The following is a 56,278-nucleotide window of genomic DNA, read 5'->3' as shown; positions in this document are numbered from 1 at the left end:
AGCGCTTTTTATAGTTTCACGGAAGGCACCCGTATTCTCAAAACGCGTTGCCCACGAATGCACCTTCAGCGTCTTTCTGATGGTTCTCAGCGGAACAATAACCTTTTCGCGCCATTCTTGTACCTCAGCATATAATGCACTGATGGCTGTTGGGGTAATGTGATGATCCGTCGTCACCGCGTGCAGAACTGCCAGATAAAATGGCACATCAATAGCCTGACCTTCCTGCAAGCTCAGTAGGGCATCGGGAATTCCCGCCTCGTCATAAAGCATGAGAAGAAAGCTCCAAAGCTCTGAATGTGCATCAATACCGTTCATCAGATTGCGCCTTTGTGCCTATGATCAGGATTTCATGCCATCCCAGCGTTTTACCGTCCCGGTTTCGATGCCAAACAGGTCAAGTGCGCGGCCCACCGAATGGCAGACCATTTCATCAATACTCTTGGGGTGGGAGTAAAAGGCGGGAACAGGCGGCATGATGATAGCACCCATCTCTGTTAAAGCAGTCATCGTTTTTAAATGCCCCAGATGCAGCGGTGTCTCCCGCACCATGAGAACCAGTCGACGTCGTTCTTTCAAAACGACATCGGCAGCCCTGCTCATAAGCGTTGAAGTCACACCAGACGCTATTTCAGACATGGTTTTCACCGAGCACGGAGCGACGAGCATTCCCATTGTCCTGAATGAACCGGATGCTATCGAAGCGCCGACATCAGCAGCTGAATGAACGACATCGGCGCGCTCCGCCAATTCTGATTTTTGTATGCCAAGCTCCTGATGGAGCGTAAGAAGCGCTGCGCGTGAAACGACAAGATGCGTTTCAACGCCTACTGATCGCGCGAGTTCAAGTGCTTTGAGCCCATAAGCTGCACCCGAAGCACCAGAAATTCCTATCACCAGGCGTTGAACGCTCATCGGTTAAGCTCCTTCGAACCAGTCGCTGGACTTCACACTATCGCCAAGCCTCAGCCGCTTTCGTTCAAACTCCTGCTCACGTCCCCAGGGCTTGGTCGCATCAACAAGCAACCTGCCCCAATGGTCCTTTTGTTCATCTCGATAGAACGATGGTGTCTCCGGGATGATCAGCATATCTTTGTCTGGACGAGACCGTGTTAGAATGGCCCATTGAACATCATCCATGTCGTAAATGTTCACATCGGTATCCACCACCGTGATCTGCTTTGACCAAATGGGTTCGGCCCCGATAGCAGCCAGCATGACCTGACGTGCATGCCCCTCAAACTGCGGCTCGATCTGAATGATGGCGTGATTGACGAAAGGCTGACAAGTCACATTGACGATGCCGGGAAGCGCTGCACTCAGACGCTGATAGATATTGGCGGATACCGATAATTCGAGTGTGAGCACTTCTTCCGGCGAACCACAAAGAATCGAATGGAACATCGCGTCTTTACGTACAGTCACACCCAGTACTTCAAAAACAGCATTAGGTCCAACGGGCACGTAATACCCCATAAACTCGCCAAATGGCCCTTCAGCGCGGCGTTCATTGGGAAGAAAGCGGCCTTCGATAACCACTTCGGTTTCTGCGGGAACCTCAAGATCAATGTGATTGCATTTGCGCATGGCAATCGGACGTCCACGCAGCATTGCCGCCACTTCCAATTCGTCGACATCATATGGCAGAGGTGCTGCTGCGGTCAGAAATGCATGTGACGGCGTACCGATCAGCATTGCTGCTTCAAGCGGCTTGCCCATTTTCTCAGCCTTTTCATGATAGATCGTCAGATGATGGCGAGGTGCTAAGCGACAACGCAGCTCATGATCGCTGATAAACATCGAGCGATGGTACGAGAGATTCCCAACGCCGGTTTCGGGATCTTTGGCGATGAACATTGCGGAGGTGAAATAAGGCGCGCCGTCCCGGTCTGAATATGTGATCAGCGGCAGATCGGACAGTTTAACTTCTTCATATTCCGGAAGTTCGCTGTGATCAGCACGTTTCAACGGCTCTTTCATCTCTGACGTTCCAAGAGATGCGAGACGACTCCACTGGGTGCAAAAATCCTTTGCATCAATGCCAATCACTTCGGCAATTCTGTCACGTGTGCTGTAGACATTGCTGACAACCGGAAACCGTGTGCCCTTAACATTGGTGAACATCACGGGCTTCGCCCATTTTTTCTGTGCGAGCTGCGTGACAGCTGCAAGTTCATGTGCAGGATCAATCTCACGATCAACGACAAGCAGATCGCCGCGCTCTTCAAGCTTTTTGATAAAATCTCTCATCTCAAACTCCATTCTAGGATTCAGCGGACAGTGCCAAAATTGGGTGTGAATGCGATACGGGTGGTGCGCGCATCGTGCGCAGAACGCAGCCGATAACGGTCTCCGGGATAGATAAAGCGGCTGCGCGTGACCGGGACCCCGTCGCGCCAGGTCGAACGGTCCAGAAGCAGGCAAGGTTGGTTAGCATCGATCTGCAAAAGCTGGCGTATATCCTCTTCAGCGCGAATGGCACGAATGGCATTATCAACGGTTGTGACCACCGTTTCTCGCCGAAACCACGCCTCTGGACCTTGCTCTGAAAAGGTCTGGTCCAGATATCCCGGAGCTTCTGCGGCGTTGACATAACGCTCTTCAAGCTGAATGGGCGTACCGTCTTCCAAATGAAGAAACCGGCTGTAATAAACGTCCGCATCTCCAGACGATTGCAGAAAGTTACGCGCAGGATTGTCCTGCGCAAAGGTTGTATGGAGCAGAACCTGACAACTGTGCGCGCCGCCAGAGCTTGCAATCTCATCGCTGATATTGGGGAGGTCGAAGACGGCGCACTGAATCCGCGGCCCCAACACAAATGTACCCCTCCCCTGCACGCGGATTAACACGCCCGCTGTTTGCAGCTCGCGTAGCGCACGGCGTACGGTCAATTGTGAAGCATCGAACTCTGCGGCCAGATCGCTTTCTGAAGGGATCTGGAAATTTGCCGGCCATTCCTCGGTTTCGACGCGGCGATCGATTTCGTTTTTGATTTTTTTGTAGAGATGCTGCTCAGTATTCACGATATGAACTCATATGACAGGCCAATGTGATAGTGAACTTCACCCATTATGATATCATAATCAAGCACGGATACTCAAATACGCCATAGTTTTTTGTCAGAAAATCCTTTGGGGGCAGCAAAACTCCGCTATTTCGGGACTTTAACCGTCGTTTCGAACCAATTTGAGCAACCTTTCTTTTCCCTATTGACTTTTAAACTGATATCACTTTGCATAGGTAAAGATGTCTTTAATGCATCAAAATGAAAAATTCTGGCCTGTGCAGTGCGCAATCACGCCGTGCTTTCAGCACCAAGGCCTGCCAAGAGGAGCGGCAATGTCGACCCACGACCTGCAGAAACTTGCTATGTATATCAACGGTGAATGGGTAGAGCCGTCATCGGGCCAATATATTGAGACCATCGATCCGTTTACGGCAAAGCCATGGGCTCTGGTGCCTCGTGGCAATGCCGAAGACGCTGACAGAGCGATAAAGGCCGCGCATGATGCCTTTGCCAGCGGACCGTGGAGAAAATTGCATCCGAGTGAACGCGGACGAATTATACAGCGCTTCGCCGACCTCATTGAACAGAATGCCGACGAGCTGGCTGAGATCGAAGTGCGCGACAACGGTCGTCTTCTCGCCGAAATGCGCCATCAAATTCGCTATATTCCACGCTGGTATCACTATTATGCCGGGCTAGCTGACAAGATCGAAGGTGCCGTACATCCTTGCGATAAGAACGCTCTAAGCTTCTCCAGACACGAACCTCTCGGCGTCTGTGTCGGCATCGTGCCGTGGAATGCGCCGCTGTTTCTGTTCTCGCTCAAAGCTGCTCCCGCTCTGGCCGCTGGCTGCACTCTGGTGATGAAACCGGCCGAGTATACGTCAGCGACCGCTATCAAATTGATGGAACTCGTCGAAAAAGCTGGCTTCCCCGCAGGCGTGATCAATGTCGTCACCGGTTATGGACCAGAAGTCGGCGAGCCGTTGGTGACGCATCCCCTCACACGTCACGTTGGTTTTACCGGATCGACACGCACCGGCGCGCATCTCTATGCGCTGGCCGCCAAGGACATCAAGCGGGTCAGTCTGGAACTGGGTGGCAAATCGCCCAATATCATTTTCGACGATGCCAACCTCGACAATGCTGTCCGCGGAGTCGTTGGCGGCATTTTCGGCGCGGTTGGTCAGACCTGTATCGCGGGTTCGCGCCTGTTATTACAGCGCAAAATCCATGATGAGTTTTTGGAAAAACTGACGGCGTTTACCAAAACGGCGCGCATTGGAGATCCAAAGCATCTCGATACCCGCATCGGCCCCATCGCTAATGCCATGCAATATGAAAAAGTGTTGGGCTATATCGATATAGCCCGCCAGGAAGGCGCGGAGCTCATCCTCGGCGGCAAACGCCCTGATCTGGATGAATGTGCTACAGGCTACTTCGTTGAGCCAACCATTTTTGCTGGGGTGAACAATGACATGCGGATTGCCCGTGAAGAGGTCTTTGGACCTGTTCTGGCAGCGATCCCATTCGATGAGCCAGAAGAAGCTATAGCGATTGCAAATGACAGCGAATTCGGTCTGGCCGCAGGTGTTTGGACTTCGGATATGCGTCGCGCCATTCTCATGTCCGAAAGCCTGGAAGCAGGCAGCGTTTGGGTAAACACATACCGTGACGTGTCCTACACCACGCCATTTGGTGGTTATAAAAAGAGCGGAATAGGCCGGGAAAACGGAATAGAAGGTATTCGAGAATTCCTGCAAACCAAGGCCGTGTGGTTGTCCACTGCTGAGGAGATAGCAAATCCGTTCGTGATCGGTTGAGAAAGAACGATATAACCAAGCCTAAAAACAAGCGAGCCATTTGAGGCCGGGTGGCTCGTACACACTCTCGGCCAAAAAGGGGAACTGAAAAATGAGAGTTGTAAAAACAAAGCGCTCTAAAAAGGCAATCGCGCTTACCATCGGGGCCGCGATAAGCCTTCTCATGATCACAGGCAATGTCAATGCCCAAACTGCGGCTGACAGTCTGCCGCAGAAATATCGCGACGCCGGTGTCATTAAGCTGGTTACGGATGCGAAGTATCCACCCTTTCAATCCATGAACGACGCTGGCGAAATGGTCGGTTTTGAAGTCGATCTCTGGAATGCCATCGCAGCCCGTCTCAACGTGAAAATGGATGTGACGTCTGTGGCGTTCGATTCCCTGATCCCCGGGGTCCAATCCGGACGTTGGGATATCGCAATGGAAGGTATTACTGACAATGCAGAACGTCAGAAGGTCGTCAGTTTCGTTGATTACGGCTATACGACATCTTCAGCCTATGTCCTTGAACAAAAAGGCGCTGATATCAATGATCATCTTGGCCTTTGCGGACTGAAAGGTTCCGCACAAAGTGGTACCGAATGGGTAGAGATGATCACAAATGAAATTGGCGAGGCCTGCGTTACGGCGGGCAAGGAAAAACCCACGGTCTCAGAATTCGGCACATCCGAGGCTACTTTGCTGTCCGTTTATTCCGGGCGTAGCGATTTCGTTTTAACATCTGCAGCACTTGCCGGAGAAATTCAAAAGTCGGCACCGCACCCGGTCAAAGTCATTTCGATGACCATTTTACCACGAATGCCAAGTGGCATTGCATTTCGCAAAAATGAAACGGATCTCGGCGAAGCGCTGCTTGCAGCGCTGAAGGAAGTCAGGGCCAGCGGCGATTACGACAAAATCTACGCCGATTGGACTGTCTCGCCAATGGCGATGGAACACGATCCAGGTATAAACTTGGCCATAGTACCTGCTTCAAAATAGCAATCTCGGCCGGTGACACAGCTCACGAGCGGGCTCATCGGCCGCATCAATGCGAATACGATTGAGAGACAGCTACTATGTCGGATGATTCAACTCTCGCCTCCTCGCCTCCCACTGACCGGCCCATGCTGACATACGTTCCGGCCAGCGCCTGGAACACGCGGATAGCTGCAACGCTGCTTATTATCTTCATGCTTTATTGCGTACAGATGATTGCCGCCAATCCTAATTTTGGATGGAATATCGTTGGAGAATATCTATTCGATAGGCGTATTCTATGGGGGCTCTCTCTCACGCTATGGCTGACTGTGGTCACCATGATTATCGGGGTTGTACTGGGCACCATTTTAGCCATCATGGCGATGTCAAATAACATCGTCATTTCGAAAGTAGCCAATGCCTATATCTGGTTCTTTCGTGGAACCCCGGTCCTGGTTCAATTGATCTTCTGGTACAACCTCGGCGCCCTGTTTCCCGACATCTCGATCGGTCTGCCGTTCACATCCTGGTGGATTTCCGTTCCCACCAACTCACTTATATCGCCGGTAACCGCTGCAGTTCTTGGCTTGGGTTTGAACGAAGGCGCCTACATGTCCGAAATCATTCGGAGCGGTTTGATGTCGGTCGATCCAGGTCAAAAACAAGCCGCAAAATCGCTTGGTATGACCAACGGCAAAACTCTGTGGCGCATTATACTACCACAAGCGATGCCCGTTATCGTCCCGCCGACCGGAAATCAGACGATCGGAATGCTGAAAACATCCTCTCTGGTGAGCGTGATATCTTTGGCCGACTTGCTTTACTCGGCCCAAACCATCTATTCCCGCAATTTTCAAACCATTCCTTTGTTGATAGTGGCGTGCATCTGGTATCTGGCGGCAACGACCATCCTAAGTGCCATACAGGTACGCATTGAGCAACATTTCGGTCGCTCTAATCAGCAAACAAATAACACACCAACGCGCCGTCTATTTCGTCAGAAAGCTCGATAGAATGTCCGATCCCATGATTGTTTTTGACCGGGTGTCGAAAAATTACGGCAGCATGACTGTCCTTACTGACATCAACCTTGAAGTCGCCGCTGGTGAGGTGATCAGCCTGATTGGTCCGTCCGGATCGGGAAAGTCAACGCTTCTTCGCTGTGTGAACCATTTGGAACGCATTGAACAGGGCAGCATCACCGTTGACGGCGAACTGATCGGCTACCGACGCGAAGGCAATTTTGCGCATGAACTTCCGGAAAAGTTGATAGCCCGGCAACGTGCCCGCATCGGCATGGTGTTTCAAAACTTCAACCTCTTTGGACATAAAACAGCACTCGAAAACGTCATCGAAGCACCCATTCATGTGCTGGGAATTGCAAAACGCGAAGCCGAGAGACAAGCTATTGAACTATTGGCACGCGTGGGACTCGCCGATAAATTGCAACATTATCCCCGCATGTTGTCTGGTGGGCAGCAGCAGCGCGTTGCCATCGCCCGCGCTTTGGCGATGAAGCCCAAGGTCCTGCTTTTCGATGAACCCACCAGTGCGCTTGATCCTGAACTGGTGGGGGAAGTGCTGGATGTAATGCGTTCGCTAGCTGCTGAGGGACTGACGATGATGGTGGTGACGCATGAAATGTCATTTGCGCGCGATGTCTGTAACAGAATTGCATTTATGCAGGCTGGTAAAATTGTCGAATGTGGTACTCCGTCGGAGATACTAAATAATCCAGCATTCGAGCGAACGCGCTCCTTCTTATCCAAGGTTCACTAGATGATCGTTGCGCGCATGGCCAATTCTTCAGACAAATGGGACCTGATCATTATTGGTGGTGGTATCGTGGGATGTTCAACAGCTCTCTATGCTGCGCGATCAGGATTACGTGTACTTATTGTAGAACGCGACACCCCGGGATCGGCACAGTCGGGCCGTAATCTAGGTTTTGTTCGCCAGCAGGGCCGCGATTTTCGCGAGTTACCGCTCGCAATGGCAGCTTTAAACCTATGGGACGGGCTCGAGCTAGATCTGGGTCGAAAAGTCGGTTGGCTTCGCGGTGGCAACGCAGTGCTCGCCACCAACGACAACGACGCTGAAAACCAGTCCGACTGGCAGTCCAAAGCCAAAGAGTTCGGTCTGGACACAGTGCTGCTGACACAATCGCAAGTGCGTGAAAAACTGCCACTCATCTCAAACAAAGCTGATGTGCACGGAGCGATGTTTACAGCCTCAGATGGCCGGGCCGAACCAGGGCGCGCAACCCGAGCCATTTTTGAAGCGGCAGTCGAATGCGGAATCTCCGTGATCCTTGGGGGGCGTGTTACACAACTGGACCTTCAGGCTGGACATATCAATGGCGTGTGGATTGATCGCAAACTTTATCGTGCGCAACAGGTGCTTTGTGCTGCAGGAACTGAAAGCAGCAAGTTGCTGCGTGCTTGCGGATACAATCTTCCGCAGGAAAGAATACGAGCAACTGTAGCGCGTACGGTCCCAGCTGTGGGCCTCACCCTCAATCCTTGCGTCTCGCTGCCACTCACCGGCATTCGGCAAGATGCGCGCGGAGCATTCATCTTCTCAGTGGCAGGTGGGGAATATGATGTTCGTTTTGATTCCTGGCGATACGTCCGTCACTACAGAGAAACACGCAAAAACAATCCAGATGCTGCGCGCGTAAACTATTTCAGCCCGCTGCAAAAGCTTGGTCCAATACGTTCAGCGGCACCCATAGCTGACATTGCGCCCACAAAAGAGGCGGTTGAGCCTGCATATTATCGTGTGCAACAGGCCCACGACGAGATACGTCGTTACCTACCAGCGATAGAAGAGCTTAAAATTGAAGCGGTCTGGGCCGGTATCATCGACACGCTTCCCGATGTGGTTCCCGTTATGGGCCACGTCGAGAGTGTGAGCGGGCTTTTGGTCGCCACGGGGTTCAGCGGACACGGTTTTGGGCTGGGGCCCATGGTTGGCAAAGTGATGGCAGAACTAGCTCAGGGCCGCCCATCCTCGATTGAAATATCAGGTTTGTCACCGGCACGTTTCTAGCGATTTGGACGCATCCGGAGCAACGCAATTCCTTCACAAACACAACGAATCACAGAGAATTAGGAGACGTAAAAATGGCCCAGAGAATTTTTTCAGGGGCAGCTTCGGAGGCAATTGCCGGATACGCCAAGGCCGTTATCGATGGAACGACGATTTATGTGTCAGGCACCACCGGCCGCGATAAATCGACAGGCACTTTTCCCTCCGATGCAGCGCAACAGGCACGTAATGCTCTCGCGGATATCGACGGCGTTTTGAAGAAAGCCGGAGCAAGCCTCGCCAATGCCGTAGCAAGCCGGGTGTATGTCACCGATCTTGAATCCGCCGACGCCGTGACAGCGGTACTGGGGGAGATATTCAAAGACATTCGGCCAACAAGTACGTTCCTAATCTGCCAGATCCCTGCACGCGGTGCAAAAGTAGAGATTGAGATTACAGCTTCATTCGCAAATTGAATTACAGCGTTCCTAGGCTGTAGCGACGATTTAACTATTTGAGCCATATGGCGATAGCTGCCAGCTTGACGAAGCCCATGAAGTTTGTGAGCAGCTTGTCATATGGTGTCGCGACACGCTTGAACTGTTTGGGTTTGTTGAAGAAGCGCTCGACGTGATTGCGCTCTTGGTAAAGTATTGCGTCGTAGAGACGCTGGACTTTGCGATTGTGTTTCGGCGGGATGACGACTTTAGTTCCTGTATTGGCGATCCTTTCGCACAGATGCTCGGCATCATAGCCCTTGTCGGCAAGGACAGCCTCGACTTGAAAGCCGTCGACAAGATCATGGGCAAAGGCGATGTCATTGCGCTGTCCCGGACTGACAATCAGGCGGATCGAAAGGCCAAGCGCCTCCGTCGCGGCATGGATTTTCGTTGTCAGTCCGCCACGAAACCGACCTAGGCCTTAGGCATCCGCCCCTTTTAACTGGCGCGCGCCAGCGGCATGATGATGTGCCCGCACGATGGTGCTGTCGATCATCAGCCATTCCAGATCGGCTTCTCTGGCAAGTACCGATAGCATCTCGTCGAGTACGCCCATCTCGATCCGGCGGTAATAACGCCGCTTCACCGAACGATAGTCGCCCAGTCGTTCAGGCAAATCACGCCAGCGACCACCTGAACGGGCCATCCACAACAGTGCATCCAGAAACAAACGGTTGTTGGTCCGCGGACCGCGTTTGACCTTCGTGCCACCCGGCACGAAACTCTTGGTCCGTTCCCACTGATCGTCACAAAGCGCATCACAATCCATCACCGAACTCCAAAAGTGAGTGTTGGATCTAATTTGACACGCCTTGGGAACCGTAAACACAATGCCTTTGACACTCGTGTCGAACTGCTGGTCATAGTCCTGCTCGGTGATCTTCCCCAGCGGCGCGTGAACCCCGCCGCCGGCGTTGGCGACCGCACGATCGAGCGCGTCTTGCCGCCGCCCCGTGATGATGACGCGCATGTCCTGCGTCACCATCTTTTGCGCGATTGCAAAACCGATCCCGCTGCTCCCGCCTGTCACCAGCGCGATCTTTTTATCCGATGTGCTCACTCTCTGTACTCCTTGCTTCGATCGGGGCATAATAGCGATCACTACAACCGCTTAGCAAGGCTCCGCTGGAACTTTTTGTAGCGAATGCTATTATCGCGAGAGATTGGAGGAAGAACAGTGCAGGAGCTTAACAGAAAGCGTCGCCCCCGACGGGAGTTCAATCGCGAAGAGGGCGTGGCAAAAGCCCAGGCCCTGTTTCACAGGCATGGGTTCGACGGCGTTGGCGTTGCCGCATTGACCGAGGCGCTCGATATCAACCCGCCGAGCCTTTACGCCGCCTATGGAAGCAAGCTCGGCCTCTTCGAACGCACGCTCCAGCGCTATGTCGCTGAAGAGGCGCTGCCGCTATCGGATATCTTCACCGAGGACAGGTCTCTCGCGCAGGCCATCGCGCAACTCTTTTCTGTGGCTGCCCAACAGTACAGCCGCGACACGTCCTGTCCCGGTTGCCTTGTCACCGAAGGTGCGCGGGCTGCAGATCCCGACGCCCGGGCAGCCGCGCTGTGGATCGGCCAGCACATGATTCGCGCGCTCCGCTCTGCAATCTCTGACCGACTCCCCAATGATGCCGACAGGCTGACGGACTTTGTCGTGACCACGTTGCGCGGCTTCTCGGCTGCGGCATATGCCGGCATCGACCCAGAGAGGCTGGCAGCCGTAGCCCGGTTTTCCGGTGAACTGCTGGCGAAAGAACTTGAGGGTGCCTGATCGATCGCGGACATCACCGCTATCCAGGCTGACGTTAGCGGGCGCGTGACCCCGCCGCGGTTGTTGAAGTTGAAGACCCTGTCGAGGTGTTTGACGCTGGCGACGTCACCGTGAATCGGCGTGAGGTTTCGCTCAATCTCCTTGGTGGCCTGATCGAGCTCGCCTTCGCGGCGGCCGATGTTGAAAACATATGCGGCTTCGGCGACGAGTTCCTTGGCTATGAAAGATCGTGCAAGTCATGGATCATATTAGGCGATGAGCCTTCCCTTGCCCTTTGGGCCCCACACGCGCAGCAAAACGAACCCGACACAGACACGGCTATTGCCGTTCCTATAGGAGTTAAGGTAGTCCTCATGTGTGGAAGGTATGTTGCGGAAGATGGAACGCTGATTTGGATATCGAGGAACTACGCACTTTCGTCGAAGTCGCTGACGCTGGAGGCGTCACAGCAGGTGCGCTGAGGTTGGGCGTTTCCAAATCGATCGTCAGTCGGCGCTTGGCGCGGCTCGAAGCAGAGCTCGGAGTCCAACTGCTCGCGCGATCAACTCGAGGCGCTGCCCTAACGGAAGCAGGTGCGACGTTTCGAGATCATGCGGCCAAAGTCACCGCCGAGATCGACACGGCGAGAGAAACGATTTTACCAGCCGGCGAACTGCGCGGCCGTCTGCGGATTGCCGCTCCGCTCTCCTTCGGTCCGACTCATCTTGCGCCAGTATTTGCGGAGCTGGGGCGGCGCCATCCCCATCTTTACATTCAAACCTGCTACACTGATCGCGTGGTTGATATCATTTCAGAAGGCTACGACTGTGCGATCCGGCTGGGTTATCTTCAAGATTCCAACTTGATCAGCAGGCGCGTGGGACCGATCTATGGCAAGTTGGTCGCTAGTCCGGAATATATCGATGCTCACGGAGCGCCCCAAAGTCCGGACGAAATTCTCGGGCATCAGGCACTGTTACAAGGCACTGAATCTTGGCAATTCATGGACGGGGAGAAGATCATTACCACGCGTCCGCAGGGGAGGTTCAAGGCCGACAACGGCACAGCACTGGTCTCTGCTGCGGTGACGGGCCTTGGTATCGCGATGCTCCCCGAAGGCCTCGTCCAAGATCATATTGCCTCGGGCAAGCTCCGGCCGGTTATGGAGGGCTACCCAGTACGCGAGGCGGGCATGTTTGTCGTGCGGCCACCAGGCCCGCATCCCGCTCGAAAGATGAGAATCCTCGCCGAGATGTTGATCGAATGTTTCGGAAAAAGTCAGGACGTTGCAGGCACTGCGCGGGACTGAGAGTCCTCCGCTCGACTCCTACCTGCTCTTCGCTGAACCAAGACGGTGATTCAAGCGGCCGTTCCGCTTTCTGCGACACAGCTTATCACCCTGCGGCACTACTGCCGCACATTTAGCAATGCTATCCGTTCAGCTTGAAAAGCAACGGGAGTGTTATGTGTGTCAGATTCTCGTCGTCAACAGCAGCGTCTCGGGGGACGCATCGATATCTCGGAACCTAGTTGATCACGATGTTCACCGGCTGTTGGAAGCCGAACCCGACAGTAACATCGTCCACCGTAACCTAAGCTATGGGCCGATTCCCCACTTAACCCCCGCCACAGCCGCCGGTGTCAGGGCGATCGCGAACACTCCGGATGAGCTGGCCACGCAGGCGCTATCGGATGAGCTGATCGAAGAGCTGCGTGTCGCCGACGTGATCGTCTTCGGCGTACCAATGTACAATTGGAGCCTTCCCACGCCGCTCCGCGTCTGGTTCGACCATGTGATACGGCCGAGCGTGACATTCGTCTATGACGAGGATGGCCCAAAGGGCTTGCTCATCGGTAAGCGCGTGATCGCGATCGAAGCCCGCGGCGGCGTCTATACGGAAGGACCAAACAAGTCGATCGACTTTCAAAAGCCTTACCTACGGCAGCTTCTCAGTTTCATCGGCATCACCGAGGTGGTGTTCGCTCATGCCGAGCGGATTGGATATGGTCCGCAGGCGCGAGAAGCGGCCATCACAGCGGCAAAGTCGCAAATCGATGGCATCGTGACACGCTTAGCTTCGCTAGTCGTCGAGGCTGCCCCGATTGAGTTGGCAGCCGATTTCGATGCGATAATGCAAGCCAGTCTGTCGCGGGTTTTTGGCGAACGGGACCCGGCGCGCAGGCTCGAGGCGATCCGTGAGCTTTATGCAGCGGATGCGCTCCTGAACGAGCAGGACCAGTCGGTTGAGGATCATGCGGCCATCTCGCAGGCCGTAACGGACCTGCTCGACCACATGCCCCCGATTTCAGTTTTCGGGCCATTCGACCCGCGCTCGGGCACCACGGTTTTGGCCGTCTTCAGTGGGCTGGAGGACCGCCCGATGGCCCTCCTGCAGTGACAGGCCTCGATGTCGCTCGCATAGAGGGCGGACTCATCCGCACTCTTCATGTTTTCCTCGATTAGCCGGAGGTTTAAATAATGGTATACGACCAGTCGCCGATCAAAATCGGCTATTGCCTGTCTCTGACCGGACCGGTTTCCGGGAACAGCAAATCGGCGAAGCTTGCGCATGAGATCTGGCGCGACGACATCAACCGCCGCGGCGGCCTTCTTGGACGCCCCGTGGAGCTTATCTGCTACGATGACACCGGCGAGGCGGCACAGGTCGCCGCGCTCTACAGACGTCTCATTGACAAGGATAAGGTCGATCTTGTCATTGGCGGTTACGGAACGAACACCAACCTCGCCGCGCTGCCTGAGATCAGTACGCGGCAACGCTTTTTTGTTGCGCTCATGGCGCTCGGCGCAAACAACGAGCTGAGCTACGAAAACTACTTCGCCATGATTCCCACCGGTCCGGAACCCAACGTCGCGCTTACCGAGGGATTCTTCGATATCGCCGCACGCCAGACCCCTACGCCCAAGACAGTCGGAATCCTCTCGGCCGACGCGGTATTTGCGCGCAATCCTGTCCTGGGTGCCCATGAAAACGCCAAGAATTACGGCTTCAACGTTATTTACGAGGCCGCATATCCGCTCGCGACCACCGACTTCACGCCGTTCCTTGACGATGTTGCTACCAGTAAATGCGACCTCCTCTTCCTATGCACCTATCTTCAGGACTCGATCGATCTGATCCGCGCAATCGGTACACATCCGTTCCGTCCGAAGATGGTCGGTGCGAGCATGATTGGTCCACAGAATGGCGACGTGAAAGCTGATCTTGGTCCTCTCCTCAACGGTATTTTGAATTACGAATATTGGGTTCCGGCACCAGCGCTGGCCTTCAAGGGCGTATCCGAGCTTTTGGAAGAGTACCGCCAGCGCACGGCAGGAACGGATATCGATCCGCTAGGTCATTATATGGCGCCGCTCGCCTATGCTCAGTTGCAGGTCGTCGCCGAGGCAATCGAGCGCACCGGAAGCCTCGACGACAGCAAGCTCTCCGATTTCACCCGCAATACGGGGTTCTCGACGGTGATGGGCAGAATCGCCTTCGGGACGCGAGGCGAATGGACCCACCCGCGCGTGGTGCAGGTGCAATTTGAAGGCATCAAGGGACACGACGTCAACCAGTTCCGCAGTGGTGAGCGACAAGTCGTATTGGCCCCGCTGGACCTGGCGTCAGGCACGCTGATTTACCCCTTTGCCGACGCACGATCGACCTAAATCATCGCCGTATCTGACGCAATCGATTTCGTGACGCGGCTCTCATCCGGTCAATAGGCGTTAGCTGACGCCTTCCCACAGCGCGCGAGCGCCGGATTAAGCCAGCTTGCCCTCCCCGCCGCGGCAATGCTCGCCGCGTTGATACCGGGAGCGGAGAGCGTCAGCGCGAACCAAACAGTGCGGCGATCGGCAAATTACGGACAGGCAGAACCTGCTCAAGCGGCGCCAGTCGCCGCCTTGCGATCAATCTTATACGCAGCGCGTAGTGGCCGTCAGGCCGCCGACATCATGACTCGAGCGAAAGCAAGTAGCGCTTCAAGCTAAATTTAGCGTTCCAGTTCCTGCGACACTGTATGACAGTTTCCATCGCTACCGTAGCACCAGACGCGCTGGCAATGTGCATCCGGGCATCGTCAGCGAGGCGGGCCCTCAACATCTTAGCTCCTACCTACTTCCGAAAGGATAACCATGACCCTTCGTAACGGCCTCTCGTCGCTCCTTCGCCCTGAGGACTCCGTCCTCGTCCTGATCGATCATCAGCCCTACCAGCTCACTAACGTGAACAGCCACGATCCTCAGACCGTCGTTAACAATACCACTGGGCTGGCCAAGCTCGCCAAGGGCTTCAACGTGCCAACGATCCTGACCAGCGTGCTCGGCGCGCGCGGCGGGGATATCTTCAAACAGGTCACCGATGTATTCCCGGGTCAGGAAATCTATGACCGAACATTCATCAACACCTGGGAAGACAAGCCGACCGTGGAGGCGGTCAAGGCAACCGGCCGCAAACAGCTTATCATCGCCGGTCTGTGGACCGAGATTTGCGTGGCAATGCCCGCGATCCAGGCGCTCGGCGAAGGCTGGGATGTCACGGTCATCACCGACGCATGCGGTGGCGTATCGACCGAGGCGCATGAGGTGGCGATCCACCGCATGATCGCGGCCGGCGCAAACGTGATGACCTGGGTGGCGCTGGCGGGCGAGTGGCAGCGGGACTGGGCGCGCATGGAGACAGCCGACGTCCTAATGGACATCTTTAAGGATCACTGCGCCGGCAGCGGCATCGCGTACCTCTGGGAGCAGCAGCTTCTCAACATGCCGGTATCGGCGGAAAGCTGATCCAAAGCGGACGACGGGAACACCGTGCGAACTCCGGCGAGCGGATCTCGTCATGATCCCGACGTCCCACTCCAACAGACTAAGGAGCAATATAATGTCGATTGATAGATATCCCGTCGGACAGGAAATGGACGTCACCTATCCGAACTTCAAAGCCAGCTTGACACTTCGTTCGCTTACCGAAATGTCGTTTGTGATCGCAGAGGGACCGTTCGCGCATAGCGAAACGGTTGCGATCGAGGTGTTTCCGCTCGGCAACAGCATCTTCGCCGTGAGCTGGAAGGAGGAAAGCGGAGCGACCGTCACCAACGTACAGAACTATGATCGCGGCATCGTGCACTCGTTCGTAACCCTCGCCGATGGCGAACTCCTTCGAATGACCGGCCAGATCGTCGTGACCAATCCCGCCGCCGACCTGTCCGACGCACGACCAGAGCGCAACAAGGCGCTAGTGCTGGAGGCGATGACCGCGCTGTTTCAGCGTCGCGACGCCGCAGCCGTTGAGAGGTTCTATGCACCCGACTATGTGCAGCATAATCCAAACATACCGCAGGGTCGTGACGCCCTGAAGTCGCTCGTCGGCGGCCTATCGTTGGACGTCTACTACGAGCCCGGCCTCGTCGTTGCCGAAGGCGACTTTGTCGCGATACATGGTCGCATCCGAGGGTGGGCGGAGGCGCCGCAGGTCGTTGTCGATCTTTTCCGGGTCAAGAACGGCCAACTCGCCGAGCATTGGGATGTGCTCCAAGATGAAGTGTCGGTGACGGATGCGCTCGGCGGCACTCCGATGTTCGACCCCGAAGAGCGCGCGCAGCAGGCGTCGCTCGAAATCGCCTGATGCCGGTAGGCTTGCCGGTACGGCACTGGTCGATCAGCCGGCAAGCCTGCGCGACCTGCGAACGGCGTCAGCATTGCCGAGCATGCCCTTTCGGAGAAGGATAGATGCCATGCCTTCGCCTTATCCATCAGCGCCTGTCTTCCCATATGCTGCAACTAGCAAACAAGAAGAACCTGCCGAGGTGTACGCTATAGCCCGAAAATACCGCACGGAATTCCGAAGGGGCTTCCAGTATCAGCATCTATCATGCTCAATCTCCTCAGCAATGCAGGAGATTGAGCATGGCAAAGTTCGAAACTACGCAAATTCGGAGAACAATCCGGTGGCAGCAGTTGCGCGAAATGGTGCCGATGGCTGACAGCACTATCTATGAAATGGAGCAGCGTGACGAGTTTCCCCCGCCGGTTTGCGCTCTCTCTACGTTGTATCGTTTGAGACCTGGCCGATTGTCATTCGGCGTGGAATAAGGCCCCCTTGATAGGGGTATCTACATCCAGACGTGCCCCCTTATTAGCGGGTAACATGACCTTCGGTTTTCAATCGGAGGTTATCTATTTGGATGTTTGTAGTGGATACGATTTCAAGGATACGTCGGCTTGCGCGGGTGCAAGGTAAATCGATCAAAGCGATCTGCCGTGAGTTGGCATATCGGGGAAAGTTGTGCGGAAGGTTCTGGGCAGTGAAGAGACGGAGTTTAAATACGAGCGGTCCCGTCAATCTCAACCAAAGCTCGGTCCCTGGCCGGATCATCTCGATGGAATGCTGCTGACCAATGAAGCCAAGCCGTCGCGTTAACGGTTGACGCTGATCCGGATATTCGAGGATTTGCGCGATCTGGGCTACGATGGTGGTTACGACACGGTCCGGCGCTCCGCCCTCACCTGGGCGAAGCAGCGCGGATCCGTCACAGCGGAAGCCTACCCACCCCTCTACTCGCACCGGGCGAAGCCTACCAGTTCGACTGGAGCCACGAGATTGTCGTGCTGAACGGTGTGACGACAAAGGTGAAAGTTGCGCATGTTCGGCTCTACCACAGCCCGATGATGTATGTCAGAGCCTACCCGCGCGAGACACAGGAAATGGTTTTTGATGCACATGATCGGGCTTTTGCCTTCTTCGGCGGGGCGTGCACACGCGGTATCTACGACAATATGAAGACTACGGTGGAAACGGTCTTTGTCGGCAAGGAACGACGATACAACCGTCGCTTTCAGCAGATGTGCAGCCATTACCTGGCCGAGCCTGTGGCTTGCACGCCTGCGTCCGGCTGGGAGAAAGGCCAGGTCGAGAACCAGGTTAATCTGGTGCGGGAGCGCTTCGTCACGCCGCGCCTGCGCTTTAAATCCTACGATGAGCTAAACGGCTGGCTGCTGGACAAATGCATCAGCTACGCGCGCGTTCATAAGCATGTCGATCAGAAGGAGCGCACGATCTGGGATGTGTTCGAAACGGAGAAGCCCCCTCTGGTCGGATATCCCGTCAAGTTCGATGGATTCCACGCTATACAGGCCTCTACCGACAAGATCTGCCTCGTGCGTTTCGACAATAACAAATATTCGGTAATGTCGAGCGCGGTCGGTCGTCCTGCCGAGATTCATGCCTATGCCGATCGCATTGTCATCCGGCAAAATGGGATCTAGATCGGGCGGCATGAACGCCGCTTTGGCCGTGGCGAGACGATCTATAATCCATGGCATTATGTTCCGGTCCTGGCACGCAAGCCGGGGGCGCTAGGGTCAGGACTCGTTAAATCCAAGCCAGAAGATCACGGCTGCAGCGAAGCATATGCTTGAGAAGAATGCGTGGGCGCATGGGTCGTATCGTGTATGAATTCTCCTCCAGTCCTTAAGCTTGCCGAACATGTTTTCGATTTTGTGGCGCTTTTTATAGAGCACCGGGTCATACGGGATGGCGAGTTTGCGGTTTGCCCGAGATGGAATGCACGCGGTAATCTTACGGGCTGCCAAGGCGTCTCGAAACCAGTCGGCGTCATACCCCTTGTCAGCCAACAAGGATTTGGCCTTGGGAAACGCGGGAAGCATCTTTGCCGCTCCTTTATAATCGCTCATCTGCCCTTCGCTCAGAAGCAGGATGAGTGGTCGACCGTGATCATCGCAGACGGCATGCAGCTTAGAGTTCAGCCCGCCTTTGGTCCGCCCAATACGTCTGGGAACATCCCCTTTTTTAGCAGACTGGCTGCGGTACGGTGGGCTTTCAAGTGGGTGGCGTCGATCATCAGTTGTTCGAGCTTACCGCGTTTGGCGGTCAGTTCGGCAAGAATGCGGTTGAACACGCCCAGCCTACTCCACCGGATGAAACGGTTATAGATCGTCTTGTGTGGACCGTATTCTCTCGGTGCGTCACGCCAACGCAGCCCATTGCGCAAAACAAAGATGATGCCACTCAAAATTAGACGGTCATCAACGCGCGGAATGCCGTGCGACAGCGGAAAATACGGTTCGATGCCGCGCATCTGCACCTCTGAAAACAACAGTAACTCACTCATCGCGGAACTCCTTTCGATCCAAATGAATCAAAGCCTCCGCAGAGGTGCAAGTTATTTAATAGGTCCTGACCCTAAGGGATGGAGCGCCATTCCATGACTGGGTTTTACCAGCTTCCATGGAAAATGTGCGCCGCAAGCTCAAGGCCATGCATGACGAGGACAGGCAGATGGTGTCGATCCTCGAATGTGTCGGCATTGACGGTCTTCCTGCAGTCGAGGTGGCCTGCCAGGAGGCGCTTGATTAGGGCGTATTCTCCGCAATCAACATTCTGGCTCTCAAGCGTGACCCACAGCCAACCGCCATCCTTTCCATCCCCGATGCGCTTCGCCTTTCCCATGAGCCTCTAGCCGATTGTGCGCGTACGACAGCCTCAGAAGGTCAAGCTGATATGGAACGATCCCAAATCTTCGACATGATGAGGACGCTGAAGCATTACGGCATGCGCAGCGCTTATGACGAGATCATTGAAACTGGAAATGAATCGTGGTGCTTCAAAAATCGAACTCAAAGCTAAGGCCGAAGAACGATAACGATCCGCACGCGCAGCCCCTGCGCTAAATTGAGAGCTCCAGGGCCCCGTGCGCTAACCGTTGCAACTAAAAGGAGGGGGTACTTTTGGGACGCCGATAAAGGGGCCCGTTTGGATGCTGATTGACATGCATCTTTGCAATGTCGGGCCAGTTGGTGTCTTGTGAGATTTGACGTTGGGTATCATGAAAATCTTGGGCGGTGTCATACCAAGGTTTTCAAAACCCGATGCGTCTTATCTGAAATCACGGAGACCGACACCATGCTTAAACATATCGCTATTGTGCTTGCCATCGTTAGCGTGCAAAGCCCCGTCTTTGCGCAAGATATATTCGTGCCGCCCGTCACGACGGCCAGTCCCGGTTACCTCTTTCCCAATGATCAGTATCAGCGTGACCGCGAAAATGCAGGCAGCTCAAGGACCCCGAAGGCAGCGCCCGCCCAAGTCGAACTGGACGATGCAGCCAAGGCCAGGGTGCGTGCTGCGATACAGGCTCTGGTCCCAGAGTATAACAGGCGCGCCCGCCGGGATGGCAAGGAAAGCGCTAATCGCTGGATTGGTCAAAAGGCTTTCGCGTTAGGTCAGGAAGAAGCTAAGTTGATGAAGAAGCGTCGGGGCATCGACTAACTATGTCGGCGATGCTTTCTGGGATGCTTGGTTTTCTTAGCTGGAACTTCTACGTGACGGCAATCGTCGTCTGTGCCCTGTTTCGCCTCGTTTACTGGACGACGCAGCGTCACAATAAAAAGCGGTTGGCGAGCCTGTTTGTCCTTACAGCCTTCGCCACGTCTGGTGTTGCAGCGGTCGCGCTGCCCCATATCAACGCCGCCTATCTGCGAACCGCAGGAGTGCATCGAACGGCCGTTATAGAGCGCGTCACGCCTTTTCACGTTTTCAACCTCGGTCGCGCTACGCAACTGGGCGAAAATATAAGGTATGATCTGCGCGTCGAAGAGAACGACGGCAGCTCGTGGAAAAGCTATGTGCAGCGTAATGTCGGGCTGCTGGGGCCATATCTTCTGAATGGTGCGAGAGCGGTCCCGGGCGATCGAGTCATGCTCGCTTATGTCGAGGGCAACAAAGCCAATGTGACCTTGGTGCACGAGACCTCCGATGCAGTGTGGCAAGCCGCAGCCCGCAATATCGAGACACAGTGGTCGATTATGCCGCCCGAGGACAATTGGGTCAGTCATAAGATGCACAGGGACCAAATTGATGCGTTTCTGGAAGAATATGAGGCGAGGGCCGATGCCGAAACCGTCACGCGGTTTCTCGCGATGCGAGAGCAACTGACCTTGCTGCCCCCGGACGGACAGTCTGGAACCCCGAATTGGCCATGAAAGAAACCATCACATGATCATGTATTTTCTGCCTCTCAAACGCCGGCTTGTGGCCTTCGTATTTCCGCTCTTGATCATCCTCCTGGCGGTAGTCACGACGCCGACATTTGTTCAGGCAGGGCTGCCGTGGTGGCCATTGTTCATTTTCGCTCTGCCAGGCCTTTTGGCACTCGTCATCTGTGTTGAATACTGGAATGTTGCGATTGGATTCAGCGATACGCATGTCCAGTTCCAATCCGTGGGCTATCAGGTCGAGGCGCCCTGGAGCAAAGTCTCCGAGCGGTCGAACAAGGGCCGGATTGTGCTCCTTATCAGCGAATGTGAGCCTCACTATGCCCCATGGCTGGGACTCATGCAGCGCGCGCTCAGCATTTTGATGCCGGGACGTGCCCGCTATGCCCATGGAATGATGGCTACTATCCCTCTCTTTAGCTTCTCGACGGCGCCCAATGATGCGGTGATGAATACTTATCGTCGGCTTGTCCCAAGGTCGGGGCCGTCCGCTTCGTCTGATATGCAGATGAAGAGTTCCAACAACCCTTGGAGATGATGATGATCGGACACCTCCACCTTCGTGTCGCGCAGATTGTGATGGTGGGCAGCACCCTGCTCATTTCAGGCTTAGGGCTGGCACAGGACGACACGACGCGCGTGTTGAGCACAAAATTGCGCGCCGTGGAGGTCGTCGTTGGCAACGGCGAAAACCTCAAATCGACCGTGACCTAGTGGAGGCGGATTTCTTCGAAGCGCTCGACGCACGGCTTTCCGAAACGACACGCGAGGCCGCTGTGGCCCACGCGACGTCGGCTCTCGGCAGAGGTGTTCTAGAATGGGTCGCCAGTACGTCTTTTACCTCGGACAACCGGGGCAATCTGGACGCGGCTAAGGCGATCAGCGGAACTACCTCGCTGTCTTCATTTGCCGCAGCGTCGGGAGACTCGGCGACAGAAATTCCGACATCATTGGCATTGCGCAGCAGATAGCGGATGGGGCCTCGATATCGATGATGGCGTTCTTGTTCAGCGCGGTGCGTAAACTGCCACAGGCGGCTTCATATTTCGCGACGTCTTCATAGACCGCGGCCTCCGTACGTACCCGGTTGTCTTCAATATCCGCCTCAAGATCAGGCAAAGTCGCAAATGCCACGTTCAAAAATCGACGGTATCCGGGCAAACCGACCCGGTGATCCCAACCCGCCAGAGCATCTCGCCGGGACTGTCGGCTTTTCGGGTGGCGCGCGTCACAGGCCGACTTGTTGCCTTCCGTCACGATTGTGCCTGTATCTGCGCTGTCCAAGCGCGTCTATAAAATCGCTCGGACTGCCTGCAAAAGCGGGCGCTGCGAGACGCCCCATTCAGAGATTGCCACCGGCAGCAGCGGAAAAGGCAGCAAGAGCAACCGGGCACAGTGGAGCACGGGGAAATGATAATCTCATAATCAAACCCTCAACAACAGTGGATGATGGTTAGTCGGGTTTTGGCAGATCAGCACGGGTCAGATCCAAGGTGCGCTGGGCCTTGAATTCCCGAAGTTTTTTAAGAAAGGTCTCCGAATTCTTATCGCCATAGGCGCGCTCGCTGATGGCCAACAGCATCGAACCTCTCTGGCCTTTGAACTTGCTTTCGACGTAGCGGTAGCCATTCCATTCGAGAATATATTCGCCATTTTTATCTTTGGCTGAAAGCAGAAAATCCAGTAGGATTTCGCCGGTATCCGCATTGTTGAAAACGGCCATATTGGCGACCGGATCTGTCGCTTTACGCTGCTGGATTGTCGACATCTGGGCAGAAACAACGTCGGTGAGCGGCGCGTCAGTCGCCAAAAACTCCACCATGACCATGCTGTCATAGCTTTTGGCTACGGCGCCTTCAGGCAAGTACTCCTGTTTGAAATAGCCTTCCTGCGGATTCGAAGACCACGACAAAAAGTAGTCTGTGCCACCGACCTTTATTGGACCTGGTACGCCAAGATAATCCCTCGTCTCTTGAGCGAGAGCGTTGGGAACGGAAAAAAGCACCAGCAAGGCTGCGGCTGCGAACATCTTACGGAACATGTTGATCTCCTCGATAGAGGCCGAAGCCTTCAGTATCCATGTGACGAAACAAAAAGCGTCCACCTTGGTCGGCCAGCTATCTTTTTTGGTCGACCAAGGTCATGACCATTTCAGGCGTCCCACCGATAAACCAGATATGGAGACTGAAATGCGCTCTCGCTTTATCATGATTAGCAGCGTGTTCTTGCTGGCGCTACCAGCAGCGGCGGAGGAATCAAACTGGCAAGCGGAAGCCATCAGGAGGGCGCTCGATTATCACGCTGCCAATCTTCCTGCACTCTGCGTTACCCCGGAAGAAACGGAAATGGAGCCCGCGAGCTACGAGTTGCAGGTTGGCGAAGATACGGCAGCGCGTCAGGCGCTGATTGTCGAGTTCCCCTGCCAGTTTAGTGCCTATAGCCAGACGGCAGTCTATCTACTTTCTGACCAGCGTGGCACTGTGTCTGAAATCGTCTTTCCCACACCCAAGTTTGACCTCACCTATACCGGCGAGGGCTCAGACGCCACTGTTGAAAAAGTAGTGATCTATGAGACGCCGTATCGGCGGGAAATAGCCAATGGGCAGTACGACCCATCCAGCCGCACCATGGTCGAGCGCAATAACTGGCGTGAGCTGCAAGACGCCCATACCGAGACGCACTGGACATTCAAGAACGGCAAGTTCGAGATCGTCTATTTCGCAGTCGATGCCACGTTTGATGGCGAAGACAACCCGATTGTCGTGCTCAAACGTGACATCTGGTGACCAGGCCTATTCGGCGGTAGCGCGATACTCCGCTTCCAGCCTGTCAAAAAGGTCCATATCGCGACGAAGAGTGTCGACAGCCTTGCCCATCATTTGGCTGGAGCGAGACATCGAACACTCGACCGTGGCCGCGCCAAGCCTGGCCAGTGCCTCGGCTTCGATTTCCGCCCGTTCTGACTGATCAAAATAGTCAGGCAGCTGTTCGGCGCGCGCCAAGTCAATCCGATAGCGGCTGCCATGGCAGAGGTCGGCATAGGCCTGATGCACCCTAGCGTCACCTACAATATCGCCCTTCTTTCGGGTCAGCGCGCGACGATAAGCGTCGGGCGTTTTAACAGACAGATAGATGTAGTCGTTGTCCGACAGCCCCGAATATTGCAGTGCCGGCAGATTGCGGTCCGGCATGATCCAGTCCAGAGGCTCGATCCGGATCACATCAAGCGAATTGGCTAGCTGCACGAGGCAGGTCAAAGCGGCGATGGCGGCGACGAGCTTTCGCGCTATGTCTTTCGGCGCCGAAGGGCGCAGCACGCCAAACGCGATGAAAATGCCGATCACGGCCATGATGAGGCCGCCCAGGTTGAACCGGTTATCGGAAACGATCTCGCCATTGACCCGCACCATCTCGGTGGTGCCGAGGAAAAGGAAGAACGGAATGATGCCAAGGGCAAGCGCGATCAGGGGTTGGGTAAAGCGGGACATGAAAAACTCTTTCTAAGAAATCAGCGCGTTGGATCGTCGGCACGGAAGCTCTCAATCATATCGTTCCAGCTGGAAAAGCCAAGATCGCGATAGACCTGGGTACGCGCGAAACTGAACGCGGCGACAGAGATCAGAACAGCGATAGCAGCACGCCGCGCGTGACAGCCCCCCTTTGCCCGGCTTGCCGGGATAACCGACATGATCGCGGCAATAGCAAGCCACGCCAGGGCGATGATAAATCCGAACGGATCCAACTGTAACAAGCGTGCCGAACATGGCCGATCTTCATTCAGAGGCTGCGCAAGCCGACAATGAAATGCATGTATTTCACGTAGCGATCGCCGGAAGCCTCGTCGCTGGTCTCGACCACCTGTTGACGCCCGCCATCCAGCGCCTTGTGCTGTTCCTCGGTCAGAAGATCGGAACCGATTCGTGCAAGCGCATCATAGCGCAGTGCACGATAACTGCCATCATGGCCCGTTCTGGCGATTGCCTGGTCCATGACGGCCTCAGCATGCAAACCATCGCAAATGGTGACGATCTTGGCGCGCTCCGCGTCCAATAACGCAATAGTTTTTGCGTCTAGCGTACCGCGCCCCGCGTGGGGGATTAAGGCATCAAGCGCAGCCAGGTCTGCGCCACATCCTCCGACTGCAACGAGATGGCGGCGTAGCTGGCCCGGCACGGTGATCGCCTCGATGACCGGCGTAACTGCATCCCAGTCCGCGTCTGACTGTGTACTGATGCAACTGACCAGAGCAAACCCTTCTGGGGTGGGGATTGCGGCCACCGTGAACGCGCCGCCCAATTCATGCTGGCCGTAAAACTGGTGCGCCGACGCGCCGCGATGGGAAAAGTGCTTACTGCTATCCAGCGTACCCGGCACAGGCACCGCTTGCGCCATTTTCTCATAGAAGCCGGTATTGTCGGCGAGCGAATTGACCCAGTCCTGATCGCCCTGACCAAAGGTTGGATGGTATTGAAAGGTGATGTCGCACAGCTTGCCGCCGGGGTCAGATGCGGGAAGGGCTGGATTGGTCGTCGCGACGGTGAGCAATACCTGGCCTTCCGGCGTCTGGCCCACCATGTTTGCCTCGAAGCCGGCCGGCGTCTCGAACGTCAGTCCGAAATCGGGATCGACCAACACTTTTCTGGATTCGGTGGCGGTGGTTTGGGCCAGAGCGCCTGTCGTTGCGGCTGCAAGTGCCGATATAATCACCAATGCCTTCATCGCAATCTCCTGCTGTTGAGGATTGGACGCGTGGCGGGCGACGAACCTTGGTCTTGCTTTGGGGAATTGTGAAGCGGCCTGTGGACCGTTTTCGAGCAAAGGTTTTGCTGCCGCTGACCGTCCTATTGCTGAACGCGTTGAAAGGTTGAGATCATGCCCCTGTCATTCAGTGCAGCATATGTAAAGCTCCCGAAAGGCCTGCGTTTTGCAGCTATGGTGATCGGCATAGGCGGTGTGCTGACCTCGCCTGTGATGAGCGATGGCCGCTACGTGCGTGAACTTGATGCTTATTGTGTCACGGCTGACGGCATACGGAGCGGTGTGGCAGCGAGTCAGGATGGCGCAACAAACTTTTACGTGCAAAGGCTGGGCGCAGAGATGGAGTTTACGCGCAGCGTTCACAGTCGCCACACCGTGTCCCAATGGCACGCCATGCTGGATCGGGTCGGATTTAACGAGATGCTTAGTGCAGATATTGCCGCCCCCTATTGCGGCATCGAGCGGACCGAGCACGGACGCGTCCATAAAGTGATATGGGCTAAGGGGGCGGTTCCCGAACCATTGTCAGATGTGTTCGCGTCGATGCTCGCACCAAGTCATTAGGTGAGGCGCAGGCCGCTCTTCATGGCATCGGGCCAGCCTGTTTCCAGCACTTGCCTGCTTTCGGTTCAAAGCTGACCGTGGTGGCAGCGCCTATTGGGGGCGGACATCCCAATCTGCAAGAGATTGAACTGCCCTTCCATGAAGGCGTCGAGCATTTCGCGCAGCACAGGGTTGGCCTGCTCCCCCTCCGCCCCGGCAAAAGTAACGACCGCGGCGCAATAGCCACCGGCATAGGCGTCGGAGTGCCCCGAGATTTTGGCTGTGGTTTTCATGTTTTCAGTCCACCGAGCCTCAAGTAGAATGGCAGCGCTGATCAGCGCTCTGGTAGTCAGCATATGAGAGATACACCGCAACACCGGGACGATTGTTCATCTGAATGCCGGAGATGATGCCGCCGAAAAAGGCGGTATGCCTTCGGCGTTTGGTTGCGCTGCAGCCTCCAGATTAGCCCGCGCTTCATCTATGCGCTTCACCCCGAGTATCGAAGCCGGATCAAGCGCTTCCAGACCAAATATGGGGGAGATGACCATCGCCTGCACGATGCTGGCTTCTTCCACGCCTACGGTGCTGCCCGAACCATCGAGCGCCGCAATATCGCGAGCGATGTTGAGGCGCATTATTGAATTCTGATTCGGAGTTCTATCTCCCAGGCCACTCCAGGCGTACATATCGAGGAAGAAAACCTGCATTGGATCAAGGTTGGACAACAGCATTTAAGGCATGTTGCCAAGGGCTTGCCGCAACGTCTGGGTGCTGTCCTGTGCCATAGTCGACGCGGCCGTGCCGGCGAGGCGGGCAAGAGGGACTTGTGTCTTCAGGTATCCGTACATTCGAGGATAAATGGGCCAAGCGCCTCTCAACCATCGTGCGGAAAACGTTCGATCAGTTCGTCTTGCCGAAACGGCTCATAGATGCATCGGCCAAGAAAACTGTCACGGCCCCGACAAACGACCGTTGCCAGAGTTTTCACGTTCTCGCCTGCAGCGTTTTTATAGATGTAGTAGAAAAACTGCTCGCAATTGCGCTGAGCTTCTATGGGCCTGCGACACGTCAGGTACTGGCTATCCGTCCTCGGAACTCCGCTTATGAAGCAATCAAAGCCATTGGCACGGAAAAGGCGTTGCTGGTCGGAAATGCTCAGGTCAGGATCGACATAGGCAGCGATAGTATCAGTAAGGTCTGGACTGCGCGTGTCAGGATCAAAATGAGCAATTAGATCCTGCGTCAGCGCCCCGATGGCGCGAGGAGGTTCAAAAACCAGTAGAAGTAGCCGCCAACTGATATAACAGCGACCAGTATAATCAGAACTCCACCGGCTAGCCATCGCATTTTCATCCCCTTTATCCCGCTTTGTTGAGATATGAGGTCCGCTGCAGACGATATCTTGGCTATGCCGCGCAAACAGTTATCCAGCCTTTGCGAGCAGCGCGCCGTGAGCAAAACTTGGTTCTAGTCATGCCAAATCCGGACAGGAGTTGTGAGACACTAGAGCCAGGGTTCACCGGCCTGGCATGCATACGGGCACCATCACGGTCGACATCGAGCTGCCAAAAGGATTGGCAATCGGTCTTGGCTGCCACACCACAACCTGACAATTGCTAGCGGATGCACGGCGACCATTGTCTGGTTTGCCCTTGGCCTTCAGATCAAAGGAGAAAGCAAGATCAAGCTCGGTATCTCCATCTGTGCCGTCCCAATTCACGCGGGCGTTACGCAAGTGCAATATCATGGCTTCGTCGGACACCTTACCCGCCGCTGTGACCACATGGTCTGCCGTCGGTTTCAACATCTCGATCTCACCCGTCAGAGCAATGGTCATGTCGCCGTCGCTCCAGGAAACATCGCCCATCGGCATCAGTATGTTCTCGAATTTGAGCGCCTGTTGCCCACCGATGCTCGCAATACCAAGCACCTTGATCGAACCCTGATCGTTTGACGACAGGGTGATTATCGCAGCTCCAGCTTTCCGGCTGATTGCTGTTTCGCTCTGGGGGGCCATAACTTCGAGGGTGACGCGACCTTCATAGGTTTTGTCGATAAAAGGGGGTCCACTTTTGTCCCCAGCCCAGACGGGCAGGGCAAGCCAAGGCTAACAATCAGTGCGACCAATCTATTCAGCATTTGGCTCACTGGCAGAATTGGCACGGACTGGGCCTGGAGTGTACTCCAGGCCGAGCCGGCTGATCAGGACCTTTGCAGCGTTGCTGACATGTTGATCCGGATCATCTGCAGCTTGGGTGATTTCGTCTGCGAAATCAGCGACGTGTATATGGTCACCATAGCCATAAATCAACTTAACGCCGTTATAGCGCACAAGTCCCTCCTCATGGTTCAGCAGGGACTTAGCCCGTTGAGCAATCTCAAGATCATTCCCCATCAGCAAGACCGAGCGCGCCGCTAAATGCAGCCCCCGGCCTGCCGGTTTGGACAGAATCTGGAAGCAGAAATCCATTATGCTGTGCCAGTTGTCCCTGGACAAGGTGGGCGGTTGCTCGCGATCCCTCGCAAGAAAGGCGAGCACAGCAAGCGTGTCGAATTGTGTGTCTTCCGATGCTTCGGCAAATTCAGCGATCAGCTGCGGGACGAGGGAGCTATCCTGCGCTATCCGGCCGGTCGATTTCAGGCGATCTATCAAAGCACTCGCGTCTTGGTCGGTGCCAATCGGCACAGGGGAGTGTGTGCCACCTTGAGCCATTAAGCAATTGCTGAAAGCGAACAGCAGGATCGTTGCAAATCTAATAAACATGTCCAAATCCAATTATCATTCACCCTTAGGTCGTCACCGGCCTCGAAAACCTTGGTAGAACGTGAAACGTCAAACCGCAGCCATTTCGGCGGCCAATATTTGGAGCGGCTCTTGTGCTCTGTGTGAAGAAAGCAGGATAAATCGATGTTAACAACATGCGCCGCAAATGGAGAGTTCAGCGAACCGACGGAACGTCATATGAGCACCGCCCAAACACCTTATCAGGACGAGAACCAGTCTGGCGGAAATTTGCGTGCACCGTCGACGACTATCTTCTTCAAGCCGCCCGTTTAGTCCAGAGACCAAGTGTGACCCAAACCAAGGTTTAAACGGGCGGCGTCATCTCATATGAGAGCAGAGATTGATATGAAACGCATCACCATGTTTGCAGCCCTTGTCGGCGTCTCTTCTTCGGCATAGGTACGAGATGCTGACTGGCAATATGGCACAGAGGGTGCCGACGAAATGCTTGCCACATTCTCAGCAGCGCGCGGGACGACCGACGATGGGCAGCCTGTAGAATTGCGCTTGTAGTACAGCGAACTGGCAGGTCGTCAGCTTCGCCTCCATAACCTTCTTGGTGCGATCGACTGCGCGGCCAACTGTCGCCTCGAACTGAAGATCGACGGCGCAGACTCTCAAACCGTCCGCGCAACGCTCCCGCCCCAAGACGCCGATGAACTTGAAATCGTCTACCGGCTCGAAGGGAGAGCGATGCACACCGCACGCTTCACTTTTCCCGGCCTGGATACTTCCGCGCTACCGGGTTGGGATTGAGCATAGTGGATTGGGCCGGATGGCTCGCAAAACGCTAGGGGCGGTCTTCACCCGCGATCCCGGATAGGGCGCTGGCCTTGCGGATGAATGTGCAGATCGTCCATGCATATTCTGCCAGCATTCACTTGCATCGGCTAGTAATCAGGCGCTGATGACCTCCGCCATAAAGTGGTCATCTCGAGCATGCCATAGAGGCCGCGATGCGTTGCATACCTTTTCTGAAGTCTGATTTTAGGAAGCTGCTCAGTTGAAAACGATCCAAACCGACCGCCTGACTATCAGGAATTTTCGCGCAGATGATGCGGAGGCTTTGTTTGCTTACTTGCAAAAGCCATCTGCAAGCTGTTTCTTTTCGCTCAGGCTCGCAGATATGAAGGCAGCTGAAGCTGAGGTTCTAAAGCGCGCGGACGAAGATGAATACCTTGCTGTGTGCCTTAAGGAAACAGGTAAACTCATAGGCGACCTTTTCGTACATCCTGATCCCGTGTGGCCGGACGACACGGAAAGCCCTCAGCAACCGGACACAGCTTCAGTCGGTTGGAACTTCAACCCACTCTTCAGTGGCAAGGGCTATGCTTTCGAGGTGGCCGAAGCTCTCTGCGCCGATTTATTCTTTCACCAAAATATGAGGCGCATCTACGCGTATGTGGAGGACCACAACGCCTCGTCCCGGCGGCTCTGCAAGAAGCTTGGCATGCGGGAAGAGGGGTTGTTCCTTGACTATGTGACGTTCCAAAACGACAGCGCCGGAAATCCAGTTTACGAAAACACATTGCAGTACGCGATCCTGCGGCGTGAGTGGGAGCAACGTTAAGCGTGCCGCATTGATGCTTCAGCGTGTGCTTATGCTAAAGCAGTCAGTGCGGAACTCAATCGCCTCACTTTGTGTATCGCGGCAATGAAGGCGGGCGTTTTACACGCCTTGCCGCTTTCAGATCACCATCCCGCCATTGTCCACTTCCATGGGCGACACGTGCTGACAGGGGCAAAAGCGAAACGCAGCCAAGGAATGGCGTCGCGCTGGCGTCCTACATATGTCAGGCTAATTGTGTTGCCCTGAGTTTGCAGTATGACCATTTAGGAAAAATGCAACTGGCGAGCATAGGATTGTCGCCGATGAATCGAGTTCTTCCATTTTTACTAGCCATATTTGCCGTGACGGCTGCGGCGGGATACGGCGTGTTCATGCTGTTCCAGAGCTGCCAGCCACTAGACCGTCTCTTCGGTATTTCCGGCTGCGAACGGGTCATACGGATCGTTGATTTCCGCCCTCAGGGAAAGGCGGCAATATCGGCTCCCGACGGTGATGGAGTGGTTAGCATTTTTGGACATGGCTATAGCAACAATGAATGGCATCCGGCCGTGGTACACCTGGATCTCGAAAGTGGAGAAGAATTGGCTCGCCACCCGGTTCGCGTTCTCGGTGACTACTGGAACGTCATTTTCTCGGAGGACAGCCAGCGTGCTATAATCATCTGCATCGACGCAGCATGTTTCGAGGGTGGCTACACAGCCGCGATCGTCTCCGTCAACGACGGCTCCATCCTGGAAGGACGGCAAAAGACCGACGACGATCTCATCTATTTCCCGGGCGACACATACCCCAAGTTCGGCGATCCTTGGGTGCAGTTATCTGTAGCAGGCGGCGCTCGGGTCCTGGTTGTTCAGCGCGATGATACCGTTTCACTGCTCGACGCCGAAGGAAACCCGGTGGCGACCCTGTTCGAAAATAGGCGTAACGATATTCTGAGAAGTGGTGTGTCGGTCTCCCCATCAGGCAATCGCGTCGCCCTTTTCGATTACGCGAGCCTTGGTTTTTCAGCTCGGCTCTATGTCTGGGACGCTTTCACCGGACAGACACTTATCGAGCGAGACCTTGGCCAAAGCTATCGCTGGAGGGTAACCCCAAGCTGGACCTTGGATGAAACAAAGCTGACCCTCGTCCGTCGCAACGAGCGTGACACGTTCCTCGAGCTTCATAGTGTGCCATGACTCCCGGTCATGGAACGGTATTGCCGCGCAGACAGAGCTTACTGGATAGCCATTTCTCGGCCCATTCCGCAAAGCTCTCAGATCCACGCAAACGTGCTTTATCTCGCGCCTTCTCTGTGGCCGGAGATTTGCTGGCCGCGATGAGTTTCTTCGCTTCGTTCAGACGCTCTCTCGCCTCGGCAAGCGTGATACCGCTCGCGCCATAGCGCCCGAAAGTGACCGTCTCCTACCGTCCGTGGATAGCGTAGTTGTAGCGAAAAGAGATTGAATCCGCAGGAGGTGCGGCAACATATAGCCCGTCGCGGTCATTCACTTTGTAGAGCGTGGCTTGCGGTTTCTGGTTGCGCAGCTTGGTATCGGTCAGCACGACACGGCCTTTCAACGCTCTGAAAATACCATGATGCCGGGGATTTGGCCGTCATGGTATTTTGCTGATAGCATGGCATCGGGCTGCGAAGTACCATTATTCATGCCATGAAAAATTTCTTCTTGGACGTGCTAAACAGTACCAGACAATGCAGCACCAAAAAACAAAAAAGCCCGCAATTACACGGGCTTAGATGATATATGATGCTCTTTGGTGCTGGTCTTTACCAGACGCCAAATTATTCCCACTCAATTATTCAAATTGAGAAAATACCAAAATAATTCAGTACGTTAGTTGAATACATCGTCATCTATACCCTTTACAGTACCATGGAATAAAATGTCACTAATTAGACGGAAATCCTATTTAGTTATGGGGAGTCCGGCAGAGCCTCCAACACCCACTGCCGTTCGAAAGCAGACATGCGGCGATCAGCTTGCTTAGCCAAACTCACCAATCGTGCTGACAACGAAGACAAGGTGTCTGTCGCGTTAATGAAACGCTCTGAGATTTGGATAGGGACGCCCTGTTCTTCAAGCATCTTCAAAGGGTCTTGCCTAAACCATCTTGGCATCTGAGCAAGGAATAACGCGTAAGAAACTTTGTATCCGGCAAGTTTCACCATGAGTTCGACAACAGCAAAATATTCCGGAAGATTGTATTCAGCTGCGCGCAGGAACTTGAAGATATTATCCAGCTTTTCGGGGTCTCCTCGATAGTTCTCATTGTGCCAGTGAAAAAAGGATTTTAATGTTGGTTGAGAACGCAGCTCGCTGATGTAAAGCGCCAGTTGCTTGTAGCTGGCCGCACCCATTTTTTGGGCAGAACGGATATGCGTCACCACCTCACAGACAGCCTCAATTTGATCATAATCAGGCCAATTGTTCCAATCTAGATGAATCCCTCTCGCCAATCGATTGGCTACCATTGTTCGCACTTCGATGAGTGTTTCGATACCAATTCCTGAAAAGCGCCTCAAATCCGCAACATCCAGTCCTGATCGTGTAGATAAATCTTCGATCCTAGTATCTATAGTCGGCGTGCTGTCGCTATCCTCAATATGCACTACGTATTCATCGGGCGCCTCTTCCCAGTCCCCGAACAATGGTGACTCTACGTCTACATCTTCGAAGCCAGGGGGGGTATGAAAAAGATAAACTTGCCCCACATGATGCTGACCTAGGCGCCCTGCTCTCCCTTTAATGTTCGAAAAAGTGAAAAAATCATATCCGCGTCCATTGATTGTCTTATCGAAAATAAGGACAGATCTAGCCGCTGTATTCACTCCCTCAATAAGGGTAGAGGTGCACAGCAATATTGGTAAGTCACCATCATTAAATAGTTTAATGAATTTCGAAGCCAACGCTTTTGGAACGCGTCCATGATGGACCCCTATCCCAGCTGCAACGGCAGCACACAATGACCAGCGGTCACCGTAATTCTCAACCATCCATTGGGAAAGGACTTCACCAGAACCCACGTTTTTTTTGCATTCCGCAAGATGGGTGGCCAGCGAATTCGCATGGTCGGGAGAAGATACAAAAACCAAAGCAGGCCAATTAGAGGCAGAAAAGGCCTCTTCTATCAACCGCTGCTTTTTGTCTGCAACCTTTCGCAGATCGAATGTATCAACAGCTACTGTGGAGAAGCGAGTTTGCAAAAACTCAAAACTCCATCTCTTATCTGATGACATCACCACATTATCAATGTTTGGTCCAAGGAAGAAAAATTGCTCAGCGTAGCTCAACAACCTATAAACGGCTGCGTTTAACGTAATACTTCTGTCATCTCGACGTGATGGATCTAGTTTGTAGAATTCATCGACAACTACCAAGTCCAATCGCCCAAGGTCGCTTCGGTTAATTAGTCGTTCCTGCGTCCCAAGGAATATTACACGATCGCGTTTGGGAACCTCTGCTTGATGCATAATAATATCATAATCGGCTCTAAATCTGGAGCTCAGCCGCCTTCGGAACTCATCGAGTAAGGCTATAGTTGGTAAAACAATAGCAAGTCGACGGTACTTTCCACTCAGGATAAGCGCGTCTATCAGGACACTCTTCCCGAAACTGGTCGGTGCGCTGAGTATAAGGTTATGCCCATTCAATAAACTGTTGAGAGCAACGATCTGCTCTTTATGAAGTGATATTCCTAGCTGTTCAACGTTCGCAGAGGCTGCGATATATCGATCGCGTTGATCAGCAGCTTCCGTATCAATATAATTCCACAGTCCAACAGCCCTCGCGAGACTGCTATGTATTTCCCGGAAACCCTTTAGGTCGGCGTGCTCGTCTATCAGTTTCGCAACTCGCGGGACAACAGCGAGCAACGAAGGATCATCAGTCGCTAACGATTGAATTGCGCACGATGCTTCCTGTATGATAGAGAATACTTTGCTTTTTAAAGCTGCCCCCTCCAACTGCTCAACATTTTTCCAGTCTATCTCAGAAAGGCTCATTGCAATCCTTTCAGTCTTTTGTCGAAAGCTTTTATAATATCGGATTTTTTGGGTACGGGAATGTAGATGATTTCAAGCCTTATTTTTTTAATAAGGTCCGACTTAGCTACTGCGGATGAAAGCGCATCAAGCTCGGCTTTAGCAGCAGCTAAATACACCGCATCTGCTTTTGTAGCGATGGCGGCCGCAGGGCTTTCGCACATTATCCCAATGGGGAATACGGCTGCAGAAAGGAAATCATCGAGTTTGGCGTTTTTTTTGAAAAGCTGCGAAAGCTTCTCATAATTAGGTGTGCTCTTCGGAATCTGGGGGCCTAAGAGTATTTTTTCGTTCTCAAGAAACCCCGCCTCTATGTGTTTCCGGACAGAACCGATAGCATCAGCTATCGCTCTTGCACCTTTCTGATAAATTTTCGACTCGCCGAGCCATATTTCCAATTCACCGTTTTCAGGGAATCTGGCATGGACCATGTCAAAGGCTTTGATTACGTCATTTGATGCCGATTTATAAAATACCCTTGGACTGATAGGGACAGTCTCGAAAAAATCGCGACAGATAGCGTGAAGGGCGATCTCACCTACCTCACCGCGATTTTCATACTTACTGCTGGTGTAGACTCGGATCGCTGCTTGATTGTGTTTCAGTAGCGAATTTCCGTGATGCACAGCCAACTCATCCTCTCTGAGGGCGTAGTCGGGTAACCACTCAGCTAGGTGGAAGGCAAATTTATCACAGCGCCATTTTGCGCCATCGAATCCCGCACAATATAAGTGGGATGCGACATCGACGGCTGTTCCAGACCCAAGATCCTCAAGAAACCTTTCTGGTTTAACTGCGTAAACACTCAAGAATCACCCCCAATCCCACTGAGATTTGAATACAAATTCAGTAGACTGACAACTGATATTTCAGAGGTTGCGGGCTAACTATGAATGCTGCACTAAAACTTGTGCGATCAAAAATTTTGACCCCTAATCTGGACATCATCGATTATGCACGACTCTACCCATAATCTCGTGAACCTGATATTGCAACTTCCGGAAATCCTGCATCATCGTTTCAACTTCTATCGGCCTTGCGCCCTGCCCGCGCTTCTCAGCCAACCAGAGTTTGAGCAGGCCTGCGACGCGGCCCAAATCTCCATTCACTTTTGCCAAGTCTGCTACGGCCTTTAAATCGACTACTGATCGTATCGGGTGATTAAGTCCAACATTGCGAAGATATGCCGAGCGTGAAAGACCGGTTGTGTTGGCTCGCTCCGCTAATTCCGCTTCCTCTTTTGGTGTCAACCAAACCTCAATACGCCGGTTACGCGGGCGGCCACCTCTAGCTTCAACAGGCGTGCTTTCATGATCAGCAGCGTTCTTCATAGAGCCTCCAAATTGTCAGATTTCTCATTGTCGCGGTAGCGACTGCCAGCCTCGCAGAGCAAGATTCCGTCGAGCCGCAGGCGAGTAAGGTACGGTATTGGACAGGGATAGGCGCAGCCTGTACCGGTACAATACATATCTTGCCATCGTTCTGCGTGCGATTTTACGCGATGCGCAACTCACTTTCCATTCTTAGTACAGAAAAACCGTTAAATCGCATTTATTCGCGCATCGTCGCATATTATCGCATCAAATCGCGCATTATTGCATTTAATCGCAAATAATATCGAAATTAATATTGTGAAATAAGAAAATTACATTGGATTGCACAATCCAATATATGGATTTACATAACTTTACGCCACTCAATTCGATTTTTATATTCAATCCTGTAAGATTATTTCATGAGTTTTGATAACATTCATATCTACAAGGAGTGAGTTTATATGAGCATATCCCCGCGTATCACTAACAAAGTGATCGAGGGTTTGAGAGTCCAACTCAGGGAAGCGGCGGATGCAACACCCGGCCCACAATGGATGAGCCAGATGGACGTCATTCGTGAGTTACAGGATGAAATATCATCCTTGCAGGCGAAGGGATTTCCACTGAAAGCCATCACCGAGATTCTCGCAAAACGGGGCGTCCAGATGACGCCCGCCAAGCTGAGCACTTACCTGAGCCGCGTGCGTCAGGAAAAATCCAAAACACTATGACCCGGCCTCAAGTGACAGGCCCAATACGCAGGAGAACAAAATGAAAACATCACTTCGATTTTTAGCAGGCGCTGCATTCTCTGTTTCGCTGACTGCCACTCTCATTCCGGTTGCTGCTTTTTACACCCCGGAAGCGAAGGCATTCACGGTCTATTGCACCAACTGCTCAACGACCATGCAGCAGGCGCTGCAATACGCGAAAGATGTTGAGACAGCGCTGAACACCGCGCAGCAACTGCAAACGCAAATGCGCCAGTACGACGATATGATTAAGCAAGGCATTGCCCTGCCTGAAAGCCTTTATCAGTCCCTCACCGGCGACCTTCGACGCGTAGCAGATGTTTACACCAACACAAAAACATTAGGTCGCGACATCAGCGATTTGGACAAGCGCTTCCGTGAACAATTCAAGGATTACGACACCTATCTGAAATCGGCCGGTGAGTTTGACGGCGGCAACATCAGCGAACGCCAGCGCAAATGGTCCGAACAGGGCTTCGACAATGCGACGTCTGCCATACGAGCAGCAGGAATGAACGTGGGTGCGTTTGAGCAGGAAGATCGGGCACTCAATCGCGTTGTGCAGCAATCGCAGAACGCCACCGGACGTCTACAAGCCATTCAGGCAGGCAACGAAATTGCAGCGCAGAACGTCCAACAGCTCCAGAAGCTGCGAGACCTAACCGCAACGCAAATTACGCTGCAAAGCAACTACCTCGCGGCGACAACTGAAAAGGAGGCGGCCAAGGGGGCAGCTGACGAGCAGTATTTTGAAAGGAAGCCTGTACGCAGTAAAAAAGTAGGCTTTTGACTATGAGTATTTCAAAGATTTTTCTTTTGTTCCTGTGCCTCATCTCGGCACTTTTGGGTGGAGCGATTGCGACCGTTTCTGGCGCGAGCTTCGGAACCTGTGACGCTTCGGTGAATGACACCAAAGCAGACCAGAAATTTTTTTCACGCGAGCCTATTCGCAGCCCTAAACGAGGGTTTTAAATATGAAGAAGAACACCTTTTGGATTTTTCTCACGCTGCCGTTACTTCTGATTTTGAGCACGGGCGCTTTTGCGGCAGAAGGTATTGGACTGGCCGACCCTAGCGCCGAAGCGAGTTCGCTCCTCAACCTCTTACACGAGACGGCGAATAGCTGGACTGGAGAACTTGGCAAGTATGCCACCTATTTGCTTTTCAGTCTTGCTCTCATCCAGCTAGTCTGGACGTTTGGATTGAAGGCGCTTGATAGCAATCTGGAGCTTGGGAGCGTTATCGCCGACCTTCTACGTTTAATCATGGTCACATCGTTTTTCTCCATGATGATAACGTACCTTCCAAGTTGGGGCGGGCTGATGGTCGATAGCTTCCGAGAAGCGGCAGGGCGTGCGGGAGGGATGGGCAAAATGCTCTATCCCGGCGACGTGCTGGCAATCGCTGTAACGTTGTCCAATACCGTGGCTGATGGCATTTTCACCCTGTCTCCGGGTACGGCCGTTTTCAACTCCTTCATGTCCGTGATCGTGCTCCTGTGCTTCACGTTCATAGCGGCATTCATGTTTGTAACGCTCGTTGAATCCTACATCATTATCTGTGCAGGCGTTTTTCTGATGGGTTTCGGCGGCTCATCCTGGACACGTGAGTTTGCTACTTCACCGCTTAAATACATCGTCTCTGTTGGTGCAAAGCTGTTTGTTCTGACGCTGATAGTTTCTGTGATCTCGGCCAGCGCCGACGCATGGGTCGAGGCCTACACGAAGGATTCCGCATCCTCCCTGACAATTGCGGGACTGGCGATCATCTGCGCTTATCTGACAAAGACGATACCGGAATTGATCGCTGGAATGATAAACGGAACATCACTAGGCGGCGGTTCTGCAATCGGCGGGCTTGCAATGGCGGGTGCAGCCGGTGCTGCTGGCCTCGCCGTAGGGGCAGGCGCGCTCGCAGGCGGTGCCGCAAGTTCGGCCGGTGGCGGTATTGGCAGCCTAGCCAAAAGTCTTGGCTCCAGTCTTGCCGGTAATGCTCCGCAGCGCCCTCAGAGCGATGCCGACACAAGTCCAGCCTCGACTATGACCGGAGGCGCTGGCAGTCCGGCACGTTCAAGCGGCTCCTCCTCCAATGCTCCGAATACATCCGGTCAAACCGGCGAGAAAGGACGAAAGCTGGCTGGAGCTGCGATGAAAACCGCTGGTTCTATGGTCGCTCTAAGCGTTCCAGGTATGGAAAGCGCGTCTTCGCTCGGAAGCATTTCATCCGCGCCATCTGGCGGCTTTGAGGACACCCCTCGGCAGGAAGAAACCGGCAATGACCCAGCAAGCGAAAACAGCAACGTCATTCGTCCTGCACAACCGGCACCAGAGAAATAAGCAATACGGCCATCGAGCCGTGCATCTAACGACTTAGGAGACAGACCATGGAACCAATTATAAAATTTTCAATCTTTGTCGCAGTCAGCACCGCAGTCGCTTTCGGTGTATTCGGCCTGCGTTACATCTTGGTGAAAGCTGGATATGGTCCCCAACTCGACAGGGTAAACGCCTATCTCGAAGCCAACGAACACAAGATCAACGCCTTTCGCTTTGGGATAGGAATGTCGCTTCTTAGTGGTGCGTCAACTCTAACACGCGCTCCACTTATCGGAAGCAAAAGAGCTACCGCAGCTCATGCGCAAATGGCGGAGAAAATGCACGCCGCTTACCGTCGCAGAAATGAAGCAGAATAAGATATTCAATGAACAAACACCCCGCCACGCGCGGGGTTTTTTGTGCCTGAAATTAGCGACACCGTCTATTACCCACCGCCTCACGCCAACTGTGGCGCGGTCTGGCGGTGTCGTGCCTGTACCCGACAACACACTGTATCTGCGCGATAAAACAGCCGTGTGGGCTTTCGATTAAGCCGCTGTGTCAGCCTTGAATGTGATGGTGGGTAATAGACGGGCCAAATTCGCGCCTGTACGGCTCTTAGGCTGCTTTTCTGCCTCACTTTACCCAACACCATCGCCCTATCCATAAAAACGGCTCTACGTGGCTCTCAGGCGCTTTAATCGTCGTCGCAGCTTATCAGGTCTCTGGGATCGTATTTCGCGGGCTTAAGCTCCGGGGAAACGGGCGATAGCTCGGCCACTACAACCGGCTCGCCGTTTTCGTAGCTCACCAGCTCGCGTCTCCCGTCCGGGTAGCGCTGGATAACATGCCCTATGGGCGTTTCTGGCTCCCTGTAGACGATTGGATATCCTTCACTGAGAAGCCTCAATGCTTCGCTGTTGTCGTTCCGCTCGAAAGCCTGCTCAAGCGCTGTCGTCGTCCTGATCCGCCTCACCAGCTTTTCCTTTGGTGCCAACTTATTTGCTTCAACTAAGGAATATCGTCATCTCCACGACGTCACCGCCCAAACGCTGAGCTTGCCGCTCCCCTGCCAACATAGCTGATTTCTTCACGAAAGGCCTTCGCCTCGGCTCGCAGCTCATCGCTTAGCGTTGTGAGCCGATCGTGACAATTGCCGAGGATCGGAACTGGACGAATGAATATTCGAGCTGGTTTCGCAACCATAACGCTGTGATGCTATTTCTAGCATCGTTTCTATCGAGTTCATCAGGGGAACCCAGGTGTTCAGATAAACTGTCGAGTAAGCCTGTAGCGTCCGGCTTTGTATACCAGCAAGTCATGACATGAGCTGCATGGGTTGCAAACCAGAGGAACTCAGGGCGGCTGGTTCCGCTGCGGCGCCAGCCCACAACTTCAGTCGAGCTTGGATTCCCTAAAGTGCTACGTAATTCGTCTCCTTCGGCATCTGTCATCTTCTGCCAGCCAAGCACGTCACCCTTTGTCCCTGCAATCTGCACAGTGGATGAAGAACAAATATCCAAAAGCTTTTCCGCCGTCATGTCTATCGGCTCGGCTATGACCGATTTGATACTTATAGATGCAGCACAGAGCGCGCTCATAATCACGCAAAGAAGATGTTGGCGCTGGCGCTTATGCTTTTTTTCGAACATTCGTACTCTCTTGAAGAGGCAGTGCCACGATGGATCTATCGACAATAACACGGTCACATAAGACCGCATAAAAAGGTTGCGGCCGAATAAACCGGTAACCATGCGGCGTCTAGCGCTTACGACTTATCCACACGCAAACGGGTTTTAAGAATATAAGTTTTAATTAGTTTTAAAAGATTTAGGCGAAAAAATCGCCTAATTACCATTTATATACAATTAGTTACGAGAGAGGCCGGTGGTTAATAGACGGCATCGGGTGGCTAATAGACGGGTTTCGGTGGTTAATAGACGGAGAAAGGGTGGTTAATAGACGGACTATCCACAGACCGCTCTCCACTTAAACTGATAATCTTTTCCAAATGCAAAACGGCCCCGAAGGACCGTCATCAACTCTACCTGAACATCAATCGCAGTTATCTTCCGTCTATTAACCACCCTCGTTCCTGCTTGGCGGCTGGATGTCGGACATTTCACGATAAATCATTACGACCTGTGGTCCGCTTTTCCCCGGCTCCTCACGAAGGAGATACTCAGGTAAATCATTGGCAGCTATCACCTTTCGGAGATGACGAGAAAAATCCTTAAACTTACCGGTGCTGCCACTGCGCGCATAGAGCGTGCGGAACGACCACTTAGCATTTCGCCTTCCTGCGGCCCGCCGAGCCAACCTGTATAAGAACCGGCCTATGCCCGGATCTATCAGAAAATAATCGGGGTGAACGGTTAGCACGTCTGGGCTTTTACCCTCTACAATCTCGCGATAGATCCACTTCGGAGCTTCGATCTCAACGATACTAAGCTTTTTAGTGTCCGTCCGGGACACAACCCGATAGCTGCTGATAAGTCCTTCGGCTTCAACCTCCCGCATAGTTTTTCCGTCACTGGTTTGACGGTCACGAACGGTTTTGATGGTCGTCCCTTTAAGGCGATCCAATGCGGCCTCCAGTTCCTCGACCTGACGGCTCCCGTCGCCCCTTCTGGCAAATTTCAGAATGTCGGAAACGTGCGGCGTGAAGGTGCGGGACGGCTTTTCACCCTTACAGTCGCGCCAGCGGTTCACGGCTTCGGTGAGATGAGAAATCGTCATCAAAACGATGTCGTAATCCCATACGGACGCCATTCCGTCGGGACCAGATTTCACTTCAACATAGCCGTCTGGCAATTCATGGCGGATAACCTCCCCTGCACGCTTATCGCGCTTTGAAAGGCGAAATGGCGCTACGTCCATAATTGAACGATTATCGCGTCCGCCAACATCAAATAAGCCAGGCACAAAAAAGTCAGCCTGATCGTCACCTTTTGGTGCGTTTCGTACAAGAGAGAGCGCCTTGTCACGCTCTTTAAGCCGCGCCATCTGCTCATGAACGGTCGATATGTTGGAAGAATTTATAGTCGCGTGACTATCAAACTCATTCTGGCCTGTTGCCCCAGCACCCTGCGAAATGGGTTGCTCCCGCGCCGCGTTGGCACCGCGAGCGCTCTCAATTCGGCCTAATAGAGTGGAAGCATCAATCTGGCGAAGCCCTTCGGGCTTGATTGCCATGCATCACGCTCCCATTCCCGGACGGGGAGCCTGCGCACCAGAATTTCTACGAGCCTCGATCCACTGCTCAACTTCGCTCAAAACCCAAACAACATTTCGGCTTGTGAGAGCAATTCTACGTGGAAAATCTCCGCGCTTCTCCATGTTGTAAATAGTTCTATCGGATAGCGGCACTATATCGAGGAGCGTCTTGCGATTAATAAGCGTCTTTTCTCTGTTTCTGTTTTCCTTTTTCATTTCGAATACCTCTTATGCGTAGATTTGAGGTTCGATTATTGCTTGCATCTGCCCGGACAATCCAGACATTTCGTGAGAAATTATTGAATAATTTCAATACCTTCTGTCCGTAAAACGTTAGTTTCCGGACAGAAAAATGACCGCATGCCTATGTTTTGATTGGTTATTAATTTCAGTGGTTCAAAAGTTATCCACTGTCCGAAAAACGGGGGTTTTACGGACAAAGATAATTGCGAATAGTGTGCCCATATAGAATGCAAAAATCGAATTAATCGTGTTTCAAACAAAACTCGTATAAATTAGATATCCAATCGTCGATGATATCTTGTCGCCTTATAAAACCGTTACTGTTCCTAGCAAGGCGGCGCTGTATAATAATACGACCGAATTGTATATTTAAACTTCCTACCGCGATCTTTTTTCTGCTGTGATTATTAATCCTTTCAGCAGTATCAATCTGAAATCTCCTCAAAAATTCGAGATCAAATAAACCAAACTCAACGACGCTTTGAGATCGAAAAAATGCATTCAGCTGTAATTGCCCCTCATGGACAAGAAAAGAGCCTGCAATTAAACATGGCACAAAGCCTGGACGCTTCTTTTCGACTAGATCGCTCGGATTAAAAATTGAAAAAACCAAACCTCCGGATGAGGGTTCCCGCCGTGCAGTCTCTAATATCTCATTATGTTGATTAACCTCGTTGATTGGAAATTTTTTGATACGCGATACGTAATTTGGCTTAGTTATACTACCAGAATTTGAACCGTAAGCACGATCCGCTCGCCGCTCTCCGAAATGGGAAAGTACAGGAAATTTCTCCGCTAACATTTGCTTCAGTTCTGCTAGCACCTCGAGGCAATCTGGCGTGTAATCTATTGAGCACATATATGGTGCAATTTGCCAAGCTCCATCACTCCCCTCCTTTGCTTCTCTACATAAGCTGGCTGAATGATAAAGAAATGACGCTTCAGATCGAACAAATGAATTAGAAATCATTTAATAATACTATAATAAATAAAAAAATATACAGCCGATATATTCAAGAAAAACACCAAAAACGTAAAGCTTGATCTCATTTTTTGCAATGATTCACTTTTATGCTTTACCAAAATATGAAGTATAAACAATTGCTCCAAGTCTTCTCGCACAGACTCCCCTAATGAGGACACTTCCATTACCCTATTAAAGAATTTTTCTTTTTCAGAAATAACATCAATAGCAATATTTGTATAATCCATACGTCCTTGATAATCTTTTATCTTATCAGGCATAGAATAACGAAAAAACCAATGCCTTATATCAGCAATCAAACGATACGGCCGATCTTGATCTAGTTCTTTATTGTAAAGATGAACTATGTTAAACAAACCGATAGTTAGCGTCATCCCTATACTCGCAATAATTATCAAAGATCTCTCTGGTACCAAATCGTTAATCGTAGCCAAATATGCGGTGATTCCAGCAAATACTATTCCAGTTATAGTAAGTACATAACCAAGGATCACAGACCTCTGCGTTTCATACCAATCATGCCGCGCAATCACATATTGAATTGCTTTGTAAATCTTCTCAATCTGATAATAACCATCCAACTGATTTTTTAATTGTCCTATCGAATTTATTAATCCCGCGTTTAGGCGATCAACCTCAGACTGACGGGCTTCAGCAGCTTTCTTTCGTATTTCAGGATTTCCTTTTAATGTTTGTCCAGCCTTCCACATCCCATTTGGAAGGAAAAAAAGCGAAGCAAGAAAAAGTAAAGGTAATAAAGCCGCTAACATATATTCCAATCCCAAATCTCCTACCAACACATCCAAATAGAACACAGTAAACGATACACAACTAAGAATCCCGCCTGAGGCAACAGATATTTCGCCTTTAATATTCAAAAGACGTTTTGTGCACTAACATATTAACATCAACGATTATTGATTCTTAGTCCATTCATCAATCATGTCAGCCCAATCCTGCATCATTTCCGTGCGCTGCTGCCGGTACTCAGCCTTGTTGTAAACGGCACGAACGCCTCGCTGCTCGTGAGCAAGACACTTCTCAATCCAGTCCGTGTTGTAACCTGCCTCATGCAGCAACGTGCTAGCGGTGCGGCGCAGGTCGTGAGGGCCAAACTTTGTAAGCCGCGTTCCGTCCCTCTGTGCGGCCTTATAGGTCAGCGTAAGCACTTGGTTCAGCGTGGCGCTGCTCATGGGGGAATCAGTGTCATATCGCGATGGCAGGACGTAATCGGAGCCACCCGCGAACGTCTTGAGCGCAATGAAGATGTCCAGCGCTTGCCGCGAGAGAAAAACCAGATGCGGGTTGCGGCGCTTCATCCGTTCCTTAGGGATTGTCCAAAGCGCATCACTGAAACTGATTTCGCTCCAGGTGGCGTTGGTCAGCTCGCTTTTGCGCACCATTGTCAGCAGCAGAAGCTTGGCAGCAGCGCGGAACGATGGTCCCGTCGCAACGCGCTCAAGGTACTGGTACATCAGCCCGATCTCGTCCGCGGTTAAAGCGCGGTCCCTCGGTTCAAACTTGGCAATGCTGTTTGGGCGAACCAAATCGGCCGGGTTCTCTAACTTCTGGCCACGCTCGATAGCCCAACGGAATACCTGAGATACAACCTCGCGAGCATGGACTGCTGTCGCCGGTGCTCCCCGTTCTACAATCGCATCGAGATGATTGCGCAAGTCTTCATGGGTAATTTCTGCGAGCTTCCAGCTCCCGAATTTGGATTTGAGATCGCGCTCAAAGACCGAACGGCGCATATCACGCGTCGACTCTGCCATCTGATAGCCGCGTAGCCATTTCTCGGCCCATTCTGCAAAGCTCTCAGATCCACGCAAACGTGCTTTATCTCGCGCCTTCTCTTTGGCCGGAGATTTCCCGGCCGCGATGAGTTTCTTCGCTTCGTTCAGACGCTCTCTGGCTTCGGCCAGCGTGATGCCGCTCGCACCATAGCGCCCGAAAGTGACCGTCTCCTGCCGTCCGTGGATAGCGTAGTTGTAGCGAAAGGAGATCGAACCCGCAGGAGTTACGGCAACATATAGCCCGTCTCGGTCATTCACTTTGTAGAGCGTGGCTTGCGGTTTCAGGTTGCGCAGCTTGGTATCTGTCAGCACGACACGGCCTTTCAACGCTCTGAAAATACCATGATTAAAAACCGGCAAATTAGAGCGTTTCTTTCCTTTAATATCAGTGGCTTAATCATTTTCAATACCATGATGCCGGGGATTTTGCCGTCATGGTATTGCGCTGATAGCATGGCATCGGGCTGCGAAATACCATTTTTCATGCCATGAAAAATTTCTTCTTGGTGGTGCCAATCCATGCCAGACAGTGCAGCACCAAAAAACAAAAAAGCCCGCAATTACGCGGGCTTAGCTGCTATTTCATGCTCTTTGGTGCCGGTCTTTACCAGACGCCAAATTATTCCCACTCGATTGTGCCTGGCGGCTTCGAGGTTACGTCATAGACAACGCGGTTGATGCCGCGGACTTCGTTGATGATCCGCGTTGCCGCATTACCGAGGAAGTTCATGTCGTAATGATAGAAATCAGCCGTCATGCCATCGACCGATGTCACTGCCCGCAGCGCGCAGACGAATTCATACGTGCGCCCATCGCCCATCACACCCACTGTCTGAACGGGAAGCAAAACAGCAAAGGCTTGCCAGATCGCGTCATAAAGACCAGCCTTGCGGATTTCATCCAGATAGATGGCATCGGCTTCGCGCAAGATTTCAAGCTTCTGGCGCGTAATGCCGCCCGGGCAGCGGATAGCAAGACCAGGTCCCGGAAAGGGATGACGACCAATAAAACTGTCAGGCAGGCCCAATTCCTTGCCGAGCAGGCGGACTTCGTCCTTGAACAGCTCGCGCAGCGGTTCAACGAGCTGCATCTTCATGCGCTCGGGCAGACCACCCACATTATGGTGTGATTTGATCGTCACCGACGGTCCACCGGTAAACGACACGCTTTCGATAACATCGGGGTAAAGCGTGCCTTGAACGAGGAAATCGGCACCGCCAAGCTTCTTGGCCTCTTCCTCGAACACTTCGATGAACAGACGGCCGATCGTCTTGCGCTTCTTTTCCGGATCGCTCTCGCCTTCCAGTTCGCCAATGAAACGGTCGGCGGCGTCAACAAGAATTAGCGGCAGATTGTAATGCTCGCGAAACATCTCCACGACCTTGGCAGCTTCGTCCTTGCGCATCAGACCATGGTCGACAAGGATACAAGTAAGCTGATCGCCAATGGCTTCATGCGCCAGAAGGGCCGCTACGGAAGAATCCACACCACCCGATAGCGCGCAGATAACCTTGCCACTGCCGACCTGCTTGCGGATCGCTTCCACAGCCTGCTCGCGATAGGCACCCATCGTCCAGCCGGGCTTAACGCCAACTATACGGTGAACGAAATTCTGCAACAGTTTGGCACCATCGGGCGTATGCACAACTTCCGGGTGGAACTGCACACCGTAATATTTGCGCTTTTCGTCGGCAACGGCAGCATAGGGCGCATTGGGTGACGTGCCGATGATCGCAAAACCATCCGGCAGCGCTGTAACACGATCACCGTGGCTCATCCACACCTGATGCCGGGTCCCCTTGGCCCAGATGCCGTGAAACAGCGGACTGTCTTCCTGAACATCGAGAAACGCGCGACCGAACTCGCGGTCATGGCCAGCCTCGACCTTGCCGCCTAACTGTTCGCACATGGTCTGCTCGCCATAGCAGATGCCGAGAACCGGAATACCAGCCTCGAAAACAGCCTGTGGCGCGCGAGGGCTGCCGATATCGGTCGTCGAATGCGGGCTACCAGAAAGGATGACCCCCTTGGGGTTGAGACGCTTGAAAGCGTCTTCCGCAGTCTGGAAGGCCGCGATTTCGCAATAGACATTGGCTTCGCGCACGCGGCGCGCGATCAGCTGTGTGACCTGACTGCCAAAGTCGATGATAAGGATTGTGTCGGGATGTGCGGTGGTGCTCATGTGCAGCATCTAGTTAAAAATTGGCGGGGATGCAACGATTAAGTATGCCCTATAGACTTTCTGTCCCCCCTCCTCAACAAGAGAGGGATATAAAATTCGGTTATCCTGACACAGCCATGTCAGGAGAACACAGCAGACCCTCGGTTATCGCTTTTTCGAGCTTTTCCACTGCCACAGCCATTTTTTCATCGATCAGGTGAAGATATTGCGTCCAGTCGCCGACATGGCTCAATTCCTCTGCCCCATCCGATATACCGCGCAGCCCGAAAAGCGGTACATCAAAGGTCTGACAAGAACGTAGACAGGCAAAACTTTCCATATCGACCATATCCGCATCAATTCCTGCATAGGCGGTGCCAGAAACAATATTGGCACCAGTCGAAAGTGATGCACTTGCCAGTCCCGGTATCGAAAATGGCATATCCAATATGAGCGGCAGATCGAGAAGCGGCGTCCTGCCTTTCTCAAAACCGAGCGGCGAGGCATCCATATCCCGATAGGAAACCGAGGAAACCTGATAAAGTTCGGCCTGCGGCAGCCTCGCAGAACCTGCCGATCCCAGCGATATGACGAGATCGGGCATAGTGCCCTCGTGGCGCAATTGTGCGAGCATCTGCGTCAGCTTGACTGCCGCCTCGACGGGGCCGATGCCGGTCATCAGCGGTGTGAACATGGAACGCAAATGCGGACCATATTCGGGCTCCGCCGCCATAACATAAAGCAGGCGCTTTCCTGAAACCGTCTTGAGCGGGTTTTCACGCGTATAGGGTTGCGTCGCACTCCCGCTGATCTCGATTGAGCGAAGACTGTCAAATCCAGACATGTTGTTCCATTCGGGTATCATTTCTCGCGAGTGATAGGCGATAGTGAATTCAGGAAGACCTTCATACGGCCTCAAAGCGACCGCTTCCAGCTTTATTTCATTCAAGGTGACCGGGAACCAAATTCACGCCTGTTTGTTCGGTTGTCAGCAGAATTACACGACACGGTTTCCTTTTCGCGTGTCTGCTATATTTTATTCTACAGAAAAGGTGCGGACGGTTTCGTACAGATCAACGCGCCATTATATTGAGCGAGGCAAAAGACAAACATGTCGTATCAAGGGTTTTTCAGAAAATGGGGCGTCATTTTGCTGATGGCAAGTGCCGGATTTGCGACCAGCGCACAGGCACAGGTCGTGGTCTCCTCCAAGATCGATACGGAAGGCGGTGTTCTGGGCAACATCATTCTTAGCTTGCTCAATGCCAACAATATCAAGACCACCGACCGCATCCAGCTTGGTGCGACGCCCGTAGTCCGCAAGGCCATCAGCGCAGGTGAAATCGATATCTACCCCGAATATACCGGCAATGCCGCTTTCTTTTTCAATAAAGCGGATGATCCGCTCTGGAAAGACCCGGCCAAGGCCTATGAATCCGCCAAGAAGCTCGATTATGATGCCAACAAAATCGTCTGGCTTGCGCCCTCGCCCGCCAACAACACCTGGGGCATTGCCATTCGCAAAGATGTGGCTGACGAAAACAAGCTTGCGAACCTCAGCGATTTTGGAAAATACGTGGCAGATGGGGGTAAGGCCGTACTTGCAGCCTCTGCGGAATTTGTGAACTCGGCTGCAGCCCTGCCCGCGTTCCAGACGACTTATCAATTTACGCTCAAGCCGGACCAGCTCATCACCCTTTCGGGCGGTGATACGGCAGCCACCATTGCCGCGGCTGCCAACCAGACAAATGGTGCAAATGCGGCCATGGTCTATGGTACGGATGGTGGTATCGCACCTTCGGACCTCGTGGTGCTCGAAGACGACAAACACGTGCAGCCGGTCTACCAGCCAGCCCCGATCATCCGTGAGGAGACGCTGAAAAAGAACCCGGAGATCGAAACGCTTTTGAAGCCAGTTTTTGAAAAGCTCGACCTTGCCACCCTGCAGGACCTTAACGGTCGCGTGCAGCTTGGCGGAGAGCCTGCAAAGGCTGTGGCGGAAGATTTTCTGGCCAAGAATGGCTTTATCAAATAGGCACCGAGGTAGATGACAGGGTGGATGACAGTTGTCGGCTAACACAGCAGCGCATCGTCTCATCACTGCAAATTCGATCCCCCGCTTAGACCGGCTGGGGCTGACTTTCGCATTTTTGGGCGCGGCGGGACTTTTGCTTCCCTTCGCGACATTCCGGGCCAACCGCATCGTGCCGGGCGAACCGCGCTTCATTTTCGACGCCCTGCCAATGGTGGCGGCAACAATACTGGTGGCGATCATTGTCGCAAGCCTGATTGCAGCGGTTTTCTGCGAACGCCCCGCTATCAGGCTTGGTGCGAGCCTTGCAATGCTTGCGGTTGTGTTCGTCACAATAGGACTTTCCGCATCCCATCTGGCCCCGGAAGGCAATAATTACGCCCGTGTTTCTCCAGCTTCCGGCTTCTGGCTGCTTCTCTTTGCAGCGATGCTTTACGTTACAGACAGTCTTGTGCGGCTTCATTTGCGCCCGCTTATCCGCATGGCTCTTGTTGTAATCGCTGCACTGCTTCTGCTCCTGTTTTTTTCGTCGGGCCTTTGGGATGACATTTCCTTCATGAAGGAGTACCAAGGCCGTGCAGACAGTTTCTGGAATGAAGCGCGGAACCATATCGAACTTGCGCTCGGCTCGCTCACAGCCGCTACGCTGGTCGGCATTCCGCTCGGCCTTCTCTGCCATCACTTCCCGAAACTGCGCGCCCTGGTCCTCAACACCCTCAACATCGTCCAGACCATACCGTCCATGGCGCTGTTCGGCCTGCTGATCGCACCCTTGAGCTGGTTTGCGCTACAATTTCCGTTTGCCGCCAGTCTCGGTATCCGCGGCATCGGTACAGCCCCTGCCTTCATTGCGCTTTTTCTTTATTCGCTGCTGCCGATTGTCGCCAACACGGTGGCAGGCCTTGCCAGTGTTCCCGAACCGATCCGCGATGCGGCGCGTGGTATGGGCATGACGCGGATGCAGCGCCTGTTCAAGACCGAGCTACCGCTCGCCTTGCCCGTAATTCTCACCGGTATCCGCATCGTTATGGTGCAGAATATCGGGCTCACAACCATTGCTGCACTGATCGGCGGCGGTGGTTTTGGTGTCTTTATCTTTCAGGGCATTGGTCAGACTGCGATGGATCTGGTGCTGCTCGGTGCGCTGCCGACCGTACTTCTGGCATTTGCCGCTGGCGCCATTCTCGACGCACTCATCGAAATCACCGATAAAGAAAAGGGATAGGGAAAACCCGTATGATCGAGTTCGACCGTATCACCAAAACCTATCAGGACCGCACGGTGGTCGATCATGTCAGCTTCACCGTGGAACCGCGCAGCGTCGTGGCTATTGTCGGCACATCTGGGTCCGGCAAGACGACGCTTTTGCGCATGGTTAACCGGCTGGTCGAGCCCACGGACGGCGAAATTCGCATAGACGGGAAAAACAATCACGACACGCCGGGCCATGAATTGCGCCGACATATCGGCTATGCGATCCAACAGCACGGGCTTTTCCCGCACCGTAGCGTTGCTGAAAATATCGCAACCGTCCCTGCCCTCCTCCGCTGGACAAAAAAGCGCATTCATGCACGCGTCGATGAACTTCTTGATCTATTTCAACTTGACCCGCAGGAGTATCGCGACCGCTATCCGCATGAACTGTCGGGTGGGCAGCAACAGCGCATTGGCGTGGCGCGTGCACTTGCTGCCGGACCCAATATTCTTTTGATGGACGAGCCTTTCGGCGCCCTTGATCCGGTGATAAGGGCAAAGGCGCAGGAAGATCTCAAGTCTATTCAAAGACGTCTTGGCACCACCATCCTGCTTGTTACTCACGACATGGAAGAAGCTATTTCATTGGGCGATACCATTGCGGTTATGGACGACGGCCAGCTTCTGCAATATGGAACGCCTGCCGAGATTCTGATGCACCCGGCCACCGATTTTGTGGAAAAGCTGATAGGCACTGGTGAACGCCCCTTCCGGCTTTTGTCGCTTAACGATCTCAAAACAGTGCTTCAGCCGGGCGACGCTTCCGGCTCTCCCATCTCCGTCACAGCTTCGCAGCGTGATGCGTTGGCCGAACTTTTATGGTCGGGGCGTAAAGCGCTTCCCGTTCTTGACGGTGATAACCGACCGCTTGGTTGTGTGACGCTGGATCGTCTGCTGCGGCAGGCCGGGCGTGAAACATGAAAACAGCCTTCTTGCTTTTGCCGCGCCTCATGCTTTTTGTAGTACTGCTTTTCTTTCTCGTGAAGCCGCAACTGTTCGAGCCCTTGCTGCGTCCCCTTGTCGATGAAGGCATGCCGGTGATCTATGACCGCGCCAACCTGATGATCTTGACTTTGCAGCATCTGGCATTGGTAGCCATTGCAACCCTCGGCTCTGCAGTGATCGCTATTGCCATGGCGATTTTCGTTACACGCAAATGGGGGGCTGAATTTCTGCCGCTGTCTCGTAGCCTCGTTAATATTGGGCAGACCTTCCCACCAGTTGCCGTTTTGGCGCTTGCGGTACCGATATTCGGTTTCGGTGACAAGCCGACGCTGATCGCACTTTTTCTCTATGGTATGCTGCCTATATTCGAGAATACGCTGACCGGCTTGACCACGCTCCCCTCCCCAGTTGTGGAAGCAGCGCGCGGTATGGGTATGACCGGCTTACAGCGCCTGGTGAAAGTGGAGTTGCCTCTTGCCCTCCCTATCATCCTTGCCGGAATCCGGCTGACGGCAATTATTGGATTGGGGACGGCGACGATCGGATCAACGGTTGCCGCGAAGACGCTGGGCGAAGTTATCATCGCCGGACTTATTTCCAATAACCTTTCCTTCATCGTACAGGGTGGTCTTGTGGTAGCTGCACTTGCAGTTCTCGTTTTTGGACTGTTCCAAGCGTTTGAACACCATCTCGTCAAGCGGTCAGACGGTCAGATTGAAACTTGAGTTCTTTGTGATTTCATACATTCAAACCCACTTTTATACTGTTGGTCAATGCAACCCATAGTGGTAAACAATGCGTCATTCCCTGCGGTATTTTTTATGTAAGGCTCCCGCAACAACGGCCTTGATCGTGAACTCGCCAAGAGCGGCCTTTTGCGTCAATATACGGAGATAGCCGCCTGGAGACTGGATGTTGTCATATCGTTCCAGAATGTAGGCAATTGTAATCGCAGTGTTACAGGCTCCTAGCATCTTGTTGGCAAGACAATAAAGCTTTGTGTCGATACCGATGAACCCTCGTATTTTCTCAGCTGTTTCGATGAGTTGGTGCCATTGCCGGATTGGATGGCTGGCATAGGTCTGGATTTCTGGACAGGCTCTGAGAACCATGTCGAGGGAAATATCCGGTTCTTGTGAGACTAGCCTTTTGTCAGATATCGATTTCGAATTCTTAACGTTGACTTCTTCATATTGAGAATCTGGTTTTGATTCAATTTGCTGCCGCTCATTCTGGGATTCATTGCCGCTTAAAATTTCAACATTCTTATTATTATTCAATAGGTTATCTATTTCAGCAAAAAGGCTTTCCATAGATTCAACCAGACGAACCAGTGTGCTGTGTTGTGTACGACGCGGAATGGTTTCAACGATAGCTCGAAAGCGGGAATGAATGTCATTCCAGTTTCCGGATAAGTTTTCGGTCATGGCGAAAGTGATAAGCTTGGTAATATCGCGGCGTAGCAGCGTCAAACGTTCACGCAATTCACGCAGCGCTGCCTTTTCTGATCTTACACGTTCAGCAGCAGTTTCCAGCTCATGGGCGCGGGCGAGAAGCGGAGCTAGTGAGAAGCCGAATGCGATCTGCATCTCTCCTCCTTTGGCGCGGCGAGCGTAACGTTTGCCATTTGGGCTGTCCTGACGCGCTATGAAACCTGCTTCGACCAGCGCACTAAGATGGCGACGCAAAGTGGCATCTGCCATGCCATGGGCACGCAGAGCCAGGTGCTTGTTGGAAGGGAAAACGATCAAGCGATCGCTGGCGCTCAGTTCCTGTTGTGGATGGAACGATAAAAGAGCTGAGAGCACGCCCAGTGAGCGATCGCTGACGGCATAGCTATCTTTAGCTTCGCACAGCCATTTGTACAATTGCCACTTATCGGCCTTGAGCCCCTGTGGCATCTGCTGAACATTTTGCTGTACTGAAAACAAGGCAGCCGTCATCCTTCGACTGCCAAACGGCGTCGAGGCCAATTGCATCTCCATTTTCTTTACCTTTCACAAGGCAAAAGAAACCTTCCCGCCAAAAATGACGCTAATTACACTTGACAGTGATTCGTGGATTTGCGATTCTCTAGCTGCTAAACCAATGAGAAGGGCTTCCACGCGGCGACGTTTGGGGGCCTTTTTCTTTTGCTGCTTTGTCCTTTATCCTAAATTGTTTTTACGCCTGTAATCATACTCAGCTACGCGGCAGAGGTACGAACCCTGTACCATCTCCCAAAAAAATCATCTCTCTTCATCATCCTGAAACGCCGTATAAAGTGCGTCCAGATTATGGGAGAGCCATTGCGCAAAGCGCGGTCCATTTGTGGCACTCAAGGCAAGCGTTGCCGATTTTCCACTTTGTTTGAAGACAGCGCTTACCGATCTGTCGGATGCAGTCCATGTCGATCCAGGGCGAGATGCGGCCTTAGTCACGGGCCTTTTGGATGTGCTTCCCTTAAGATAACCGTAAAGTTGTTCAAATCGCTCACCGGACGTAGCTTTACTAAAGATATCAGTCGCAAGAAGTTCTCGCGCAGCGTCCAACTTTCCGGGAATTTCGATGAGTTTACGCAGTTCCAGCCAGCGATCACGGCCAATTCCTTTTGCCGGACCAACGGAAAAAAGAATATCCTCGGGAATAGCCTTCGGGATAGTCAGCATCTTCGACAAGGTTTGGTAATCCACGGTCAGAGCCGCCTGAATGGCATTTCTGTCGAAGCCACGGCCTTCCAGGCGGGCCGCGAACAGGACCCTCTCGATAAAACTCAGGTTCGCACGGGCTGAGTTTTCCTGCCCCTGGCTCAAGATGTGTTCGAGATCAGCAAGCGGCTTGATGACCGCCTTGACCTTTATACCAAGTTCCCGAGCAACCCGTGCGCGACGATGACCGAACACGATCATATAGCGGTCACTGGCTTCCGGATGAGGGCGAACCAGAATAGGGCTATCCTGCCCACGTTCTCGGATTACTTCAAGAAGGCTCTTATAATCTTCATCGTCCGTATCGGGCAGACGGTCAGCGACAAAGGATTCATCAAGACCATTGGGGTCAAGCTCGACGACGGTTTCCCCGTCGAGTTTCCAGGAGGCCTGTTTTGCAAGTTCATCAATTGAGGCAGAGAGCGATTTCGCAGCACCGAACCGACGCGAAACAGCACCAGCGGGAGGCACAGCCTGCTCTGCTACTGGTTCATCGCGCATCACGCTTTCAAAGATGTTCTTCCGTGCCATTTTCTCGGTCTCAATAGGATTATTTATTTGATCTTGTTATGAATTTGCCGATTTAGACGGCAGTCTATCGCCCCCATGCCGCATGAATCAGCCCACGTATTTCTGAATTAACCGATTCCATTGATTCCATTGCCCGATCATAAGTTACGCGGTTCATGGAGGAGCGCTCGACTTCATACAGTGTCTGTTTGGTAAGCCCTGCATCTGATATAGCCGTCGATTTCAACATTTGATGCTGAAGCATGTGTGAAGCCAGCATGCTTTGCATGAAACCCACCATCTGTGCTTGCGGTACATCGGTAGGTTCATAGCGGGTAATCAGGTAGCGGAACCAGTCGAGATGCACGGTCCCACCTGCCTGACGAACAGTCTTCAGAATGTCGCCGAGCATCAGTAGAAACTGTGACATGGACATAAGATCTAACATCTGCGGATGCACTGTAATGAGCACCGATGTGGCTGCCGACAGCGCTGTTAGTGTCAGATATCCAAGCTGGGGCGGGCAATCAATGATGACAACATCATATGTATCGTCGACTTCTGCCAGCGTGCGGGCAATGCGGTTCCAGAATGTCTTGCCTTCGCCGCCATTCTGCATGGCTAAAGGCGTGTCATACTCGTATTCCTGAAGCTCCAGCATGGCAGGAATGATATCTAGGCCCGGAAAATTCGTCTGACGGATGATATCCCGTATGGGTTTCTTTTCGGAATCGTAACGAATAGCTTCGTACAGTGAAGGGAACTCGTCGAGTTCCGGCTGAATACCGTGCAAAGCCGAAAGCGATGCCTGCGGATCGAGATCAATCGCTAGCACGCGGTGACCGGTAAGCGCCATATGCTGCGCAAGATGGGCGGCGGTCGTTGTTTTTCCTGAACCACCCTTGAAATTGACAACGCCGATAACCTGCATTTTTTCATGCAACCGCCGATGCGGTACGTAACGCTTTACTTCAGCTCTGCCGTTTTGGTCCAGCCATTGACGCAATTCCTGTACTTGCTCAACCGTATAGGCGCGCCGACCTCCCGAGAGGATAATCGGCTCGACCCCCTTACCTTCCAGGTGCAGTTTCTTAAGATTGCTCGGCGAGACACCTAGAAAGTAAGCCGCTTCCGCCATGGAGAACTGTCGCAAATTTTTTCGGGCATTTGGTGGGAAGTTTTCATGGCGCAGCAAGTTGAGCTTGCGGGAGATTTCTCTCCCCTGTTCTAATATCATATCGTCAAACGATAAAGTTGCTGCTGCAGAATTTGCGATATTCAT

Annotated in this window: 60 protein-coding genes and 6 pseudogenes (1 of these 66 cut by a window edge); 32 read left to right on the top strand and 34 right to left on the bottom strand. The window is 53.1% G+C overall.

What is annotated here, in order from left to right:
• The 4 genes in view from AAIB41_RS11710 to AAIB41_RS11695 are tightly spaced (at most 24 nt apart) and all read right to left on the bottom strand, a layout consistent with a single transcriptional unit that may run on beyond the window.
• Positions 1-318, bottom strand: partial view of a TIGR02444 family protein gene (locus tag AAIB41_RS11710; protein WP_343315466.1) — the 5' portion only. It extends 225 nt beyond the left edge of the window; 318 of the gene's 543 nt are visible here — the first part of the coding sequence; the start codon lies at positions 316-318; the stop codon falls past the left edge of the window.
• A gap of 24 nt (positions 319-342) precedes the next feature.
• On the bottom strand, positions 343-915 hold the full coding sequence (locus tag AAIB41_RS11705) for a UbiX family flavin prenyltransferase (protein ID WP_343315465.1): 573 nt from the start codon (positions 913-915) through the stop codon (positions 343-345).
• Positions 916-918: 3 nt separating this feature from the next.
• On the bottom strand, positions 919-2,250 hold the full coding sequence (locus tag AAIB41_RS11700) for a UbiD family decarboxylase (protein ID WP_343315464.1): 1,332 nt from the start codon (positions 2,248-2,250) through the stop codon (positions 919-921).
• A 20-nt stretch (positions 2,251-2,270) separates the two neighbouring features.
• Complete coding sequence (locus tag AAIB41_RS11695; protein WP_343316130.1) at positions 2,271-3,026, bottom strand: UTRA domain-containing protein; 756 nt, start codon at positions 3,024-3,026, stop codon at positions 2,271-2,273.
• A 313-nt stretch (positions 3,027-3,339) separates the two neighbouring features.
• Here AAIB41_RS11695 and AAIB41_RS11690 point away from each other — a divergent pair, with 313 nt between their 5' ends.
• From AAIB41_RS11690 to AAIB41_RS11665, 6 genes are all read left to right on the top strand, one after another.
• Positions 3,340-4,830 (top strand): aldehyde dehydrogenase, encoded by a 1,491-nt coding sequence (locus AAIB41_RS11690; protein WP_343315463.1) that lies wholly within the window; start codon positions 3,340-3,342, stop codon positions 4,828-4,830.
• A 91-nt stretch (positions 4,831-4,921) separates the two neighbouring features.
• The gene (locus AAIB41_RS11685; RefSeq protein ID WP_343315462.1) at positions 4,922-5,812 is read left to right on the top strand and encodes an ABC transporter substrate-binding protein; all 891 of its coding nucleotides are present in this window, start codon (positions 4,922-4,924) and stop codon (positions 5,810-5,812) included.
• 125 nt (positions 5,813-5,937) lie between these two features.
• The gene (locus tag AAIB41_RS11680) at positions 5,938-6,804 is read left to right on the top strand and encodes an amino acid ABC transporter permease (protein WP_343315461.1); all 867 of its coding nucleotides are present in this window, start codon (positions 5,938-5,940) and stop codon (positions 6,802-6,804) included.
• Between the two features lies 1 nt (position 6,805).
• Positions 6,806-7,570, top strand: coding sequence for an amino acid ABC transporter ATP-binding protein (locus AAIB41_RS11675; RefSeq protein ID WP_343315460.1), 765 nt, complete (start codon positions 6,806-6,808; stop codon positions 7,568-7,570).
• A complete protein-coding gene (locus tag AAIB41_RS11670; protein WP_343315459.1) occupies positions 7,571-8,842 on the top strand; it encodes an FAD-binding oxidoreductase in 1,272 nt (423 codons plus the stop codon).
• 74 nt (positions 8,843-8,916) lie between these two features.
• Complete coding sequence (locus tag AAIB41_RS11665) at positions 8,917-9,297, top strand: Rid family hydrolase (protein WP_343315458.1); 381 nt, start codon at positions 8,917-8,919, stop codon at positions 9,295-9,297.
• Between the two features lie 34 nt (positions 9,298-9,331).
• Here the strand turns inward: AAIB41_RS11665 and AAIB41_RS11660 are convergent.
• Positions 9,332-10,090: pseudogene (locus tag AAIB41_RS11660) on the bottom strand (IS5 family transposase).
• 162 nt (positions 10,091-10,252) lie between these two features.
• Positions 10,253-10,411, bottom strand: a pseudogene (locus tag AAIB41_RS11655) (SDR family NAD(P)-dependent oxidoreductase); the annotation flags it as partial.
• 54 nt (positions 10,412-10,465) lie between these two features.
• Between AAIB41_RS11655 and AAIB41_RS11650 the strand changes: the two are divergent.
• The 8 genes and pseudogenes from AAIB41_RS11650 to istA all read left to right on the top strand — a co-directional run.
• Positions 10,466-11,089: a TetR/AcrR family transcriptional regulator gene (locus tag AAIB41_RS11650; RefSeq protein ID WP_343315457.1), complete on the top strand. Its 624-nt coding sequence runs from the start codon at positions 10,466-10,468 to the stop codon at positions 11,087-11,089.
• Between the two features lie 391 nt (positions 11,090-11,480).
• Positions 11,481-12,377: a LysR family transcriptional regulator gene (locus AAIB41_RS11645; protein ID WP_343315456.1), complete on the top strand. Its 897-nt coding sequence runs from the start codon at positions 11,481-11,483 to the stop codon at positions 12,375-12,377.
• A 157-nt stretch (positions 12,378-12,534) separates the two neighbouring features.
• A complete protein-coding gene (locus tag AAIB41_RS11640; RefSeq protein ID WP_343315455.1) occupies positions 12,535-13,467 on the top strand; it encodes an NAD(P)H-dependent oxidoreductase in 933 nt (310 codons plus the stop codon).
• Between the two features lie 80 nt (positions 13,468-13,547).
• Positions 13,548-14,738 carry an amino acid ABC transporter substrate-binding protein gene (locus AAIB41_RS11635; protein WP_343315454.1) on the top strand — a complete coding sequence of 397 codons (1,191 nt, stop codon included), beginning with the start codon at positions 13,548-13,550 and terminating at the stop codon, positions 14,736-14,738.
• Between the two features lie 468 nt (positions 14,739-15,206).
• Complete coding sequence (locus AAIB41_RS11630) at positions 15,207-15,857, top strand: hydrolase (protein ID WP_343315453.1); 651 nt, start codon at positions 15,207-15,209, stop codon at positions 15,855-15,857.
• Between the two features lie 94 nt (positions 15,858-15,951).
• Positions 15,952-16,695, top strand: coding sequence for a nuclear transport factor 2 family protein (locus AAIB41_RS11625; RefSeq protein ID WP_343315452.1), 744 nt, complete (start codon positions 15,952-15,954; stop codon positions 16,693-16,695).
• Positions 16,696-16,976: 281 nt separating this feature from the next.
• A pseudogene (locus AAIB41_RS11620) lies at positions 16,977-17,127 on the top strand (AlpA family phage regulatory protein); the annotation flags it as partial.
• A gap of 127 nt (positions 17,128-17,254) precedes the next feature.
• Positions 17,255-18,437: pseudogene (istA, locus tag AAIB41_RS11615) on the top strand (IS21 family transposase); the annotation flags it as partial.
• On the opposite strand, the gene AAIB41_RS11610 reads toward istA, so the two are convergent.
• Positions 18,432-19,201, bottom strand: a protein-coding gene (locus AAIB41_RS11610; protein WP_343314169.1) for an IS5 family transposase whose coding sequence is annotated in 2 segments (ribosomal slippage) — positions 18,432-18,868 and positions 18,868-19,201 — 771 coding nt in all. Because the reading frame shifts where the segments join, the coding sequence is not laid out codon by codon here. The pseudogene istA and the gene AAIB41_RS11610 overlap by 6 nt on opposite strands.
• A gap of 71 nt (positions 19,202-19,272) precedes the next feature.
• Between AAIB41_RS11610 and AAIB41_RS11605 the strand changes: the two are divergent.
• From AAIB41_RS11605 to AAIB41_RS11585, 5 genes and pseudogenes are all read left to right on the top strand, one after another.
• Positions 19,273-19,589, top strand: a pseudogene (locus tag AAIB41_RS11605) (IS21 family transposase); the annotation flags it as partial.
• A 403-nt stretch (positions 19,590-19,992) separates the two neighbouring features.
• Entirely contained in the window at positions 19,993-20,358 is a 366-nt protein-coding gene (locus tag AAIB41_RS11600; RefSeq protein ID WP_343315451.1) for a hypothetical protein, read from the top strand.
• Between the two features lie 23 nt (positions 20,359-20,381).
• On the top strand, positions 20,382-21,071 hold the full coding sequence (locus AAIB41_RS11595) for a hypothetical protein (RefSeq protein ID WP_343315450.1): 690 nt from the start codon (positions 20,382-20,384) through the stop codon (positions 21,069-21,071).
• Positions 21,072-21,084: 13 nt separating this feature from the next.
• The gene (locus tag AAIB41_RS11590) at positions 21,085-21,621 is read left to right on the top strand and encodes a hypothetical protein (protein WP_343315449.1); all 537 of its coding nucleotides are present in this window, start codon (positions 21,085-21,087) and stop codon (positions 21,619-21,621) included.
• 2 nt (positions 21,622-21,623) lie between these two features.
• A complete protein-coding gene (locus AAIB41_RS11585; protein ID WP_343315448.1) occupies positions 21,624-21,797 on the top strand; it encodes a hypothetical protein in 174 nt (57 codons plus the stop codon).
• 174 nt (positions 21,798-21,971) lie between these two features.
• Here AAIB41_RS11585 and AAIB41_RS11580 read toward each other — a convergent pair whose 3' ends face one another.
• Both AAIB41_RS11580 and AAIB41_RS11575 read right to left on the bottom strand, forming a co-directional pair.
• Complete coding sequence (locus tag AAIB41_RS11580; protein ID WP_343315447.1) at positions 21,972-22,340, bottom strand: hypothetical protein; 369 nt, start codon at positions 22,338-22,340, stop codon at positions 21,972-21,974.
• A 196-nt stretch (positions 22,341-22,536) separates the two neighbouring features.
• A complete protein-coding gene (locus tag AAIB41_RS11575; protein ID WP_343315446.1) occupies positions 22,537-23,124 on the bottom strand; it encodes a hypothetical protein in 588 nt (195 codons plus the stop codon).
• 148 nt (positions 23,125-23,272) lie between these two features.
• Between AAIB41_RS11575 and AAIB41_RS11570 the strand changes: the two genes are divergently transcribed.
• Complete coding sequence (locus tag AAIB41_RS11570; RefSeq protein WP_343315445.1) at positions 23,273-23,869, top strand: hypothetical protein; 597 nt, start codon at positions 23,273-23,275, stop codon at positions 23,867-23,869.
• Between the two features lie 6 nt (positions 23,870-23,875).
• On the opposite strand, the gene AAIB41_RS11565 is transcribed toward AAIB41_RS11570, so the two are convergent.
• From AAIB41_RS11565 to AAIB41_RS11555, 3 genes are read right to left on the bottom strand one after another with little or no spacing between them, the layout of a single operon-like run.
• Positions 23,876-24,571 (bottom strand): hypothetical protein, encoded by a 696-nt coding sequence (locus tag AAIB41_RS11565; RefSeq protein ID WP_343315444.1) that lies wholly within the window; start codon positions 24,569-24,571, stop codon positions 23,876-23,878.
• A gap of 20 nt (positions 24,572-24,591) precedes the next feature.
• Entirely contained in the window at positions 24,592-24,834 is a 243-nt protein-coding gene (locus AAIB41_RS11560; RefSeq protein WP_343315443.1) for a hypothetical protein, read from the bottom strand.
• A gap of 26 nt (positions 24,835-24,860) precedes the next feature.
• A complete protein-coding gene (locus AAIB41_RS11555) occupies positions 24,861-25,802 on the bottom strand; it encodes a hypothetical protein (protein ID WP_343315442.1) in 942 nt (313 codons plus the stop codon).
• 153 nt (positions 25,803-25,955) lie between these two features.
• Between AAIB41_RS11555 and AAIB41_RS11550 the strand changes: the two genes are divergently transcribed.
• Positions 25,956-26,405 carry a hypothetical protein gene (locus AAIB41_RS11550; RefSeq protein WP_343315441.1) on the top strand — a complete coding sequence of 150 codons (450 nt, stop codon included), beginning with the start codon at positions 25,956-25,958 and terminating at the stop codon, positions 26,403-26,405.
• A 65-nt stretch (positions 26,406-26,470) separates the two neighbouring features.
• Here AAIB41_RS11550 and AAIB41_RS11545 read toward each other — a convergent pair whose 3' ends face one another.
• Both AAIB41_RS11545 and AAIB41_RS11540 read right to left on the bottom strand, forming a co-directional pair.
• Positions 26,471-26,740 (bottom strand): hypothetical protein, encoded by a 270-nt coding sequence (locus tag AAIB41_RS11545; RefSeq protein WP_343315440.1) that lies wholly within the window; start codon positions 26,738-26,740, stop codon positions 26,471-26,473.
• A 33-nt stretch (positions 26,741-26,773) separates the two neighbouring features.
• Positions 26,774-27,022, bottom strand: coding sequence for a hypothetical protein (locus tag AAIB41_RS11540; RefSeq protein WP_343315439.1), 249 nt, complete (start codon positions 27,020-27,022; stop codon positions 26,774-26,776).
• Between the two features lie 191 nt (positions 27,023-27,213).
• Here AAIB41_RS11540 and AAIB41_RS11535 point away from each other — a divergent pair, with 191 nt between their 5' ends.
• The gene (locus tag AAIB41_RS11535; protein ID WP_343315438.1) at positions 27,214-27,621 is read left to right on the top strand and encodes a hypothetical protein; all 408 of its coding nucleotides are present in this window, start codon (positions 27,214-27,216) and stop codon (positions 27,619-27,621) included.
• 282 nt (positions 27,622-27,903) lie between these two features.
• Here AAIB41_RS11535 and AAIB41_RS11530 read toward each other — a convergent pair whose 3' ends face one another.
• The 3 genes from AAIB41_RS11530 to AAIB41_RS11520 form a co-directional block, all read right to left on the bottom strand.
• Positions 27,904-28,404, bottom strand: coding sequence for a hypothetical protein (locus tag AAIB41_RS11530; protein WP_343315437.1), 501 nt, complete (start codon positions 28,402-28,404; stop codon positions 27,904-27,906).
• A gap of 111 nt (positions 28,405-28,515) precedes the next feature.
• The gene (locus AAIB41_RS11525) at positions 28,516-29,151 is read right to left on the bottom strand and encodes a hypothetical protein (RefSeq protein WP_343315436.1); all 636 of its coding nucleotides are present in this window, start codon (positions 29,149-29,151) and stop codon (positions 28,516-28,518) included.
• Positions 29,152-29,631: 480 nt separating this feature from the next.
• Positions 29,632-29,871 carry a hypothetical protein gene (locus tag AAIB41_RS11520; RefSeq protein WP_343315435.1) on the bottom strand — a complete coding sequence of 80 codons (240 nt, stop codon included), beginning with the start codon at positions 29,869-29,871 and terminating at the stop codon, positions 29,632-29,634.
• A 304-nt stretch (positions 29,872-30,175) separates the two neighbouring features.
• On the opposite strand from AAIB41_RS11520, the gene AAIB41_RS11515 reads away from it, so the two are divergent.
• The gene (locus AAIB41_RS11515) at positions 30,176-30,742 is read left to right on the top strand and encodes a GNAT family protein (protein WP_343315434.1); all 567 of its coding nucleotides are present in this window, start codon (positions 30,176-30,178) and stop codon (positions 30,740-30,742) included.
• Positions 30,743-31,044: 302 nt separating this feature from the next.
• Positions 31,045-31,920 (top strand): hypothetical protein, encoded by an 876-nt coding sequence (locus AAIB41_RS11510; RefSeq protein ID WP_343315433.1) that lies wholly within the window; start codon positions 31,045-31,047, stop codon positions 31,918-31,920.
• A gap of 49 nt (positions 31,921-31,969) precedes the next feature.
• On the opposite strand, the pseudogene AAIB41_RS11505 reads toward AAIB41_RS11510, so the two are convergent.
• The 4 genes and pseudogenes from AAIB41_RS11505 to AAIB41_RS11490 all read right to left on the bottom strand — a co-directional run.
• Positions 31,970-32,287: pseudogene (locus AAIB41_RS11505) on the bottom strand (Arm DNA-binding domain-containing protein); the annotation flags it as partial.
• Positions 32,288-32,657: 370 nt separating this feature from the next.
• Entirely contained in the window at positions 32,658-34,745 is a 2,088-nt protein-coding gene (locus AAIB41_RS11500; RefSeq protein WP_343315432.1) for a DEAD/DEAH box helicase, read from the bottom strand.
• Complete coding sequence (locus AAIB41_RS11495; protein WP_343315431.1) at positions 34,742-35,593, bottom strand: DUF1837 domain-containing protein; 852 nt, start codon at positions 35,591-35,593, stop codon at positions 34,742-34,744. The genes AAIB41_RS11500 and AAIB41_RS11495 overlap by 4 nt, the downstream gene beginning before the upstream one ends.
• Before the next feature lie 135 nt (positions 35,594-35,728).
• Positions 35,729-36,115 (bottom strand): CopG family transcriptional regulator, encoded by a 387-nt coding sequence (locus tag AAIB41_RS11490; protein WP_343315430.1) that lies wholly within the window; start codon positions 36,113-36,115, stop codon positions 35,729-35,731.
• Between the two features lie 446 nt (positions 36,116-36,561).
• Here AAIB41_RS11490 and AAIB41_RS11485 point away from each other — a divergent pair, with 446 nt between their 5' ends.
• The 4 genes from AAIB41_RS11485 to AAIB41_RS11470 all read left to right on the top strand — a co-directional run bounded on the left by AAIB41_RS11485 (position 36,562) and on the right by AAIB41_RS11470 (position 39,544).
• Positions 36,562-36,831 carry a hypothetical protein gene (locus tag AAIB41_RS11485; protein ID WP_182521366.1) on the top strand — a complete coding sequence of 90 codons (270 nt, stop codon included), beginning with the start codon at positions 36,562-36,564 and terminating at the stop codon, positions 36,829-36,831.
• 40 nt (positions 36,832-36,871) lie between these two features.
• Complete coding sequence (trbJ, locus tag AAIB41_RS11480) at positions 36,872-37,642, top strand: P-type conjugative transfer protein TrbJ (RefSeq protein ID WP_343315429.1); 771 nt, start codon at positions 36,872-36,874, stop codon at positions 37,640-37,642.
• A gap of 184 nt (positions 37,643-37,826) precedes the next feature.
• The gene (trbL, locus tag AAIB41_RS11475; RefSeq protein WP_343315428.1) at positions 37,827-39,188 is read left to right on the top strand and encodes a P-type conjugative transfer protein TrbL; all 1,362 of its coding nucleotides are present in this window, start codon (positions 37,827-37,829) and stop codon (positions 39,186-39,188) included.
• Between the two features lie 47 nt (positions 39,189-39,235).
• Positions 39,236-39,544, top strand: coding sequence for a hypothetical protein (locus AAIB41_RS11470; RefSeq protein ID WP_343315427.1), 309 nt, complete (start codon positions 39,236-39,238; stop codon positions 39,542-39,544).
• 320 nt (positions 39,545-39,864) lie between these two features.
• On the opposite strand, the gene AAIB41_RS11465 is transcribed toward AAIB41_RS11470, so the two are convergent.
• The 10 genes from AAIB41_RS11465 to AAIB41_RS11420 form a co-directional block, all read right to left on the bottom strand.
• Entirely contained in the window at positions 39,865-40,164 is a 300-nt protein-coding gene (locus AAIB41_RS11465; protein ID WP_343315426.1) for a hypothetical protein, read from the bottom strand.
• 130 nt (positions 40,165-40,294) lie between these two features.
• Complete coding sequence (locus AAIB41_RS11460; protein WP_343315425.1) at positions 40,295-40,819, bottom strand: hypothetical protein; 525 nt, start codon at positions 40,817-40,819, stop codon at positions 40,295-40,297.
• 427 nt (positions 40,820-41,246) lie between these two features.
• Positions 41,247-42,362 carry a replication initiator protein A gene (locus AAIB41_RS11455; RefSeq protein WP_343315424.1) on the bottom strand — a complete coding sequence of 372 codons (1,116 nt, stop codon included), beginning with the start codon at positions 42,360-42,362 and terminating at the stop codon, positions 41,247-41,249.
• 3 nt (positions 42,363-42,365) lie between these two features.
• Positions 42,366-42,599 (bottom strand): AlpA family phage regulatory protein, encoded by a 234-nt coding sequence (locus AAIB41_RS11450; protein ID WP_343315423.1) that lies wholly within the window; start codon positions 42,597-42,599, stop codon positions 42,366-42,368.
• A 268-nt stretch (positions 42,600-42,867) separates the two neighbouring features.
• Positions 42,868-43,596, bottom strand: coding sequence for a hypothetical protein (locus tag AAIB41_RS11445; protein ID WP_343315422.1), 729 nt, complete (start codon positions 43,594-43,596; stop codon positions 42,868-42,870).
• On the bottom strand, positions 43,593-44,390 hold the full coding sequence (locus AAIB41_RS11440) for a hypothetical protein (protein WP_343315421.1): 798 nt from the start codon (positions 44,388-44,390) through the stop codon (positions 43,593-43,595). Before AAIB41_RS11440 ends, AAIB41_RS11445 begins: the two co-directional genes overlap by 4 nt.
• A 135-nt stretch (positions 44,391-44,525) precedes the next feature.
• Positions 44,526-45,719 carry a tyrosine-type recombinase/integrase gene (locus tag AAIB41_RS11435; RefSeq protein ID WP_343315420.1) on the bottom strand — a complete coding sequence of 398 codons (1,194 nt, stop codon included), beginning with the start codon at positions 45,717-45,719 and terminating at the stop codon, positions 44,526-44,528.
• Between the two features lie 11 nt (positions 45,720-45,730).
• The gene (locus tag AAIB41_RS11430) at positions 45,731-45,955 is read right to left on the bottom strand and encodes a hypothetical protein (RefSeq protein ID WP_343315419.1); all 225 of its coding nucleotides are present in this window, start codon (positions 45,953-45,955) and stop codon (positions 45,731-45,733) included.
• 71 nt (positions 45,956-46,026) lie between these two features.
• Positions 46,027-47,589, bottom strand: coding sequence for a glutamine-hydrolyzing GMP synthase (gene guaA / locus AAIB41_RS11425; protein WP_343315418.1), 1,563 nt, complete (start codon positions 47,587-47,589; stop codon positions 46,027-46,029).
• 100 nt (positions 47,590-47,689) lie between these two features.
• On the bottom strand, positions 47,690-48,412 hold the full coding sequence (locus tag AAIB41_RS11420) for a 5'-methylthioadenosine/S-adenosylhomocysteine nucleosidase (RefSeq protein WP_343315417.1): 723 nt from the start codon (positions 48,410-48,412) through the stop codon (positions 47,690-47,692).
• A gap of 267 nt (positions 48,413-48,679) precedes the next feature.
• Between AAIB41_RS11420 and AAIB41_RS11415 the strand changes: the two genes are divergently transcribed.
• The 4 genes from AAIB41_RS11415 to AAIB41_RS11400 are packed head-to-tail and all read left to right on the top strand — an operon-like array spanning position 48,680 to position 52,524.
• Entirely contained in the window at positions 48,680-49,603 is a 924-nt protein-coding gene (locus AAIB41_RS11415) for an ABC transporter substrate-binding protein (protein WP_343315416.1), read from the top strand.
• A 31-nt stretch (positions 49,604-49,634) separates the two neighbouring features.
• Positions 49,635-50,825: an ABC transporter permease gene (locus AAIB41_RS11410; RefSeq protein ID WP_343315415.1), complete on the top strand. Its 1,191-nt coding sequence runs from the start codon at positions 49,635-49,637 to the stop codon at positions 50,823-50,825.
• Positions 50,826-50,836: 11 nt separating this feature from the next.
• Positions 50,837-51,775, top strand: coding sequence for an ABC transporter ATP-binding protein (locus AAIB41_RS11405; protein ID WP_343315414.1), 939 nt, complete (start codon positions 50,837-50,839; stop codon positions 51,773-51,775).
• The gene (locus tag AAIB41_RS11400; RefSeq protein ID WP_343315413.1) at positions 51,772-52,524 is read left to right on the top strand and encodes an ABC transporter permease; all 753 of its coding nucleotides are present in this window, start codon (positions 51,772-51,774) and stop codon (positions 52,522-52,524) included. The genes AAIB41_RS11405 and AAIB41_RS11400 overlap by 4 nt, the downstream gene beginning before the upstream one ends.
• A gap of 75 nt (positions 52,525-52,599) precedes the next feature.
• Here the strand turns inward: AAIB41_RS11400 and repC are convergent, their stop codons facing one another.
• From repC to repA, 3 genes are all read right to left on the bottom strand, one after another.
• A complete protein-coding gene (gene repC, locus AAIB41_RS11395; RefSeq protein ID WP_343315412.1) occupies positions 52,600-53,784 on the bottom strand; it encodes a plasmid replication protein RepC in 1,185 nt (394 codons plus the stop codon).
• A gap of 243 nt (positions 53,785-54,027) precedes the next feature.
• A complete protein-coding gene (gene repB / locus AAIB41_RS11390; protein WP_343315411.1) occupies positions 54,028-55,017 on the bottom strand; it encodes a plasmid partitioning protein RepB in 990 nt (329 codons plus the stop codon).
• Between the two features lie 64 nt (positions 55,018-55,081).
• Positions 55,082-56,278 carry a plasmid partitioning protein RepA gene (gene repA, locus AAIB41_RS11385; protein ID WP_343315410.1) on the bottom strand — a complete coding sequence of 399 codons (1,197 nt, stop codon included), beginning with the start codon at positions 56,276-56,278 and terminating at the stop codon, positions 55,082-55,084.

This window comes from Brucella sp. BE17 (genome assembly GCF_039545455.1).
Classification (GTDB): Bacteria; Pseudomonadota; Alphaproteobacteria; order Rhizobiales; family Rhizobiaceae; genus Brucella.
Note: the sequence above shows the minus strand (reverse complement) of the source record. Positions and strands in the feature narration are given on the sequence as shown.

Excerpts from the sequence above, each read along its gene's own strand:
- AAIB41_RS11705 (WP_343315465.1), bottom strand. The coding sequence starts at position 915 with ATGAGCGTTCAACGCCTGGTGATAGGAATTTCTGGTGCTTCGGGTGCA.
- AAIB41_RS11700 (WP_343315464.1), bottom strand. The coding sequence starts at position 2,250 with ATGAGAGATTTTATCAAAAAGCTTGAAGAGCGCGGCGATCTGCTTGTC.
- AAIB41_RS11690 (WP_343315463.1), top strand. The coding sequence starts at position 3,340 with ATGTCGACCCACGACCTGCAGAAACTTGCTATGTATATCAACGGTGAA.
- AAIB41_RS11685 (WP_343315462.1), top strand. The coding sequence starts at position 4,922 with ATGAGAGTTGTAAAAACAAAGCGCTCTAAAAAGGCAATCGCGCTTACC.
- AAIB41_RS11680 (WP_343315461.1), top strand. The coding sequence starts at position 5,938 with ATGCTGACATACGTTCCGGCCAGCGCCTGGAACACGCGGATAGCTGCA.
- AAIB41_RS11675 (WP_343315460.1), top strand. The coding sequence starts at position 6,806 with ATGTCCGATCCCATGATTGTTTTTGACCGGGTGTCGAAAAATTACGGC.
- AAIB41_RS11670 (WP_343315459.1), top strand. The coding sequence starts at position 7,571 with ATGATCGTTGCGCGCATGGCCAATTCTTCAGACAAATGGGACCTGATC.
- AAIB41_RS11665 (WP_343315458.1), top strand. The coding sequence starts at position 8,917 with ATGGCCCAGAGAATTTTTTCAGGGGCAGCTTCGGAGGCAATTGCCGGA.
- AAIB41_RS11650 (WP_343315457.1), top strand. The coding sequence starts at position 10,466 with ATGCTATTATCGCGAGAGATTGGAGGAAGAACAGTGCAGGAGCTTAAC.
- AAIB41_RS11635 (WP_343315454.1), top strand. The coding sequence starts at position 13,548 with ATGGTATACGACCAGTCGCCGATCAAAATCGGCTATTGCCTGTCTCTG.
- AAIB41_RS11630 (WP_343315453.1), top strand. The coding sequence starts at position 15,207 with ATGACCCTTCGTAACGGCCTCTCGTCGCTCCTTCGCCCTGAGGACTCC.
- AAIB41_RS11625 (WP_343315452.1), top strand. The coding sequence starts at position 15,952 with ATGTCGATTGATAGATATCCCGTCGGACAGGAAATGGACGTCACCTAT.
- AAIB41_RS11600 (WP_343315451.1), top strand. The coding sequence starts at position 19,993 with ATGCTTAAACATATCGCTATTGTGCTTGCCATCGTTAGCGTGCAAAGC.
- AAIB41_RS11595 (WP_343315450.1), top strand. The coding sequence starts at position 20,382 with ATGCTTGGTTTTCTTAGCTGGAACTTCTACGTGACGGCAATCGTCGTC.
- AAIB41_RS11590 (WP_343315449.1), top strand. The coding sequence starts at position 21,085 with ATGATCATGTATTTTCTGCCTCTCAAACGCCGGCTTGTGGCCTTCGTA.
- AAIB41_RS11585 (WP_343315448.1), top strand. The coding sequence starts at position 21,624 with ATGATCGGACACCTCCACCTTCGTGTCGCGCAGATTGTGATGGTGGGC.
- AAIB41_RS11575 (WP_343315446.1), bottom strand. The coding sequence starts at position 23,124 with ATGTTCCGTAAGATGTTCGCAGCCGCAGCCTTGCTGGTGCTTTTTTCC.
- AAIB41_RS11570 (WP_343315445.1), top strand. The coding sequence starts at position 23,273 with ATGCGCTCTCGCTTTATCATGATTAGCAGCGTGTTCTTGCTGGCGCTA.
- AAIB41_RS11565 (WP_343315444.1), bottom strand. The coding sequence starts at position 24,571 with ATGTCCCGCTTTACCCAACCCCTGATCGCGCTTGCCCTTGGCATCATT.
- AAIB41_RS11555 (WP_343315442.1), bottom strand. The coding sequence starts at position 25,802 with ATGAAGGCATTGGTGATTATATCGGCACTTGCAGCCGCAACGACAGGC.
- AAIB41_RS11550 (WP_343315441.1), top strand. The coding sequence starts at position 25,956 with ATGCCCCTGTCATTCAGTGCAGCATATGTAAAGCTCCCGAAAGGCCTG.
- AAIB41_RS11545 (WP_343315440.1), bottom strand. The coding sequence starts at position 26,740 with ATGCTGACTACCAGAGCGCTGATCAGCGCTGCCATTCTACTTGAGGCT.
- AAIB41_RS11540 (WP_343315439.1), bottom strand. The coding sequence starts at position 27,022 with ATGCGCCTCAACATCGCTCGCGATATTGCGGCGCTCGATGGTTCGGGC.
- AAIB41_RS11530 (WP_343315437.1), bottom strand. The coding sequence starts at position 28,404 with ATGGCCCCCCAGAGCGAAACAGCAATCAGCCGGAAAGCTGGAGCTGCG.
- AAIB41_RS11525 (WP_343315436.1), bottom strand. The coding sequence starts at position 29,151 with ATGTTTATTAGATTTGCAACGATCCTGCTGTTCGCTTTCAGCAATTGC.
- AAIB41_RS11510 (WP_343315433.1), top strand. The coding sequence starts at position 31,045 with ATGAATCGAGTTCTTCCATTTTTACTAGCCATATTTGCCGTGACGGCT.
- AAIB41_RS11500 (WP_343315432.1), bottom strand. The coding sequence starts at position 34,745 with ATGAGCCTTTCTGAGATAGACTGGAAAAATGTTGAGCAGTTGGAGGGG.
- AAIB41_RS11490 (WP_343315430.1), bottom strand. The coding sequence starts at position 36,115 with ATGAAGAACGCTGCTGATCATGAAAGCACGCCTGTTGAAGCTAGAGGT.
- AAIB41_RS11485 (WP_182521366.1), top strand. The coding sequence starts at position 36,562 with ATGAGCATATCCCCGCGTATCACTAACAAAGTGATCGAGGGTTTGAGA.
- trbJ (WP_343315429.1), top strand. The coding sequence starts at position 36,872 with ATGAAAACATCACTTCGATTTTTAGCAGGCGCTGCATTCTCTGTTTCG.
- trbL (WP_343315428.1), top strand. The coding sequence starts at position 37,827 with ATGAAGAAGAACACCTTTTGGATTTTTCTCACGCTGCCGTTACTTCTG.
- AAIB41_RS11470 (WP_343315427.1), top strand. The coding sequence starts at position 39,236 with ATGGAACCAATTATAAAATTTTCAATCTTTGTCGCAGTCAGCACCGCA.
- AAIB41_RS11460 (WP_343315425.1), bottom strand. The coding sequence starts at position 40,819 with ATGTTCGAAAAAAAGCATAAGCGCCAGCGCCAACATCTTCTTTGCGTG.
- AAIB41_RS11455 (WP_343315424.1), bottom strand. The coding sequence starts at position 42,362 with ATGGCAATCAAGCCCGAAGGGCTTCGCCAGATTGATGCTTCCACTCTA.
- AAIB41_RS11450 (WP_343315423.1), bottom strand. The coding sequence starts at position 42,599 with ATGAAAAAGGAAAACAGAAACAGAGAAAAGACGCTTATTAATCGCAAG.
- AAIB41_RS11445 (WP_343315422.1), bottom strand. The coding sequence starts at position 43,596 with ATGATTTCTAATTCATTTGTTCGATCTGAAGCGTCATTTCTTTATCAT.
- guaA (WP_343315418.1), bottom strand. The coding sequence starts at position 47,589 with ATGAGCACCACCGCACATCCCGACACAATCCTTATCATCGACTTTGGC.
- AAIB41_RS11420 (WP_343315417.1), bottom strand. The coding sequence starts at position 48,412 with ATGTCTGGATTTGACAGTCTTCGCTCAATCGAGATCAGCGGGAGTGCG.
- AAIB41_RS11415 (WP_343315416.1), top strand. The coding sequence starts at position 48,680 with ATGTCGTATCAAGGGTTTTTCAGAAAATGGGGCGTCATTTTGCTGATG.
- AAIB41_RS11405 (WP_343315414.1), top strand. The coding sequence starts at position 50,837 with ATGATCGAGTTCGACCGTATCACCAAAACCTATCAGGACCGCACGGTG.
- AAIB41_RS11400 (WP_343315413.1), top strand. The coding sequence starts at position 51,772 with ATGAAAACAGCCTTCTTGCTTTTGCCGCGCCTCATGCTTTTTGTAGTA.
- repC (WP_343315412.1), bottom strand. The coding sequence starts at position 53,784 with ATGGAGATGCAATTGGCCTCGACGCCGTTTGGCAGTCGAAGGATGACG.
- repB (WP_343315411.1), bottom strand. The coding sequence starts at position 55,017 with ATGGCACGGAAGAACATCTTTGAAAGCGTGATGCGCGATGAACCAGTA.
- repA (WP_343315410.1), bottom strand. The coding sequence starts at position 56,278 with ATGAATATCGCAAATTCTGCAGCAGCAACTTTATCGTTTGACGATATG.